This window comes from Kribbella sp. NPDC000426 (genome assembly GCF_040300265.1).
Classification (GTDB): domain Bacteria; phylum Actinomycetota; class Actinomycetes; order Propionibacteriales; family Kribbellaceae; genus Kribbella.
The window spans coordinates 1-56,352 of record NZ_JBEPDK010000012.1 but is presented as its reverse complement, the minus strand read 5'-3'; the positions used below and the strand labels follow the sequence as shown (position 1 = coordinate 56,352).

The following is a 56,352-nucleotide window of genomic DNA, read 5'->3' as shown; positions in this document are numbered from 1 at the left end:
GGAAGGAAGGGGAGCCCATGGCGGCGAAGACCCTGGCGGCTGGACCGGCGTTGATCCGGGCGGCCACCGCCGTGACCGAGCACTACGAGCGGATCAGCTCGGACCTCGGCCTGACCATGCAGCAGGCGCGGTTGCTGTTCATCCTGCACCGGCAGCCGACCAACATGCTCGGCCTCGGATCGGCGCTCCGGCTGACCAAGTCGACGATGACCGGTGTCGTTGCCCGGATGGAGTCGGCCGGTCTGGTCGAGCGCGTCCCGGACGCCGCCGACCGGCGGAACTTCGTGGTCATGCCGACCGCGCACGGCGTCGAGGTCGCCGAGGAGTTCGAGCGGAAGCTGCGGACCGAGGTACGGCGGATGTTGCAGGTGCTCGACCCGGCCGAGCGGGACACGCTCGGCGTGCTGCTGACCGCGGTGATCGCCGGCCAGGAGAGCTGACAGTACGAGTTTCGGACTATTTCGCCAGGATCCCTGGCGCTGGACCGTGGTGTGGGTTAGCTTCATTAGTACGAACTTCGTACCGTTAATGGAGGTGCCCGATGACGTCGATCGAAGTGCGGCAACCGGTGGCCGTAGGCCGCCGCCGGCTGGTTCTGCTGCTGGCCGCCGCGGTTGTCGCGAGCGTGCTCAACTATCTGGTCGCCCGGGGTGCTGTCGCCCTCGGTGCGGACGATTCCTTCCGGCCGCTGACCGCGCCCGTCTTCATCCCGTTCACGCTGATCGGGATCGCCGCCGGATTCGCCGGGTGGCGAGCCGTCGTACGACGTGCTGCCCGGCCGCGCGCCGTCCTGCGGATCCTGGTCCCGGTGGTGCTCGTGCTGTCGATGATCCCGGACTTGTTGCTACTGGCAACCGGGTTCATCCCGCACACGTCGGGGATCGCCGTTGCCGGCCTGATGCTGATGCACGTCGTCGTCACGGCGGTCGCCGTTGCGGCGTACGAGCTGTGAAGAGGTTGAAGGCTGGTTGATTGAGAGCGGTATCGAAGCGGCCCTGTGACATACCCGACGCCGTTTCCGATGTGCCATCTGACCGGGCTACCTGGTAGACACAAGACTCGGCACGGGCGGCGGACAGGGAAACGGCTTCGATGGTGATGGTGTGGCGGTTCGGCGCCGTGAGCGTCGATGCCGTCATGGCGGTGATCCGGGACCCGGACACGTTCGCGGACTGGATGGTCGCCGTACCGTCCCCGCTGCGGGCCGGGCCGAGCTGGCCGGAGGGCGGTTGCGTGGTGCAACGCGACACCGGCCGGGAGATGCGCGGCCGGCACATGCAGAACCGCAGCCTGATCGTCGCGGTCGTCGATCGCTGGCTCCCCGACCGGGAGCTGACCGTTCGGCTGCGCAGCGGGCTGGGCGGCTGGGTCCAGATCACGGTCAGAGTCCAGCCGCGCCCCGGCGGATCGCTGATCGAGGTGAGCGCCGAGCCCCTGACCGCATCCGCCCGCCTCCGGTACGCCGGTACCGGCCGCAGCGCCGCCGAACAACGCTGCGCCCTCGTCGCCGAACGCCTGATCACGCTGGCAACCCCGGAACCCGTCGACGACTTCTAGGGGATCAGCACGATCCGCCCGAACACCTCGCCGGCGTCGATCCTGCGATGAGCAGCCACGGCGTCGTCGAGCGGCAGCTGCGCATGCACCACCGTCGGCAGCTCGCCTCGTGCCGATGCCGCGAACTGCTCGGCTCTGACGGTACGTCGCTGCTCGGCCGGTACGGTGTCGGCGCTGAAGGTGGAGAATGTCAGCGACTTGCGGAACGCCGACATCAACGCCGTACCGAAGTCGGCGGGCGGTTGGCCACCAACGACACCGACGACCACGAGCCGGCCGTTCGGCTTCAGCTTGCCGAAGTACGTCGGCAGGTCCGGACCGGCGACGACATCGACGATCACGTCGTACGCCGGGGGAGCGTCGCCCGCACCGGACCGGTCCAGAACGTGGGTCGCACCGAGCCGGCGCAGCCGGGAGCTCACGTTGAAGTCGGTCGCGACCTTGGCGCGGCGCGCGAAGGCGCGTGGCCGGTTGCGGAAGGACTTCCAGCTGACCGACCTGATCATCATGCTGACCGCGCATCGCGGGCTGCACGGGTCGGATCCGGCGACCCGGAGTGCGGCGTCGCGACGGTTCGCATCCCTTGTCATACAGGCGTTCGCCGCCCAACACGTCTGAACGCGCCTGAGGCGGTCGTGGGGGATCCACGACCGCCTCAGTGCGTTGACGTCTCCGATCAGCCCTGGCTGTCCGGGATGTCGTCGTTCTGACCGTCCAGGCCGTCGAGGCCTTCCTTGGCCTTCTCGACACCGGTGTCGATCTTGTCGCCGTACTGGCCGCCGGTCTTCTCGTCGACGAAGTCGCCGGCCTTGTCCAGACCCTCACCGACCTTGTCGCCGTGGCCGTCCACGAGGTCGGAAGCCTTGTCCTTCAGGCTTTCCGCGGCGTCCTTCAGGTTGTCGAACACACCCATGATCCTGTTCCCCGTTCAGTAGTTGCTGTCGTCGGGCCCTTTCCTACCGGAAGGTAGGGGCCGGGCGCAAGCATTCGGTTCCCGTGTTTTGCTTGCGTTCGTCAACGATCCTTGACGACTTGGCGCAGCCGGTTCGTGGCCCGGAACTGCAACTGTTTGATCGCCCCGTCGGTGCGGTCCATCGCCGCCGCGGTCTCGCTGATCGACAGGCCGGCGAAGAATCGCAGCACCAGGCATTCGCGCTGATCGTCGGGCAGCCGGGTGAGTGCGTCGCGCACCGTGGCCGTGCTCACGGACAGCAGCGCGGCCTGCTCCGGCCCGATGCCGTCGTCGACCTGCGGGTCGACTTCGTCGGTGACGATCGCCAGCCTGCTCCAGCCGGAGCGGTGATGGTCGATCACGACGTTGCGGGCGATCGTGACGAGCCAGGCCGCGAAGTTCAGCTGCGCCCGCGGCCGCCGGGCGATCGCGCGGAACGCCCGGAGGAACGTCTCGCTGGTCAGATCCTCGGCCGCGCTGCGGGACGAGGTCTTGCTGTAGGTGTAGCGGTAGATCGACGGCAGGTACCGATCGTAGAGCTGCCCGAAGGCGGCGCCGTCACCCGCTTGCGCGAGCCGGATCAGTTCGTCCTCGTCGTCGGAATCGTCGATGTATCTGTGGTCGGCAACCCTGGTGGAAGCCGTGTTTGCACCTGCGATGGCCATGCGCTTCCCAAGCCCCGTTCTCAGTCAGCTACGCGGTGAACATCACGAAAAGGTTACCGAAAGTCGCGCACCGTGTCACTAGCCTTCCGCCGAGTCACCGTGAGGACTTCGGGAGAACACTTCGAGGATCGTTGAAACGTTGGTCGATGACCCCGGCCGGGCCGACCATCGAACGAGGACTGACTTCCTGTGCGACCGGGGGACAAGGATGGCCATCGAACCGCTGTCTGCACTGGTGCCTGACCTGTCGATCCTGTCGGTGACCCTGCAGGCGCTGCTCGGTGACGGGAACGGCATACCGAAGGTGCTGCGGCTCAGGCTGCTCTCACTGATGCGTACGCCGGCCGGCCGCGGGGCGCTGCGTCCGATGCTCGCGCAGCCGGGGCAACGGCGGCAGATCCCGTCCGCGGTCGCACCGCTGACGCCGGTCGGTGACCTGTCGATGGAGACCCAGATCGAAGCACTGCGGTCCAACCATAACGACGGGCTGCGGGGCAACCTGGTCGAGATCTACGGCGACCGTGTCCCGCCCGTATGGCGACCGGCGGCAGAGCGGCCGGCCCGCTGGTCCCGCGCGCTCGGCGACGTGTTCGCCGATATCTGGAGCGGCCCGGGCCGTGACGCGTGGTCCCGGTCGCGTACGGCGCTCGACAGCGAACTGCGCCGGCACGAGAGCCTGCTCGACCGGGGCGCCACGCACACCCTGCTGAACACGCTCTCACCGCGGATCCGGTTCGACGGCGCTGGGTTCGTTCTGGATGGGCGGGTGCAGGTGCCGGTCGGGAGCCGGAAGGTCGTGCTGGCACCGATGATCGCCGCGCCGGACTCGATGGTCGTCGAGAACAGCGACCCGGTCGCGGTCGTCGTCGGCTACCCGCTGCGAGGCGCGCTCGCGTCCTGGTCGCCGGCCGGTCTGCCGGTCCGCGAGTCCAGCGACGCATTGGCCACCGTCATCGGTCACGTCCGCGCCGAGATCCTGCGCCTGCTGCCGAAGCCGATGAGCATGAGCCGGCTCGCCGCCGACCTCAACTGCGCCCCGAGCACCGCGACCCACCACTGCAACACGCTCGAGTCGGCCGGCCTGATCGAACGCATCCGCCAGGGCAAGACCATCCTGGTACGCCGCACCCCGCGCGGCTCCGCCCTGGTCGACATCTTCACCTGAACGTTGCCCAAAGCAACCTTATCGGAGGCCGCCATGGAAGACGTCCGACTCCGTCCGGCAACGATCGCCGACGGCGACTTCCTGTACGACCTGCACCGCCGCGCGCTGGGCGATGTCATCGAGGCGACGTGGGGTCCGTGGGACGACGCCGTACAACGGCGGTTCCACAAGGCGTGGTTCAAGCCGGAGACGATCGAGATCGTCCTGGTCGGCGGGCAGCGGTCCGGCATGCTCCAGGCGGCGCCGGCCGACGCCACCACGTTCTATGTCTCGCGGATCGAGCTCGCGCCCGAGGTCCAGGGCCGCGGCGTGGGTACGACGTTGTTGCGGCTGCTCGTCGAGCGCGCACAGCAAGCGGGATCGTCGGCCGTGGAGTTGCATGTGCTCGAGCTCAACCGGGCGCGTGAACTCTACGAGCGGCTCGGGTTCGAGGTCGTTGCCGAGGAGCCCCCGAAGATCCGGATGCGCCTCACCTTGTGATTCAGTGCACTATGCATTTGACGCTCGCCACGTCGTACGACGCCTCTCCGGAGGAAGTGTTCGCGATGATCACCGACATCACGTTCCAGGAACAGGTGTTCGAGCGGCTGCGGGTGCAGTCGTACGACGTCGTGGTGGGCGACGCCGACGGCGACCTGCGGATGCGGTGCCACTGGCAGACGCAGGCGTTCGACGTACCGGTGGTTGCCCGGCGGTTCGTCGGGAACACGTTGGAGCTGGCGCAGGTGAAGGTGTGGCACCGGCCCGATGTCAACGGCGCGCGCGAGGCCGACGTCGACGGCGAGGTCACCGGCGTACCGGTGAAGGTGACCGGCACGAGCCGCATCGTGCCGGAGGGGCGGGGGACCACCCAGGCGTTCGACCTGCAGGTGACCGCCTCGGTCCCGATGGTTGGCAAAGGCATCGAGCAGGTCGTGTCCGACGCCGTCCGCGTCCGCTTGGAAAAGAAGTTCGAGGTCGCCCGTGCCTGGCTGTCCGGCTCGCTCTGAACTCGGCCGAGTCGCTATTCGCGCCAGCCGGTGAGGTCGACGGACTTGGCGGTGTCGACGCGGAATGCGAGTTTGATCGCGGTTTCCTTGCCGGCGGGCAGGTCGAGTTTCCAGGTGATCACGCCGAGGTCGGTGGTTTCGGCCGGCTCGGGTTCGGCGCTGAGGGGCTTGACGGTGATCTCGTGGTCGCGTGCCACCGGCAGCTGGTCGAGGACCGTGATGTGGGCGTTGCGCGGCGTGTGGTTCTCGATCTTGGTCTCGTACTCGACCTGACGACGGCGCGTCGATCCGAGCGTGGCCTTGCTCGCTTCCCGGCGTACCAGCTTGCGCTCGACGCGGATGCGGTCGTCGAGGCCGAGCGCGAGCTCGACGTCCTCACCGGGCGCCCACAGCGGCAGGGCGGCCGAGCCGACGAACTCGGCTTCGTGGAAGACCGAGGCCTTGCCGGCGGGGAGTGTGTGCGCGGACGAGTTCACCACGGTGGCGCGCAGGTGTACGTCGGTCGACCGCACCGGGGCCGTGATGTAGTCCAGCTCGGCGTCGAGGTCGATCGAGGAGATCGTCGCGCGGTGCGTCGCTCCGTCGGCGGGCACGGCGACAGGCCGGGGCGGGGTGTAGCTCGCGGCGGTCATGCCCTGCTCCACGGTCGCCTCGACGGCATCGAACGCCGCCTGCTCGGCGAAATGCGCGGACGCTCTGCGGGACTGGAGCCTCTCTCGCCCGCCGGCCACTTGCATCCCCAGCGAGGCGTCGGAGCCGGGTGCCATCGGTGCAGCCACCGGCATCGGCGGGTGGAAGCGATCGAGGTACCACGGGTCGAGCTCGGGGACCTTCGCGGTGACGGTGGGCCGTGCCGTCGACAGGGTCAGGTCGCACTCCGGCCAGTCCTCGTCGCTGTGCTGCGTGATCAGGCCGTACCAGTTCAGCGTGAGGCGGTCGCCGGTGAGGCGGACGTCGTACGAGCTGGTCCAGTTGGCGGCCGGTACGACGTACGACAGCTCGATCTCCACCTCGGCCTCGGTCTCCAGCGCGAGCGCGATCGCCGCCGTCCGCCGGTCAGGCGTGCGCTGCTGCACGATCGCGGCCAGCCGACGGTCCGCGGCAGCAAGACGCTTCTCCGCCTCGCGACGTTGCGCGGCGAGCTCCCGCCGCGTCGCCCGTACGGCGGACAACCGGTCGGTCAGCGAGTCCGTGAACCCGCCCAACTCGGCGCCCGCCTCGCCGGACGCCAGCGTGCGGGCGAAGCTGTTGCCTGCCCGGCGGGCCAACTGTGCGAGGAACGTGTCGAGCTGCGCCTGCACGTCATCGGCGTCGACGAGCTGCGTGACCTCGTCCTGTGCGTCGAGCCGGGCCTGCTCCAAGGCCGCGACAGTCTCGTCCGGCGCCTGCGGGTGGTGCTGGATCGCCACGTCCACGCCGAGCACGGTCGCGGGTCCGCGGCCGGCGACGCGGACCGAGTCCTCTTCCAGGGACAGCGGCAGCGGTTCGACGTACACGGTCTGGTCCCCGGCGGGCACGGTGATCCGTCCGCGTCGCGTCACTCGAGCGCGACCCGGATAGACAGTGACTGCAACGATCGGCGCATCCACCACGAGTTGGTCCATGCCTCCGACAGTAGCTGCCGGGTGGGACTACTTTCTCCGTCTCACGGGCCACGCGACATCGTCGATCGCCAGCCACGGAGCAGCGGCGATGACGGAGGGCGTCGTACCGGCGAACGCGCCGACCTCGCGGTGGAGGTGGGACTGGTCGACGTACCCGCTCTCGGCGGCAACGGTGGCGATCGCTTCGCCCGCCGCCAGGAGGTGTGCGGCATGGTCGAAGCGAACCAGTTGGGCGGCTCGCTTGGGGGTGATTCCGAGCTGGGAGCGGAAGCGCGCCCAGAGACGTTTGCGGCTCCAGCCGATCTCGTCCGCCAGGCCGTCGACCCGCAGGCGCCCTTGGCTGGCGAGCGTTCGCTGCCAGGTGTGCGCGACCTCCGCGTCGACCGGCGTGTCCAGTCGTCGGCCGAGGACCTGCACCACGATCGCGAACCGTTCGTCCCAGGACGCAGCACCGCGCAGCCTGTCCTCGAAGCGCTCCGCTCCGCGACCCCAGACGTCGGCGAACGATGCCACCGTCCCGGTGAGCTCCGCGGACGGGCCGAAGGCGCGAGCCGCCTCGACGGGCGACAACCGGACCTGCAGACATTCGCCCAGCGTCCCGGCCGCATGTACCTCGCCGGGAAGAAGCCCGACGAACGCGCTGCCCTTCTCGCGCCGGCCGTTCGCGTCGTAGACGATGCCCTCGTCCCCGCTCAGGTCGATGATCAGCGTGACCGACGGATGCGCCACCATCGCGATGTCGACGAACGCCGGCGCCCGATGCCGGAACCCGGCCATGCGCACACCGGGCAGCGCACCTGGAGCGCGTGGTACGGCGATCTCCACCTGCGCCCAGTCAGGCGGCGCCACGGTCAAGCGCATATGTCGATGCTAGGCCGTGAACTCCAGAACGAGCGCTGCCGTGCGCTCGGGAGCTTCGAGGGGAGTCACGTGCCCGATCCCCGGCAGCATCTCGATCCGCGCGTCCCGTACGACGGCGTACTCCTTGGCCGATGCCGGATCCCAGCGCGGGTCGGCGGCGCCGAAGACGACCAGGAGCGGTACGTCGAGCTGTGCGAGCCGCTCGGGGACGCCGCGCTCGCTGATGTATTCGCCGTTGCACCGCAGTACGTCGACGAAGTCGCGGTACGGCAGACCCCGAACGTCGGCGATCAGCTCGTCCGGGAGGTCCACGGGGACGGCGCACGTCGCGTTGATGCCCTTGCGGATCAGCTTGTCCGAGCGCAGCGCCCAGGTGAGCCGGCCGAGCGGTGGCCCGGACAGCGCGCGGATGATCGCGCGCTGCGGGAGGAGCGCCTCCATTCTCGGACCGGTGCTGAGCAGAACGAGCGACGTCACCAGGTCGGGGCGTTGCTCCGCGAGCGAGGTGGTGACGTAGCCGCCGCTCGAATGTCCGACCACGGTCAGCGGCCCGAGGTCGAGCGCATCGATCATCGTTGCCACCCGGGCCGCCTGTGCCGGGATGTCGTACGACGTGACCGGGTCCGAGTGCCCCAAGCCGGGCAGGTCGATCGCGACGACATGGTGGCGCTCGGCAAGGGCCGGGATCATCGGCGCCCAGCAGGCACCGGACGCGCCGGAGCCGTGGATCAGCAGCAGCGGAGCCGCCTGCCGCGAGCCGCTGTGGACTACGTGCACCCCCTGCGAGTGCTCGACGGAGTTCTCACTCATGTCGATCACAATGCCCGTTCAGCGCCTTGTCGGTCTTGTACAAATGTCCGTACTCTGCGAAGGCGGCTAAGGAGAATCCAATGAACCAAGGCTTGCTGAACTCGTTGACCGATGCCGAGCGTCTGCTGGTCGCGGAGACCGAGCGGGACGCGTTGAAGGGCCTCGACGAGGACGAACTGCTGGACCTGCATCAGCGGATCCGGCGCGCGCGGACGAAGTACGTGAAGAACTACCGGCGGGCGGCGAGCGCGGCGGTGGCCGACGTCGGCGGCCGCGGGATGTCGTACCCGCGGAACCAGCGGGACCGCGACAAGGCCGAGCTGTTCGAATCCGTGCTGGCGAAAGTCAGCCGTGAAGTCGCCGTGGTCGCCAACCGCGCGTCGATGCAGCTGCGCACCGAGCGACTCGAGGCGGCGCGGGCAGCCAAGGCCGCGGCACCGGCCACGCGAGCGGCCGACGGGTCCACGTCAGAGCCGGCCAGCAGGCCGCGGACGGCGAAGAAGACCACCGGTGGTCTGAAGAAGGACGCCTCGACGCGGGCCATGGGCGCGCGCCGGCAGGCGAAGCGCGACTCACGCTGAAGCTCACCCGAATCGGGGGATCACAATGCGCCTGCTACCGGGGTCTGCTGGTCCGGTGCGTCGACGGAGGTTCGCGAAGACACTGGTGATCGGCGCTGCGCTGGTCACGGTCGGTCTTGCGTACACGGTGCTGGTGCCGCGCAGCGCGACGGGTGCGGACAGCCCTCAGTCCGACCAGATCGAGGCCGGTCGGAAGCTGTTCGCGGTCGGCTGCTCGAGCTGCCACGGCCTGCACGCCGAGGGCGGCACCGACGGTACGGGCCGGATCGCCGGGCCGTCGCTGATCGGCGTCGGCGCGGCTGCGGTCGACTTCCAGGTCAGCACCGGACGGATGCCGGCCGCCCAGACCAAGGCGCAGATCCCGCAGAAGCCGCCGGTCTACACCGAGGAGGAGATCGCCCAGCTCGCGGCGTACGTCGCCTCGCTGGCTCCCGGTCCCGCGATCCCGGCCTCCGACGAGTACGACGTGAGCAAGGTGACGCAGGCCGACATCGTTCGCGGCGGCGAGCTGTTCCGGACCAACTGCACCGCCTGCCACAACTTCGCCGGCCGCGGCGGAGCCCTCCCGAACGGCCGCTACGCGCCGTCACTGATGGGGACGACGCCGCGCAACATCTACCAGGCGATGCTGACCGGACCGCAGGAGATGCCGGTCTTCTCCGACCACGTCCTGCTCCCCGAGGACAAGCGCGCGATCATCGCCTACATCGTCGCCCTGCAGCAGGCCGACGACCCGGGTGGCCTCGGCCTCGGCCGGCTCGGACCGGTCTCCGAGGGCCTGTGGGGATGGTTCGTCGGTATCGGTCTGCTCGTCGTGGTCGCGGTCTGGATCGGGGCGAAGGTACCCCGGATCCGCCGCCGCAACTGACGCTCAACCCCTGCCGCAATCGACCCGAACCGGTTAGTCTCGTTTTCCGAAGCATGTACGAGGAGTGGGGACCAACGATTCGGACATAGCACGCCCGCCCAGGGGAGGGGTGACGCGCGTGACGAGCCCGGGGCTCGATCGTGAGCGCGAGGCATTCCGGCAGTCGGCGGACGGCAAGACTCCGCGGCCGCCACTCACACTTGTGACGCGCGAGCGCCTGCATTCGGCGCTCGATCTGGGCATCGGTTCGCCGCTGACCATGGTGATCGCCCCGGCCGGCACCGGGAAGACGGTGCTGCTGTCGGACTGGGTGACCCGCCGGCGACGTACCGGCGAACCGGTGGTGTGGGTGCCCGGGCAGTCGCCCGGTTCGTTGCAGGGCTTCCTCGAGCGGGTGGACGGTGCCGAAGGCACCCAGATGCTGGACCCCATCGTCGTCGACGACGCACATCTGTTGCCCGCCCCAACGGTCACCGCGCTGGCCCGCGTCCTGCAGGAGGCGCCGCACGCCCTCCGGCTGTTGCTCGCCACCCGGTACGACCTGCCGTTGCCGATCTCGGAGCTCGAGGTCCGGGGGATGGCGCTGACGTTGCGCTCGCGGGACCTGCGGTTCAACGACGCCGAGGCGACCGAACTCGTGCAGGCGCACGCTGAGCACGCGACCGCGGACGACATCTCGCTGGTCCAGGAGAAGACAGCCGGCTGGGCCGCTGCGCTCGTCCTCGCTGCCCGGACGCTGCAGGCGTCCGGTGATGTCGTGTGGCCGCTCGCCAACCAGCGGCCGGTGCTCGACCTGCTGCTCGGCGAAACGCTCAACACGCTCGACGAGCGGGTGCTGGCGATGCTGCTGAGCACGTTCGCGGCGAGTTCGCTGACGGGTCAGCTGGCCGCCGTACTGAGCGGGGACAGCGAGGCCGGCTCGATGCTCGAGGATCTCGCGGGCAGCGGTCTCCTGGTCACGGCGTACGCCGACGAGACGGTCGGTGATCGCGGGAGCAACCCGCTCTACCGCTACCACCCGCTGCTGGTCGAGCTGCTTCGGCGGCGGATGGCGACCAACGCCGAGGACCGCCAGCTGGTCGTCACCGCGCAACACCGTTCGGCGCTGTACTACGAGAGCCACGGCGACAGCGAGGCCGCGCTGCGCTGCGCCTTGGAGGCCGACGACGTCGAGTTGGTCGAGCGGATCCTGCTCGGTCACGGACCGGCGCTGCTCGCTGCGGGCGAGGCCGAGCTGGTCGAGGCAGCTTTCGATGCGCTGCCATCCGGGTACGTCGATCAGCATCCACACCTCTTCGGTGTCCGCGGGCTGCTGCGTCGAGTCACCGGTGACGTGGCGGGCGCCGTACAGGATGCCGCCGCGGCCGACGCGGCGGCGACTGAATCGACCCCGGAGGTACAGGCGGACGCAGTGCTGCTGCGGTTGTGGGAGTCGCGCTACGGCTGGCATGACGTGCATGTGGCGATCGAACGGGCGAGGTCGTTGCTGACTCGCGCCGTACTCGGGCCAGAGCGGCTGGCGTGGTTGCTGATCGAGCTTGCGGCGGCGGAGACGTGGGCCGACGAGCTGGATGCGGCGCTGAGCCATCTGGACGAGGCCGTTGTGACCGCCCGGATGGCAGGCCATCACCAGCTCATCGCAGGTGGTCTCGCTCACCGGGCGGTTGTTCAGCACGTGCGCGGCCAGGCTCAGAGCGCGGCCCGGTCTGCGCAGGCGGCGATCGACGCCGGTGGAGAGCGCGGACTTCCCCCGGAGTACGCCGTCCGCGCGCAAGTCGTGCTGGGCTTCGCAGCGGTGAGCGAGCTGGAGCTGGACACCGCGTGCGACTACCTGCAGCAGGTCGCAGTCGCCGATGTGGCCGGATCCGACACGGTGGTCGCCGGCCTGCGCGCGATGTTGCGTGCGGTCCTCCTCGTCGAGCAAGGCCGTCTGGGTGAAGCCCTCACCGAGCTGACCAGTGATCCGGTGGCCGCAGGCCCGTTGCCGACGTACCTCTCGCGCGACCTGGCGTTGCTGCGGTCGTGGCTGGCGACGTTGCTCGGCGACAAGACCACCGTCGACGCCCAGCTCACGGTGCTGGAGCGCACCGGCAACGCGACCGAGGCCGAGCTGATCCGGGCCATGACCTCGATGATCCAGGAAGACGTCCCGACCGCCTTGAAGCTGATCGACGCCGGCCTCGAACGCCCGGACATCTACCCACCGCTGGCCTCGGCCGCCGCCTCGTTCCGGACCGTACTGCTGGACCGCTCCGGCGACGATCCCGCTGCCGAAGCCGCGCTGGTCGACACCCTCAACCGGGTCACGCCGCAACGAATGCTGCACGTGCTCACCTCGGCCGGCGACGAACCCGCGTTCCTGGATCGCTTGCGCAGGCACGTCACGGGTCCGAACCCGCACCCGTTCGCGGCCGCCGCGCTCGAGAAACTGTCCGACTACCAGGCCGGATGGATGCAGGCCGGCGGGATGACCCCGCTGGGGCGGACCAGGCCGGACGCGAACGTCCCGCCGCCACGCCGGCTCGAGGCCGTCGTGAACGGCGCCCGGATCCGGCTGACTGCGCGGGAGGCCGAAGTACTCGACCAGCTCGCACTCGGCAGCTCGTACGCCGAGGTCGCGCAGGCCCTGTTCATCACCGAGAACACGGTCAAGACCCACCTGATTTCGCTCTACCGCAAGCTCGGCGTGGACAAGCGGTCCGCCGCCCTGCGCACCGCCCGCACCGTCGGGCTGCTGTAGCCGTGGATCACCTGGAGCGGGTGAATTCCCGGCCCGGCGGGGTCCTGGGACGGCTGGCAGGCAAGGTCACCGAACGGGTCGTCGAAACCGTTCAACCGGACGTGGTGCTGTCCCATGTCGACGTCGACGCCCTGGTCGATCGCGTCGACCTCAACCGCGCCCTGGCCAGGGTCGACCTCAACCAGCTGCTGGAACGCGTCGACCTCGACCAGCTCCTGGAACATGTCGACCTCAACGTGGTCCTGGATCGCATCGACGTCGATCGACTCATCGACCGCATCGACGTCGATCGTTTGCTCGAACGCGTCGACGTCCAGAGCCTGGTCCGGCGGTCCGGCCTGCCGCAGATCGTCGTCGAGAGCCAGACCCGGCTGGCAGGCTCGCTCCTCGACCTGGTCCGGCGGCAACTCGCCGGCCTCGACGCCATCCTCAACCGTGGCGTCACCCGCCTCCTGCGCCGCGTGCCCGCTCCGCGGCCCCGAACAGTCACAGGGGAGTACGCCGGCATCGTGAGCCGAGCCACCGCCACTGGCCTCGACGTCCTGATTATCGCGACGACGTACACGCTCGGCCTGGCCGGGGTGAACCTGCTGACCACCTCGTTCTGGGGCGTCGAAGTACGCCATGCGCTGCCGGCGACGATCGCGCTCGCGGTCTTCGCGTTCAGCTACGCGTTCGGGTTCCTGGCGGTCGCCGGCCGCACCCCGGGCCAAGGCATCATCGGCCTCCGGGTCGTGCGCGCCGGCGGCGGCGCGATCCGCCCGGGACAGGCCCTGCGGTGGGTCCTCGCCTTCCCGTTGAGCGTCCTGCCGGCCGGACTGGGGTTCGTGCCGATCGTGTTCCAGCGGGAGCACCGTGCGCTGCACGACCTGATCGCGGGCACCGCCGTGGTCTACGACTGGGGCGACCGGCCGGCCGAGCTGCCCGGCCCGCTGTCGGCCTTCCTCGCCCGGCACGAAGACGAGGGTTCACCCTAATCGGAGGAGGCCGGCGGCAGGCTCGGTTGATGGTATGAGGCGTCCGGCGCGGCACAGGGACGCGCCTGCCATCGAGGAGTTTCGCATGACCCATCTGGTGGTTCTCGGTCTTGACAGTCGTGAGGACGCCGAGCGCGTCATGGCACTGACCGACGATCTCTCGAAGCAGCAACTGCTGCAGCGGGAGGACGCGGCCTACGCCTACAAGGACGCCAAGGGCAAGGTCCGTATCCATCAGTCCGTCAACCTGACCGGGGCCGGCGCCGCGAGCGGCGCCCTGTGGGGAACGCTGATCGGACTGATCTTCCTCAACCCGCTCGCCGGCTTCGCGGTCGGCGCGGCCTCCGGAGCGGTGGCCGGCAAACTCACCGACATCGGGATCAGCGACGACCTGATCAAACAGGTCGGGCAGGAGCTCCAGGACGGCCACGCCGCGGTGTTCCTGCTGGCCCGGTCGGCCACGGTCGACCGCGTCGTCGACGCGCTCAAACCGTTCAGCCCGACGATCATCCAGACGAACCTGAGCAAGGAGCGCGAGGAAGAACTCGTCCAAGCCCTGCAGAGCTGATCCCGGGCTGATCCGGTCACCGACCGCGGTACTGAGGAGGGTTTCGTGAACACGACTCCACGCGACTTCGATCCGATTCCTTCGACCCGGTACCAGGTGCGGGTCGCCGTGGTCTCGCTCAAACAGGCCGCGGACGAGGCGGATGCGCTCGCCGTACCCGTCGCCGCGGGCGTCGAACCCCCGGAGGAACTCGGGACCGACCTCGCCGGTCTCGAGTCGGCCGGCTTCAGCGGCAAGCGAGGTCAAACGCTGGTTCTGCCGCGCGCCGACGGTCCGGTCCGCGTCGCCGTCGGGATCGGCGAACCCGGCGAGACCGACGCGACCCTGGTCCGCGACCTGGCCGCCGAGTTCGCGCGCGCCGTCCCGTGGCACCGCAAGCTCGCCATCGAGGTGGCGTCCGAGAGCTTCGGGGTATCCGTCGCGGACTTTGCGCAGGCCGTGACCGAAGGCGTCCTGCTGGCCCGCTGGCGGTACTTCGTCGGCCGCGACGCCGAGCAACCCACACTGGAATCGCTGCTGATCGTTGCCTCCGAGGACGACACCGCGGCGGCCGAGATCGGCGCCGAACGCGGCCGGACCGTCGCAGCCGCCTGCGGTCTCGGCCGCGACCTGGCGAACTGCCCGGCGACGACGCTCTCCGCCGTACGGATGGCCGAGGTCGCGGTCGAGGTCGGTGGGGCGTCAGGCCTGGAGGTCGAGGTCTTCGACAAGGATCAGCTGATCGCGATGGGGTGCGGCGGGCTCCTCGGCGTCAACCGGGGCAGCGTCGAGCCGCCCCGGATGGTCAGGTTGCGCTATCAGCCCGCCGACCCGACGGGCCGGATCGCCTTGATCGGCAAGGGAATCATGTACGACTCCGGCGGCATCAGCCTCAAGCCGAGCGACGAGTCGCACGCCCAGATGAAGAACGACATGACCGGCGCGGCCGCCGTCCTCGCCGCGATGACGGCACTACGCGACCTCGGCTGTACGGCGGCCGTCACCGGCTACCTGATGTGCACCGACAACATGCCGTCCGGGTCGGCGATGAAGCTCGGCGACGTGCTGACGATGCGCAACGGCACCACGGTCGAGGTGCTCAACACCGACGCGGAAGGGCGTCTGGTGATGGCGGACGCGCTGGCGCTGGCGACCGAGGAACCCGTCGACGCGATCGTCGACATCGCGACGCTGACCGGCGCCTGCCTGCGGACGTTCGGCGTCGAGATCGCGGGGGTGATGGGCAACAACTCCGCCGTCGTCGAGCAGCTGCGGCACGCGGGCGACGCGGTCGACGAGCCGGTGTGGGAGCTGCCGCTGCATCGGTCGTACCGGTCCCAGCTCGACTCGACGATCGCGGACATGACGAACATGGGCGGGATCAACGCGGGCTCGATCACCGCCGGCCTGTTCCTCGAGGAGTTCGTCGACGGCCATCCCTGGGCCCACGTCGACATCGCCGGTACGGCGCAGTCGCCGGCGCCGCGGACGTGGCGGAACAAGGGCGCGACCGGCTTCGGTACCAAGCTGCTGATCGAGTTCGCACTGAGGTTCGCCGCACCGACGGGCGGAGCCGCATGAACGCGAAGGCGGTCCCGGCCGACAAGCCGGTCAAGAAGGGCGGGATGCAGCGCGTCCTCGACGGCATCGAGCGGGTCGGCAACAAGGTCCCGCACCCGGCGCTGATCTTCCTCGGGCTGATCGTGCTCGTGATCGCCCTGTCGGCGATCCTGTCCGCGGCCGGGACGAGTGTGACCACCGAGGTCGCCGAGCCGGCCACGGCCCAGGTCGCGCCCGAGTACGAGGGCGGCACGAGTGTCGCCGGCAACGATGCACCGCCCGCGCCGGCGATCCCGGACTACAGCGTCAAGCACGAGACCATCACCGCCGAGAGCCTGCTGACCGGCGACGGCATCCGGTTCATCTTCACGACCGCGGTGCAGAACTTCAACGACTTCGGCGTGGTCGCGGTGATCCTGGTCGCGATGATCGGGGTCGGCGTGGCCGAGGAAGCGGGGCTGATCGCCGCGCTGATCCGGAAGATGGTGAAAGTCGCGCCCAAGGGGGCGATCACGTTCATCATCGTGCTGCTCGGCGGTATCTCGAGCGTCGCGTCGGACGCGGGCTACCTGGTCCTGATACCGCTCGGCGCGGCGGCGTTCGCCTCGCTCGGGCGGCATCCGCTGGCCGGTATCGCGGCGGCGTACGCCGGGGTCAGCGCCGCGTTCTTCGTGAACATCCTGATCACTCCGGCCGACGGCATCATCACCGAGGTCACCAACGAGACGATCAAGCTGGTCTCTCCGGACGTCCACCTGAACGTCACGCAAAACCTCTACTTCAGCATCGCCGCGACCTTGTTCTGCGCCGCGGTGATGACGGTCATCACCGAGCGCCTCCTGGAGCCGCGGCTGGGCAAGTACGACCCGGCCGAGGCGCCGTCCGACGCGCCGGTCGACCACCAGCCGACCGAGGAGGAGATGAAGCTGGAGTCCCGCGGGCTGCGCTGGTCGGTCTACTACCTGCTCGTCGCGGTCGCGATCGTGTCGGCGCTGACGTTCATCCCGAACGCTCCGCTGCGCAACCCGGAGACCGGCGAGATCTTCGGGTCGTCGCCGTTCATGAGCAGCCTGCTGTTCATCATCTCGATGCTGTTCCTGGCGGCGGGTCTGGGCTACGGGCGCGGCGCGAAGTCGCTGACCGGCAGCACGAACGTGATCAACGCGATCGTGAAGACGTTCAACGGGCTCGGCGGCCTGATCTTCCTGATGCTGCTGATCGCGCAGTTCATTGCCTACTTCAACTACTCGAACATGTCGAGGTTGGCCGCGACCGGCCTGGCCGACCTGCTCGAGCGCGCGGACATCGGGGCGTTGCCGCTGCTGATCGGCTTCATCCTGCTGGTCTTCGTGATCGACCTGATCATGCCCGGTGTGATCCCGAAGTGGGCGATCCTGGCGCCGATCTTCATCCCGTTGTTCTACCGGCTCGGCATCGCGCCGCAGACCGTGATCGCGGCGTACCGGGTCGGGGACGGGCCGGCGAACGTGATCACCCCGCTGATGGTGTACCTGCCGTTCATCGTGCTGGTCTGCCAGCGGTACCGGAAGAAGGCCGGTATGGGCACGGTGGTGTCGATGATGCTGCCCTACACCGGGATCGTGCTGGTCACCTGGACGCTGTTCTACATCCTCTGGTACGTGCTCGGGATTCCGTGGGGCCCGTCCGCTCCGGTCCACCTCGGCTAGGCAGCCGGGAGACGCGATGGATGACGGCACGCTCAGCCTGATCATCCTCGGAGCGGCCGTCGTCCTGTTCGTCTGGAACAAGCTGCCCGTCGATGTCGTCGCGGTGCTCGTCGCCCTGTCCTTGTGGGCGACGGGCGTGCTCGGCTTCACCGAGGTCCTCGCGGGCTTCGGCGACCCGGTGGTGATCTTCATCGCCACGCTGTTCGTGGTCAGCGAGGGCGTCGACTCGACCGGTGTGACGGCGTGGGCCGGCCAGACCATCGTCCGGTACGCCGGAACCACGCGCACCCGGCTGTTGATCGCGGTCACCGCGTTGTGTGCGGTGTTGTCCGCCCTCATCACGCTCAACGGCTCCGTCGCGGCGCTGCTCCCGCTCGTGGTCATGCTCGCGATCCGGATCGGGCAGCCGCCGTCGCAGATGCTGATGCCGCTCACGTTCGCGGGCAGCGCGGGAGCGTTGCTGATGCTGACCGGTACGCCGGTGAACATCATCGTGTCGGAGGCGGCGAGCGACGCGGGTGCGGGTCCGTTCCCGTTCTTCTCGTTCGCGATCGTCGGCGTGCCGCTGGTGATCGGCACGATCGCCATCTCGGTGCTGCTGGGTCCGAAACTGTTGCCGTCCAGCCGGCCCGCGCAGCAGGCCACGGACTTCGCCGTACATGCCAGGACGCTGGACGTGCACTACGCGTTGCGCGACGGCTTCTACCGTCTGCGGGTCCGTGACCTGTCGCCGTTCCTCGGGCAGAGCGTGCGAGAGCTCGACCTGACGGAGTACCCCGGGGTGGTGATCGTCGGCGTCCAGGACGGGCAGGGGCAGAACCGGACGGACGCGGCGATCGACGCGGGCGACGTGCTGGTGGTGACCGGGCCGTCGGAGTACGTCAGCAATCTGGTTGTCGACAATCTGCTCGCGGTCAGCATGACACCTGTCGACGATCTGCTGACCCGCGACTCCGGCGTGGTCGAGGCGGTGATCCCGCCGCGGTCGGCGCTCGTCGGCGAGACGGTGTTCCCCGGGATGCACCGCGGTCACGACCTGGTGATCATCGCCGTCCAGCGGATGGGCAAGGACCGAGGCAACCGGCACACCCAACTGGCCGAGGGCGACGCGCTGCTGGTGCACGGCCCGTGGGAGACCCTCGAGGAGCTCAGCCGGGACCGGGACATCCTGCTCGTCGACTCGCCGGAGCTGGTCCGGCGGCAGGCTGTGCCGTGGGGGCCGAAGGCATCACTGGCCGTTGCGATCCTCGGCGCGATGGTCGTGCTGCTCGCGACCGGTGCGGTGCCGCCGGCGATGGCGGGGCTGCTGGCGGCGACGGCGATGGTGCTGACGCGGGTGGTCGGCCCGAGTCAGGCGTACCGGGCGATCTCCTGGCAGATCGTGATCCTGATCGGTTCGCTGATCCCGTTGTCCGGCGCGATCCAGGCCAGCGGGGGAGCGGACCGGATCGCCGACCTGATCATCGACGCGGTCGGGCCCGGCCGGCCGTATTTGTTGCTGCTGGCACTCTTCGTGGTCACGGCCGCGCTCGGGCAGATGGTCAGCAATACGGCGACGGTGCTGATCGTGGCGCCGATCGCGGTCGCGGCGGCCGAAGGCACCGGCACGAACGTCAAACCGGTGCTGATGCTGATCGCGGTCGCGGGCGCCGCCTCGTTGCTCACCCCGATCTCGACACCCGCGAACATGATGATCATGAGTCCGGCGGGCTACCGGTTCGGGGACTACTGGAAGCTCGGTCTGGTCGTGATGGCGTGGTGGTTGCTGACGGCAATCGTCATCGTCCCGCTGGTCTGGTCGTTCTGAGGTGCCGGCCGGCCGGTACATCTCGACGGGCGGACTGCCCGCTGCGTCGGTCGTCGACGAGCTGGTGCGTTCGACGTACGAGAAGTACCGCGGCGTCGGCGACGGAGCGGTGTCCGAGGTGTACCCGGCATTGGCGCGGGTCGATCCGGACACGTTCGGGGTGTGTGTCGCGGCGACGAACGGGAGGCTGTTCGAGGCGGGTGACGCGCGCCGGCCGTTCACGATCATGAGCGTCGCGAAGCCGTTCGTGTTCGCGCTGATGTGCCAGGCGGCCGGTCTGGAGGCGATCCGCGAACTGGTCGGGGTGAACGCGACCGGGCTGCCCTTCAACTCCGTGCAGGCGGTTGAACGATCGCCGGCCGGGCGGACCAACCCGATGGTGAATCCGGGGGCGATCGCGACCACCAGCCTGACGCCGGGCGATTCGCTGGAGCATCGGTGGCAGTTCATCATGGACGGACTGTCCCGGTTTGCCGGTCGTGCCCTCGAGTTGGACGAAGAGGTGTTGGAGTCGGCGCTGGCGACGAACCACCGCAACCGTGCGCTTGCGGCCCTGCTGCAGAGTGTGGGCGGACTGGCGGGTGATGCTGCCGAGGCAACCGAGCTCTATACCCGGCAGAGTTGCTTGAGTGTCGCGGCGACGGACCTGGCGGTGATGGGTGCGACGCTGGCGGACGGCGGGGTCTGTCCGCTGACGCAGGAGCGGGTGGTTGACGCCGACGTCGCTCGGGTGACGTTGGTGGTGATGGCGATCGCGGGCCTGTACGAGACCTCGGGCGACTGGCTGCTCGACGTCGGCGTACCGGGGAAGAGCGGGATCGGCGGCGGCATCGTCACGGTCTCGCCCGGCAAAGGTGCGTTGGGCACGTTCGCGCCACGGCTCGACCAGGCAGGCAACAGTGTGCAGGGCCAGCTCGCCGCACAGTTCCTGGCTAGACAACTTGGCCTGGATCTGCTCGCCTCCCAGCCCGTCCCACCCGCCTCCTCCTAGGGCGCGGCGAGGGTGAGGGTGGTGGTGTTCGAGGCGCCGGCCCGTACGTAGGTCAGTTCGACGGTGTCGCCGACCTTGCGGGTCAGCGTGGCGACCACGATCTGCTCGCTGCTGACGGCCTGCTGGCCGTCGACCTTGGTGATCACGTCGCCGGCCTTGAGCCCGGCTGCGACCGCCGGCCCGGTCGCCGCGAGGACGAAGAGACCGCTCGGCGCACCCGACGCCTCAGCAAGCGCGGGAGGGATCTCCTGGACCTGCAGCCCGGTGGTCGGGTGCCCGGGTTTCCCGGTGCGGATCAGTTCGTCGGCGATCGGGCTCGCGAGGTCGATCGGGATCGCGAAGCCGAGACCGACACTTCCGCCGCCGCTGACCCCGGACGCGTTCGGAACGGTGGCGATCGCGGCGTTCACTCCGACCAGCTTCCCGGCGCAGTCGACCAGCGCACCACCGCTGTTGCCGGGGTTGATCGCAGCGTCGGTCTGAATGGCGCCGATCAAGTGGTGCGTCACCGAGTCACCCGGCACCGGCACATAGCGATCGAGCGCGCTGACGATCCCGGACGTCACCGTGCTCGCCAGCCCGAGCGGCGCACCCAGCGCCACCACTGGTTGGCCGACCTGCAGATCCGCGGACGAGCCGACCCCGATGACCGGATACCCCTTCGCCTCGTCAGCGGCCTTCAGTACGGCGAGATCGGTGCTCGGGTCGCGCCCGACGATCGTCGCCGCGGAGCTGTGGCCGTCGCTGTACTGGACGGAGATCGCGCCGCCCGCGGTGGCCGGTGAGATGACGTGGTCGTTGGTGAGGATGTAACCGCCGTCCCGGAACACCTGCCCCGACCCGGTGCCGGCTGCGGCGCCGCTGCTCGCCGAGATCGTGACGATCGACGGCAGGACCTGATTCGCGACCGGGATCGCCGCACACATCGCCGGACCGGTCTGGCCGCCGGCTGATGACGCGTTGGCAGTGTCTCCGTTGTCGCCGCTGAGGCGGACGCTGACGATGATCAGCGTGACGACCAGCGCGGCCACGATCACGGCCTCCGCGATGGCGGTGATCAGGAGCCGGCTCGGGCCGCGCTTCACCGCGGGCTCTTGTGGTCCGCCGTCGGGCTCGGACATGCCTACCTCCCGTGCCGAGAATAGGTACGGCCGGGATCCGCGACGTCACCCGATCCGGGCGACTCTGCGTCGGTGGCGCGGTCGAAGTACAGGTAGACGACGGCGGCCGCGACGAGCGGCATGGCCACGGCGAACAGCAGCGACGACACCACGTTGATCAGCCTCGGCTGCAGGTCGGTCGCGAGCAGCAGGACGATCCCGGCGATCGGTCCGATCGACAGGCCGAGTCCGACGATGATCGCGAGCGGCCCGGCGGTTCGCCACCATCGGCCCTTGACCAGGAGCCGGCTGCGTTTCAGCGCTGCACTCGCCGAGACCTCCTCGGCCATCACCGCGGGTATCGCGAAGGCCCGGCTGGCTGCGTAGTAGATGGCCAGCGGGATCGTCGCCACGATGACCGTCAGTACGGCGATCACCACGAAGTACCGCACGGACACCGCGGCCAGCGGCCGGGCCCGTGCTCGCACGTCACGCCAGGTGAGCGCGGTCGTCACCGGGTCGCCCCGGTCGAGTCGGTCGAGCGTCGACGTGACCGCGGCCAGCAGGGCGACGTACGTCGCGGCGGTGAGGACCGTGATCGCCAGAGCGAGCAGGGATGCCCAGAAGCCGGTCGCGTTCTCGGTCGGCGCGCCGAGATCGGTCGGCGAATCGCGCCGCGCCGCCTGCAGCTCCGCAAGCAGGAGCGTGGCAAGCCCCAGTACGACGAACGTCGCGGCGAACGCTCCGAACAGCCCCGGGCGTTGCCGGAACAGCTGCAGCGCCGATACCACCGTCTGCCCCCACGCCCGCCGTCTCCGGGCGGGCAACGGCGCTGAGTCACTCCAGCGGGTCCGGCTCGCGGCGAACCAGATCAATGCGACCAGCGCAACCAGGATCAGCACGAGCAACCAGATCCGGTCGAGGGTCTCGCGGAGCAGGTTCGAACCGGTGCCGACCGCCGCGCAGAAGACGCTGGTGCCGCTCGGCCCGAGCACCCTGCCGGCGGGCACGACCGTACTGTCGTCCCGCCAGGTCGCCCCTGCATCCTGGATCGGCCGTACCCAGGAAGCCTTCTGATTAGGCCCGGTCGGTCCGTCGAAGAACGACCGCTGCCGTTCACCCCAGCGCCCCTCGAACGCCAGCCAGGGGTACTCCTTCAGGTAGTCCGCACGCGCCATCGGCACATAGGCGACCTGCGGCCTGAGCTCGGCCGCCGGCCTGGTCGTGTCGTCGCAACCGAGACCTTCCGAGCCGCGACCGAGGTACAGACGCTGTCCGTACTTGTTGGCATGCGAACCCGCCGCCGGGTAGACGACGGGATGCGTGCCGTCGACGATCTCGAGCTTCGAGTCACCCCACCGCGCCCGCTCCGCGCCGCCGTGCTGGCTGAACCCGATCGCCGTCGGTTTCGTGGCCAGCGCGGCCTCCGGCGTCGCCGCCTCGAAGACGAGCTGGACCGACTCCCAGTCGCCCTCGTGCGTGTTGTTGTAGTCGTTGAAGATGTAGAAGAACCAATACTCCAGCGACAGCTTCCCCGGGTACGCCGGATCGCCGGTGACGTGCGCGTAGACGGTGGCCGGATGCGTGCTGTTGATGTGCGCAGACCACTCGGCGTAGTCGCACCCGGGGCGCAACGGATCGCCGGGGAAGTCGAGGAAATGGCCCGGGTACCCGCGGCCGAGGTCCGTGCCCTCCGGCTGGGTCTTGACCAGGTCGGGCGGTCGCCACGGCCCGCGCAGCGCAACCTGCTGATCACCGAGTACGGCGTTCACGTCGGTCGGCTGGAACTGCTCGCCGTCGTCGCAGTTCGTGCCGAGCTTCTGCAGTCGTACGACGGGGGCGTAGCGGTCGGCCAGTGCCTGTGCCGCCGTGTCCTCTGGCGAGACCGCTGCCGCGGCGGGTTGGGCCAGTCCAACAATCAAGGCACCGAGCAGGGCGCCGGCCAGGGCGAACGCCAGCGTCCCGCGTACCGTCATGCGACCAGGGTGGGCGCCCACCGTTCCCGGCCGGGTCACCCGTTCCAGGTGAACCGCCGCCACAGCGCGATCGTCACGAGCCCGACGACAACCGGCACGAGCTGGATGGCGACCCGCCAGACGAGCAGTCCCGCGACGAGGTCGGTCGCCTCGACGGCACTGTGGTCGGACACGAACGCCGCGTAGGTCGCATCCAGTACGCCCGCTCCCATCAGCGGCAGCCCGGTCAGCGGATAGACCACCATGAAGCTGCAGAACATGAGAAGGACCGTCGGCCCGTCCAGTTTCACCCCCACGAACGCCATGCACAGGACGAGTACGCCCGCCTCGACGCCCACCAGCAGCAGCTGGCTGAGAATCGCGAGCCACCCGCGCTCCTGCATCCGCCCCGCGCTGTGCGACTGGAACGACACGAGCCGCTCCTCCCACACGTCCGGGCCTGGACTCGATGGCCGTACGCGCTGGATCACCCGTCCGAGCAGCCGCCCGATCGTCGCCGCCGTACGCTCGGCCCGCAGCGCGTAGAACAGGCCGACGAGCAGGACGACGGCCGCCACGCCGAAGACCAGCGCCGCCCAGCCGAACGGCGCGTAGAAGTCCCGCGTCGCCCAGAAGATCACGAAGCCCATCACCGGCGCGGCCAGACGGGCGATGTAGAAGATCGTCGTACTGAGCGTCAGGCCCGACGCGGCGTCGGTGCTCTCGATGTTCCACGAGCGCAGCATGGCGAGTCGCAGTACGACGTCACCGGGCGACGGCGCGATCGTGGCGACGGAGGCCGCTGCGACATCGCTGATCATCGACTTCAGGTAGCTGAGACCGGCGATCAGCAACGCGAGCGGAGCGGCCAGGACCGCACGCCGGATCAGGATCGCGACCAGCAGGACCGCGATCTGCCAGGCACTCAGATGGGTGAGGGCGTAGCCGACCTCGCTCCAGTCGATGCCGCGCAGCAGCCGCAGCAGGAGCCAGGCCACCACGGCGATGACGACGAGCCGGGCCAGCTGCACAACGGGTCTGGGAATCCGCCGCCGAGCGGCCCGAGGAGTTGGCATCTCCGGTGGAGCAGACTCGGCCACGCCTCCAAGCCTGCGGATCGCCGGCTCGACCACCATCCCCCGATCCGGGGGAGCCGAGTTGCCTGCGACAGCCGCAGAGTCCTAAGTGACGGCCGTGAAAGGGGCGTCCTATGGGCCACTACGTCATCCGGGTGAAGGGAACCTTGTCGCGCGACCTGACCGACGCGTTCCCGTCGATGACCGCTGATACCGAGCCCCCGCAGACCGTCTTGCACGGGTACCTCGACGACCAGGCGGCGCTGGCCGGCATCCTGAACCACCTGGACATGCTCGGCATCAGCATCGTCGAAGTTCTGCAGGTCCCGCCGCCGGCGAACGGGCACTGAGACCGTGTGGCCCGTCGTCGGCGCGGTTCTGCCGCAGGCGATGGCCATTGCGCTGAGCCCGGTGCCGATGATCTGCATCGTGCTCGTCCTGCTGTCGGATCGGCCGGTCCGCGCCGGGGTGTGCTTCGCGGCCGGATGGGTCGGCGCGCTGGTGATCGCCGTCGGGCTGGTCGCGTGGTTGACGGACGCGGTCGCGGAAGGGCATGAGGATTCAACGCGCGACGGCGTCGACGTACTGCAGCTGGCGGTCGGCGTGCTGTTCGGCGTCCTCGCCGTTCGGTACTGGCGCAAGCGCCCCGAGCCCGGGACGACTCCGCCGCGGCCGGCGATCGTCGAGCGGATGGCGACGCTGTCCGCGGCGGGGCTCGTGCTCGCCGGGGCCGCGGCGGCGCTGGCGAACCTGAAGAATCTTCCGCTCGTGCTGAGCGCGGGCAGCCTGCTGGGCGGTGCCGGCCTCGGTACGTCGCAGACGATCGCGGCGGTGGCGGTCTTCGTGGTTGTGGCCTCGGCGACGGTCCTCGGCCCGCTGGTGGCCGTCGTACTGGTCGGGCCGGAACGGTCGGCGCGGAGCCTCAGGTCGGTCGAGACGTGGTTGCTGGCGAACCTGAACACGATCACGGTCGTTCTGCTGACGGTCCTGTCCGCCGTTCTCGTCGGCAAGGGCCTCGACCTGTTCCGGTGAGGCGCGGCGCGCCGTTGGGAGGTTTCGGCGGGGCCCCGGTGGGAGACTGCGGGAGGGGGTTGGTCGCGAGGAGCGTGAAGCAATGGGCCTGGCCGATGCAGTCACCGCAATTCCCCTGGCAGCGAGCGCCGATGTCAATGCGCCCTGGAACGCGCACGACACCCGGGTGCTGATCGTCGCCGTGATCGGGATCGGCATCATCGTCACGCTGATCGTGGCGTTCAAGGTGCACGCGTTCCTGTCGCTGACGATCGGCGCCTTGTTCGTCGGGCTGGCCTCCGGGATCGGCGCCGGCGACGTCACGAAGTCCTACGAGAACGGCGTCGGCAGCGTCCTGGGGTACGTCGGTGTGCTGATCGCGCTCGGCGCCATGGTCGGGAAGCTGCTCGCGGACTCCGGCGGCGCCGATCAGGTCGTGGACACGCTGTTGCGCGGGAAACGGTCCGTGCTCCCGTGGAAGATGGCGCTGATCGCCGCGATCATCGGCATCCCGATGTTCTTCGAGATCGGGTTGGTGCTGCTGGTTCCTGTCGTCGTGCTGGCGATCCGTCGGACCGGCGCGCGGGCGATGCTGCTCGGCATCCCGGCGCTCGCGGGGCTGTCGGTGCTGCACGGGTTCATCCCGCCGCACCCGGGTCCGCTGGCCGCGATCGGCGTACTGCACGGGAACGTCGGCATCACGCTCGCGCTGGGGCTGCTGGTGGCGATCCCGGCGGTTGTGATCGCGGGTCCGCTGTTCGGGCAGCTGGCTGCTCGCTGGGTTCCGATCGGGGCGGCCGGCGCTGCGCTGGAGGTCTCGGGCGGCGCGCACGAGGGCGAGTCGGGTGGATCGCCGTCGGGTCCGGTCGGAGTCGAGGTTGCTACGGAGCAGGCTCAGCGCACGAAGACGCCGACCTTCACCTGGACGATCGTGACCGTGCTGAGCCCCGTCGTACTGATGCTGCTCAAGGCCGCGTCGGACGTGTGGATGAGCAAGGACAACGCGCTCTATCCGGTGCTGCAGTTCATCGGTGATCCGGTGTTCGCCCTGCTGTTCGCCGTACTGCTGGCGATGTACACGTTCGGTACGTCGATCGGCTTCGGCATCCCCGAGCTGAGCCGGAAGATCGGCACGAGCCTGATGCCGATCTCCGGGGTGATGCTGATCGTCGGCGCCGGCGGCGGGTTCAAGCAGGTCCTGGTCGACGGCGGGACGGGTACGGCGATCGCGAAGATCGCGATCGCCGCGAACCTGTCCGCGCTCATGCTCGGCTGGATCGTCGCCGTACTGATCCGGCTGGCCACCGGTTCCGCGACGGTCGCCACCGTGACGGCCGCCGGCATCGTCGCGCCGCTGGCCGTCGGCGAGAACTCCACGCACATCGCGCTCGTCATCCTCGCCATCGGCGCCGGCTCGCTGTTCTTCTCGCACGTCAACGACGCCGGCTTCTGGCTCGTCAAGGAGTACTTCGGCATGACGGTTGGCGAAACCATCAAAACCTGGTCGGTGATGGAGACGCTGATCTCGGTGATCGGCCTCGCCATGACCTTGCTCTTGTCGGCCTTCCTCTAGGCGCTGAGCCTTTGATGGGCTCGCCTGGCGGTCGGGCGTGGACTTGGACCGTTGGGGGCACCTGCACGTCTCGGGGATGAGGGTCGCGCGGTCTGCACAATCGGCCGGTCAGCCCGGTTTGTGGGGTATACCGCCAGGCGAACACCTCCACCCTAGAACCGCACGGACCGGCAAGTGCCGATTTCCGGCGACTTGACCGCTAACCGGACAAGACCACTCCGAAATCAGCTCACCGGGCGGGCCCGGCCGAGCGTGGACGGGGTGAGCGTCGGGTGCGCACGCAGGTAGGCGATGAAACCCTCGTGGTCCCGGTCGTTGCGGTACGGGTCGGTGAAACCGGCGAAGACCTGGGTGCCGTCGCCGCCGATCAGTGTGTAGGCGAGCGCGGCGACGCGATAGTTGCGGGCAAGATCGATGGGCTCGCCATCAATCAGGACCGCGGCAGGATCGACGCGCGAACCGATCGGCTTCGTCGTGTCGTAGGTGTAGGACACGTTGTGCGAGACCGCGAACGGCGCGAACTTCTCGGTCCCGTTGGCCTGCGCCACCCACTGCGCCTCGAAGGCAGCGTGCAGCTGCGTGCCGGGCAGCGTCACGGTGAGCACGGGATTGCCGTAGCCGAACGCGTTCCAGGCCTCGCCGAACAGAACGGTGCCGTCGGCATCGGCCGGATTCGTGCCCTTGGCAACCAAGAGGTCGCCGGTCAGCGCGTTCGACCCCGACACCGGCTTGACCGAGATCAGCGCCAGGTCGGCCCGTCCGTCGCGGTGCTGGTTCGCGTCCCAGTACGCGAAGTCGGCGGCCAGGTTGCCCATCGTCGACTCGCCCGACGCGTTCGGCGTACGGGTGAAGTCGCCGGTGACCTTGGCCAGCGGGGTGGCGTAGCGCTTCGCACCCGTCGCGGTCCAGTAGTCGGCGATGTACTGCAGCTCCTCGTCGACCGGCACATCGCGGGTGTTGGCGTGGTTGGTCGACGTGGTGAGCTCACGGATCACCTCACCGGTCCGCGGGTCGAGCTTAAGGTTGATCTCGTTGATCAGCGACCCGTGGTTGCCGGCCTCGACGACCGGACGCAGTACGCCGTTCGGATCCGGGACCATCATGTTGAACCGGCAGTGCCAGTGCCCGGTGACGATCGCGGCGATGTCCGGCGAGGCCTGCGCCGCGAGCTGGAAGACGGGGCCCGACGGGTTCGTCCCCGCGTTGTAGTCGTTGCCGGCCACACCGCCGTCGTGGATGTTGATCACGATCGCGTTGACACCGCGCTTCTTCAGCTGCGCGGCCAGCTTGTTGGCCTGCCCGACGTCGGACAGCGCGCGCAGGTCGGGCTGGTACGACGTGGACCCGGTCGGGGTGTCCATCACGGTCAGGTGGATGAACGCGATCGGCAGCTTCCGCCCGCGTCCCGCGTCCACCCACTCGATGTTGTACGGCGGGACGATGGTCCGGCCGGTGTCGGCGTGCACGATGTTGGCGGTGTAGAAGCGGAAGTTCGCGCCGCGGAACCGGTGACCGGTCGAGTCGACGAAGTTGTCGTCGCGCCCGTTCACCGGGTACGGCGCACCGTGCTCCATGTGGTCGACGAGGAACTTGACCGATTGGTCCAGCTCGTGATTGCCGACCGTGCTGAACTGCAGTCCCAGGGCGTTGAGCGCCTCGACAGTCGGCTCGTTGGCGTGTGCGTCGATCTCGAACGGCCAGCCGGAGAAGTTGTCCCCGGAGGAGAAGAAGAGCGAGTTCTGCCGGCCCTCGCGCAGCTGCTTGAGGTGCGTCGCCATGTACCCGACGCCGCCGACGGTCACCTGGACGCCGCCGGCGCCGGTGATCACGCTGCCCTGGCTCGGCGTGGTCGGCTGCAGGTATCCGTGCAGATCGGTGATGTTGAGCAGCTGCACGTCGACGTACCCGGCGGCTGCGGCGTCGTCGAGGGCGTGCGGGCTGGCGTAGGCGAGGTCGCCGACCGCTGCGGCGGTGGCGACGGCTCCGGTGGTGGTGAGGAACGTCCGGCGGCGGATCCGTCTGTTCACTGCGAACCTACTTCCTGGGCTTCATGGGGGAGGGTCGCGCGTTTGTGCGCATTATTGCCTCTTTCCGACATTAATAGCCTCGCCGCGGGCAGGCGTCAACGCCTGACTGAACAATCGGCGAACGCGAGTCAGCGCTTGGGGGAGTCGAGGCTGGCGGCTGCCAGCGTCGGCAGCGGGCCGCGCGAACGGGTGAGCAGGCGCTCGTCGACGGCGTCGAGAGCGAGTGACGCGGCGCCGAGCGCGACGCACAATGCGCCCAAGGACGAGGCCCGCAACTCCGGCACGCGCGGGCACAGCCGATCCAGCTCGGCGGCGAGCGGCGCCATCAGTACGTCGGCCGACTGGGAGAACGCGCCGCCCAGCACCAGCAGCCGCGGGTCGACGATCGAGATAGCCGTCGCGGCCGCGACCGCCATCGCCCGCGCATACTTCCGTACGGCGGCCACTGCGGCCCGGTCGCCGTCGCGGGCCGCGGCGAACGCCCGCTCGGCCTTGTCCATCTCGGGGACCTGCGCCGGTACGACGGCGTGCAGGTGCTCGAGCGCGACCTCCCACGCGACACCGCGCAGCGCGGACATATCCGCCGCCGCGCCGTACGCACCCCGGCGCAACTGCCCGTCGAGCACCAACGCCAGTCCGGTACGACGGCCCGCGTGCAGGAACACCATGTCCGTCGCGCCTTGGCGTTGCTCGGCGAGGGCGGCGAGCTGGCTGTCGTTGTCGACGACAACGAGCGGCGCCGATCGGCCGAAGTATTCGGCGAGGTCGGTGCCGGCCCAGTCGGGGATCGCATTCGCCCGTACGACGGTGCCCGCGACATCGACCAGTCCGGTGGTGCCAACGCCAACCGCCCAGACCTGCGCACCGGCACTGCGCGCGCCTGCGCCGGCTGCGCTGCCTGCGCCGGCTGCGCCGACCTCGGCGACCAGCGCCGCGACCACCTCATCCGCCCTCGCGAGCCGCCCGCTGCGCGGTGTCTCGGGGGTGACCGATCGCCGCTGGCTCGCGAGCGTCTGCCCGTTCAGGTCGGTGAGGACTCCGCGGACCGAGAATGCACCGATGTCGAGCCCGGCGACGTACCCGGCCTCGGCGCGGAACCGGTAGGTCCGCGCGGGCCGGCCGCGGCCGCGGATCGCCGGGCTCTCCTCGACCAGCCAGCGCCGGCTGACGAGGCTCGCGAGGACCTCCTCGACCGCAGTACGTCCGAGGCCGCTCTGCTCGACGATCTGCGCGACCCGCACGTCACCCGCGGAGCGCACGGCCGCGAGTACGGCCCGCTCGTTGAGCTGCCGCAACCGGGACTGATCTCCGGCATCCGGCGTCGTCGACCCCATGATTGCGCCAGCCTAGTATCAGGAGTCCCAGATCGGGCCGAGCGCAGGGATTCCGAGCTGTTCGAGTCCGTGCACGACCGACCAGGTGACGTTGCGGTTCGACACGCAGATCACGGCCTCCGCACCGGAATCGGCGTACGCCGAGTAGGCCAGCTTGACCATGTCGGGCTTGCCGTGCGCGTCGGTGTCCCAGATCAGGGCGTCGGGCTGCGCGGCGAGAATCTCGTCCACCAGGTGCTGTCCGTACGTCTTCACCGGGTCGCGCGTCACCCAGACGAGCTTGCTCGGCACGCGGCTCGCCAGGATGTGCGCAAGGATCGGTCCGATGCCGCTGCCGGTGGCCACGTAGACCACCCGGCGGAAGACCAGGCCGTAGTTCGCCATGCCGGCGGTCGCGATGCCCCGGACCCACAGGTGCGACGGCGGATTGTCGATGAACTCACCGGTCCAGTCGCCGGCCCGCGACACCGCCATCCGGAACCCCTCGACGCCGGGCGTCGGGATCACCGCGAAGCTGTGCCACTGCTGCAGCGGGTGCCGTGCGACGGAGCGCGACGAGCCGGCCATCGGCATGCCGTAGCGCGAATGCACCAGGGCGACATGCGACGACGGGCGGATGACGTCGACCGGGACTCGCCGCAGCAGCATCCACGGTGCCAGCGAGCTGATCGTGGTGATGGCGAGGACCCAGACGGTCGGGGTGGCCGCGACCGCCGTGAGCAGCGGTCCGGGTCGCTCGTCCGCGAGCAGTAGTGCCCCGATCCAGAACAGGATCGACAGGCTCCACCCGCCGTACCTGTGGATGCGCTCGAAGCGATCGTGGTGCTTGGCGCGGGCTTTCGGTCGCGCGGTGATGACGATCGACAGCAGCAGGAGCGCCTGAGCACAGTAGACGAGTTGCAGCGCCGGACCGACCTGCCCGATTGCGGCGACGGTCAGTGCGAGGAACCAGAGGGTGCCGCAGACGGCGCCGCCGACATGCAATCCGCCCAGGTGATAACCCTTCGCGAAGGCCCAGCGGACGCGCAGCGGCCAGGATTTCGGGACCTTCATCACCAGCCGGGAAAGACAATTTAGGATCAGTTGTTGCCGGACCAGAATTCCGGCGGCGAAATTCAGCTGCGCCACCAGCGCGAGATCGGCGACCCCGTGCACTCCGCCCAACAGCACAACGACATTCGCGACGACGACCAGCAGCGCCAGCCGATTGCTCTGCATCAACCGCGGATGCTTCAGAACCCGTCGCAGTAACGGCAGTTTCGCCGGCAACGCAGCAACATCCGGACGTTCGAGAACCTGCACCGTGCCCATTGAAAATTCCCCCAGAATTTCCACATCACCCCAGTAATGCAGGCTGAGACGCCCGATCACCCCCAACAGGTTGATCAGTCGGCCACCACTGCAACACAACCTCAACAATCCGCGGCTGACCCCGGCGCACGTGAGGATGGGCGCATGGCCGGAAACGATCAGCACCCCAAGGACCCCGACCTGACCGCGGAGTGGGTCCAGATGTTCACCGACACGCCGAACCCGTTGTCGGACCGGCTCAAAGGCATGGAAGAGGCCGGCGTGGACACGCCGACGAAGGCCGCTTTCGTCCGCGGCGAGCTGAACAAGCTCACCCGCAAGGACGGCCCGGCGAAGTAGGGCTTACAGCCCTCGCAGTACTGCCCGGCCCAGGGGAGTGAGGGTGTGGTCGACCGATTGGCCCAAGCGGGTCGTGGTGATCAGGCCGCTTTCGCGGAGCACTTTGGCGTGCTGGCTGATCGAGCCGGGCGAGACGCCGAGGCGGTGGGCGAGTTCGCTGGTGGACGCGGCGCTCTCCAGGCCGGCCAGGAGTTTCGCGCGGGTCGGGCCGAGCAGCCGGACTAGTACGTCGAGGTCCGCGATCGTGTCGTCGAAGGGCTCGTCGTCCGGCTGGATCGGCAGGACCAGCGTCGGCGGCAGCTCGTCGTCGATGAACGTGACCGGCGCGCCGAAACAGAAGTACGACGGGACGACGAGCAGCCCGCGGCCGTCGAGGTCCAGTGTCTGCTCGGTGAAGTAGTCGGCCTCGAGGACCGGCGCGTGCCAGCGGATCGAGGTGTGCAGCCGGCTCAGCATGCCCTCGACCCCGGCGTTCAGGAGCAGCGCCGTGAGTCGCTGGCGTGCCTGCTCGACCCCGGTCCGGACCGCGCTCCAGACCGGGCGTACGGCGGTGTGGTGGTACCGCTCGAGGGTTTGTACGACAGGATCGAGCCGGCCGCTGTCGTACGCGTCCTCCGCCCACCGTGGCCTCGGTACGGCGGCCGGGTACGTGCGGGCCAGATCGTCGCGGACGACGGCCCGCGGTACCTGCCGGATCGCCTCGAACTGCTCGTCGACCTCTGATGACCCTGATGACCCTGATGACCCTGATGACATGGACGGTGTCAGGAAGTCGGCGAAGTTGCCCGAGGCCGGTACGACGGAGTACGCCGCGCGCAGGATGTCCTGATGTTCGCTTACCGCGCTGCGCCAGGCCCAGTACCGGGCGGGGAGGTTGTGGTACTGCAGGCCGTTGATGCTGAGGACCGACTCCCACAACGGATGCGGGCCGCTCGCCACCCGGACCCGCGCCAGGTCCGCGCTGGTGAAACGGATCCGCAGCATGACCTCCCCTTCCTGACCGTGTTCACGGTACGCGCCGGAGGGTTCCGTCGGCGGCTACCTGAGCGATCGGAACGCTGCCCGTACCTCCTCGGTGAACAGCTGGGGCTCTTCCCAGGCGGCGAAGTGACCGCCGCGAGCCGGCTTGTTGTAGTAGTCAAGGCTCGGGTAGGCGAGCTCGACCCAGCTGCGCGGCGACTGGAAGATCTCACCCGGGAACGAGCTGAACGCGACCGGCACGCCGACCGGTGGTGGGGTCGCCCCACCGCGGGCCATGGTGCTCTCCCAGTAGGCGCGCGCCGCGGAGACGCCGGTGCCCGTGAGCCAGTACAGCGTGACGTTGTCGAGGATGTGGTCGCGGGTCAGGTTGCCGGAGACCAGTCCGCCGCGGAACGCGCGGGAGATCTTGTAGTAGCTGTCGGTGTCGTGGTCGAGCATCCAGGACGCCAGCGCGACCGGCGAGTCGAGTAGTGCGTAGCCGATCGTCTGCGGGCGGTTGGACTGCTCGACGATGTAGCCGTTGCCGGTCCGGGCGAACTCGCCGAGCGCCTGGGTGGCGGCGATCTCCTCCGGCGTGATCGCCGGGAACTGGGCGCCGCCGAGGGCCGGAACGAGCAGGTTGAGGTGGATGCCGAGCAGACCGGCCGGTGCGAGCCGGCCCAGGCTGTCGGTGATGGCGGCGCCGACGTCGCCACCCTGGGCGACGTACTTCGGGTAGCCGAGGCGGCGCATCAGCTCGTCCCAGGCGCGTGCGGTGCGGCCGGTGTCCCAGCCGGTCTGGGTCGGCTGGGCGGAGAAGCCGAAACCGGGGACCGACGGCAGCACCAGGTGGAACGCGTCCGCGGCGCTGCCGCCGTGCGCGGTCGGGTCGGTGAGCGGGCCGACCGTCTCGAGCAGCTCGACGATCGAGCCGGGCCAGCCGTGGGTCATGACCAACGGCATGGCGTCCGCGTGCCGGGAACGGACGTGGATGAAGTGGATGTCCACGCCGTCGATCTCGGTGGTGTACTGCGGAAGCTTGTTGAGCTTGGCCTCGAACTTGCGCCAGTCGTACCGGGTGTTCCAGTACTTCGCCAGCGCCTGGCTGGTGGCGAGCTGGACACCCTGCGAGCGGTCTGTGACCAGCTCCGCGGAGGGCCAGCGGGTCGCGGCGACCCGGCGGCGCAACTCGTCGAGCTGGTCACGCGATGCGGTGAAGCGGAACGGCCGGATGGCGGCGGAGCCTGACGGTGCCGGTGACGACACTGCGGCCGGAGCTGCTGCCGCCTGGTCGCCGAGCGCCGCAACGGCGGGTACGGCGAGCCCTGCGGCCAGCCCGCCGTACAGCACCGTGCGCCGGCTGGGCCTGGGGGACGCTGACGTAGACATATTCTTCCCTTTCACGAGTTCCGTGTACTCGTGAAAGGTTGCTCCGCCCGTGTCCGCGTCGCCCCAGTAGAAATGCCTAGTCGATGACTGCCGGCGGCGCCTTCTCGTCGGTCAGGTTCACGACCTCACGCTTCCGCGGGAGCATCAACGCCGGTATCAACGTGATGACGACCAGCACCCAGGCGACCCAGTAGGTGTGCGCGAACGACGCCGCGGCATCGGCGAGACCGCGCGCGAGCACGGCCGGGTCGAGGTGCAGCGGGATGATGCTCGCCGGACGGGTGTTGGCCAGGATCGCTGCCTGCGTCTCGCGCAAGCCCTCGTCGAGGCCGGGGATGTTCTGCGTGCCGGGGATGATCGGGGAGTTGTTGAGCTGGTTGGTGAGGATGACCGACATCGTCGCGACACCGCACGAGGAGGCGATCTGCTGGGTGATGTTCAGCAGTGTCGATCCGCGCGCCACCTCGGCGCCGCGCAGGGTCCGCAGCGCGGTGGTGAACAGCGGCATCATCGTGCCGCCCATGCCCAGCCCCATCACGAAGAGCATCGCGATCAGGATCCCGTACGGCGTGGTCGCGGTGATCTGGGTCAGGCCGAACATGCCGATCACGATCAACCCGATCCCGAACGGCACGATCCGGCCCACGGGGACCTTGTCGACCAGTCGCCCGGCGATCGGCATGGTCACCATCGCACCGATGCCCTGCGGCGCGACCAGCAGGCCGGCGTGCAGTGTGGACTCGCCGCGGATCTGCTGGAAGTACGTCGGGACCAGCAGCAGTCCGCCGAAGAACGCGGCGGCGAAAAGGAACATCGTGATGATCGAGATGGTCAGGTTGCGGTCGCGGAACAGCCGGAGATCGAGCAGCGGGTGCGCCGGGCGGAACGAGTGCCAGACGAAGGCCGCCATCAGCAGTACGCCGACCAGCACCGAGACCCACACCCGGGGGGCACCGAAGTCACCGCCCTCGGCCGGCAGGGACGAGATGCCGAACAGGAACAGCGCGAGCCCGGGCGACATCAGCAGCACACCGACGAAGTCGAACGACTCCGACGGCTCCGAGTGGTCCTTGGCCAGCGCGAACCGGGCGTAGATCAACGCGATCACGCCGAGCGGGACGTTGATCAGGAAGATCCAGTGCCAGCTCGCCACCTGGATCAGCCAGCCGCCGAGGATCGGGCCGAGGATCGGGCCGAGCAGCATCGGTACGCCGAGGATCGCCATGAGCCGGCCCATCCGGCGCGGGCCGGCGGCCTGGGTCATGATCGTCATCCCGAGCGGCATCAGCATGCCGCCGCCGAGGCCCTGCAGGACGCGGAAGCCGATCAGCATGTTGATGCTGGTGGCGGTCGCACACAGCGCGGACCCGGCGGTGAACAGGAAGATCGCGGTCATGTACAGCCGCTTGGTGCCGAACCGGTTGGCGGCCCACCCGGTCAGCGGGATCACGGTCGCCAGCGCGAGCGTGTACGCCGTGACCGTCCAGGCGACCGTGGAGTAGGCGATCGGGTTGCCGGCCGTCCCGAACTCGTCCTGGAAGGTCGGCAGCGCGACGTTGACGACGGTGATGTCGAGGATCGACATGATGGCGCCGAGCACCACCACACCGGCGATCTTCAGCACCGCGGCATCGATCTGATCGGGGTATTCGGTTTGCGCGTCAGGCTGGCTCACGGGTCCCCCCTCGGGTACGAGCACGTCTGTCCCAGAGCCTACGCGCGCCCACCCCCCAAAAGTCATCCTCTTTCCCCGCCATAACTCCCCGTCACCACCCAACTCCTGTCGAAGGGGGTTCTGTCAGTACCCCGTTCATGAGGGCCTCCCGCCGACTGTCCGGAGACGGTTGTCTGGGTTGTGAGCAACTAGGAGGACAGATGAAGGAACGCACTCTCGGGGCCGACGGTCCGGTGGTGTCGGCGGTCGGGCTCGGTTGTATGACGATGACCGGTGGGTATGGCGGGCAGCCGGATCGGGCGGAGATGGTGAGGCTTCTGCAGGCTGCTGTGGAGCTGGGCGTCACGTTCTTCGACACGGCGGAGACCTACGGACCGCATGCGAACGAGGAGCTCGTCGGCGAGGCGCTGGCGCCGTACCTGGATCAGGTTGTGGTGGCAACGAAGTTCGCGAACGCGATCGATCCGGTCGAGCGCAAGCCGGTCGGGCGGATGCTGCGGCCGGACGAGGTGGCGGGCGCGGTCGAAGGCTCGTTGCGGCGGCTCGGGGTCGAGGCGATCGACCTGTACTACCAGCATCGCGTGAATCCGGCGTACCCGATCGAGGAGTTCGCCGGGGCGGTGAAGGAGCTGATCGAGGCCGGCAAGGTCAAGCGGTACGGGATGTCCGAGGCGGCCGCGGGCACGATCCGGCGCGCGCACGCCGTACAGCCCGTGACCGCAGTGCAGAGCGAGTACTCGCTGTGGTGGCGTCGCCCCGAGGAAGAGGTACTGGCTGTGTGTGAGGAGCTGGGGATCGGGTTTGTGCCTTACAGCCCGCTCGGCAAAGGGTTCTTGACCGGAACGGTCGGGACGACCTTCGACAAGGACAACGATCTGCGGGCGCGGATCCCGCGGTTCGGTGCCGAGGCGTTGCAGCACAACGTTGCAATGGTCGAGCTGGTGCAGTCGTTCGCCGCCGCGAAGGGCGTGAGGCCGGCACAGGTCGCGCTTGCATGGTTGCTGGCGCGAAAGCCCTGGATCGTTCCGATTCCGGGTACGACGAAGCTGCACCGGCTGGAGGAGAACCTCGGGGCCGCCGAGGTCACGCTGTCGGCGGACGAGCTCGACCGGCTGACCGAGGCGTCGGCGCGGATCGAGATCCAGGGCGGGCGGTATCCGGATGAGCTGGAGGCCCAGACCAACCTGTAGGTCGTGGCCTACTGTGGTTCGTGCGGCACCCCTGTTGAACCCCTGTTGAACCCCGGTTGAGGAGGAGCGATGTCGGAGGAACCTTTCGAGACGTCGGAGAACGTGCATCGTGATCGGCGGGAGCACGGTGGCGGCGACGCGATTCACCCGGACCAGGACGAGCTGGATCGCCGGACCGAGGAGGAGCGGGTCGAGGCCGGGGTCGACGCGTACGACCCGGACGAGGTGCCGCCGGCGACCGACGAGCCCGTGCCGACCGACGTGACCCAGTCGGAGGTCTACGAGGAGGCGAAGGCGGAGCTGGACCGCGAGGAGTCCGAGGGTGAGATCTACCCGCTGACCGAGCGCCACCCGTTCCCGCCGTCCCACTACGACCGCTCCTGACCGGCGGGACCAGCCGATGATCGCGCGGATGTGGCGGGGCTGGGTGCCGACCGAGAAGGCCGCGGAGTACGCCGAGATCGTCGAGCGCACCGGGATGTCCGGCTACCGGCGTACGCCGGGGAACCAGGGCGCCCAGCTCCTGACCCGGGATCTCGGTGACGGCCGGACCGAGATCGTCACGCTCAGCTGGTGGACCGACCTCGACCACATCCGCGCGTTCGCCGGTGACGACATCACCCACGCCAAGTACTACCCCGAGGACGACGACTACCTGCTCGAGCGCGAACTCACCGTCACCCACTTCGAGGTCAGACCCCCCGACGACGCGCCCGACGACTCACGCTAGGGGTGCACGGTCGGTTCGGGCTTCTCGATTCCTGACGGGAAGCCGAAGGCCGCGACCAGGGCCGGATCCTGGAACTCCACCACCCGGGAGATGCCGGTGGCGGTCACGGTCAGTACGACGATGCCGCTCGCCCGGCCGCGGTGGTAGACGGCCGCGGCGGGCTGGCCGTTGGCGGTCGTGGGGATCAGCCGCCAGTCGCCCGGCGCCCCGAACACATGAGCCTCGAGCAGGTGGATGCACCTCGTCTTGCCCGCCTGCCAATCGCGGAACGGCGTCGCCTCGAGCGTGGCGTCAGCCCGAAGTACCTGCTCCAGCAGGTTGGCGTCCGACCGCTCGAAAGCCGTGATGTATCCGTCGAGCAACGCACGAGCCCGTTCGTCCGTCGGCTCGAGGAGCTCGTCCGGCTCGACCTCGTCCAGCGTCGAGCGCGCGCGTTGCAGGGCGCTCTTGACCGCCGCCGTTGTGGTGCCGAGCATCTCCGCGGTATCGGTCGCCGGAAACGCCAGGACCTCGCGCAGGATGAGTACCGCGCGCTGACGCGGCGGCAGAAGCTGGAGGCTCGCAATGAGCGCGAGCCGCACCGATTCACGCGCCACAATCACCGCGGCCGGATCGTCCGCGGCGATCCACCTGTCCGGGAGCGGCTCGAGCCAGGAGACCTCACCCGGTACGGCGGGGACCGGCGCCCGGTCGGGTCCGTCGTACGGGCCTGTCAGACCTGACGGCAGCACCCGGCTTTGTCGCGAGTCGAGAGCCGTCAGGCAGACGTTCGTCGCGATCTTGTAGAGCCACGAGCGGATCGAGGCGCGGCCCTCGAACCCGGCGTACGAGCGCCAGGCCCGCAGGTACGTCTCCTGCACCAGGTCCTCGGCGTCGTGCGCGGAGCCGACCATGCGGTAGCACAGCGCCAGCAGCTCCCGGCGGTACCGCTCGGTGTCGGCGGCGAACTGCTCGTCCGAGCCCATACGCAATTGTCTCAAGGCAGCAGGGCCAGCTTGCCGACGGTCGCGCGGGCTTCCAGCTCGGCGAGTGCTTTCGGCCCGTCGGCCAGGGGATAGGTAGTGGGGCGGCAAGGTGAGAGCACCTCAAGGGCGAACAGCTCACCCATGAGCTCGCCGAACAGCTGAGGTGCGGTCTGGATGAGTACGCCGAGGTTGAAGCCGATGACATGGACCTGGTGCCGGTAGACGAGGTCCCAGTTGGTGACCGCGGCTTCACCACCGGCCAATCCGGTGACGACGACCCGGCCCGTGACCCGCTTGGCCGCGGCCAGGCTGGCTTCGAGCGTCCCGCCGGACTCCACCACCAGATCAACGCCGGCGCCGTCGGTCAGTCGCAGTATGTCGGTTGCAAGGTCGGTACTGCGCGAGTCGAGGACATGGTCGGCCCCCAGCGCCAGCACAACCTCGTGTTTCGGCCGCGACGCCGTAGCGATGACGGTGGCGCCGAGGTGTTTCGCGATCTTCACGGCGGCCTGGCCGGTCGCACCCGCGGCTGCGTGAATCACGACCGTCTGCCCTGGGGTGAGGTCGCCCAGCAGTTTCACCGCAGCCAACGCGGTCGGCCAGTTCACCAGGATCCCCAACGCCTCGCGCGGCGCCCAGCCCGGCGGTATCGGCACGGGCGTCGAAAGCACCATGTACTCCGCGAACGCGCCGTCCCCGACTCCGACGACCTGCGCACCGAGTTGACCCTCGACCCCCTCGCCGACGGCCACGACCTCTCCAGCAGCCTCGAAGCCCGCGAGGTACGGCGGCTGCGGCCCGCCGCCGAACGTCCCACGACTCTTGGAGACATCGGCGAAGTTGACCCCGGCAGCAGCAACCCTGATCAGCACCTCACCCCGCCCAGGCACCGGTACCGCCGCATCGGTGACCAGCCGCAGGTCGCGCGGACCGTCGAAAGACATCTGTTGAAGCGCTCGCATTCCCATGACAGGTAGACCGACCCCGCGACGAAAAGGAATCGGTCTGGTTTGATGAGAGTTCCCGACGCCCCTAGGGAGAGCTGATGATTCGCCGTGCGTTCGTGCTGCTGGCCGGCTTGTCGATGGTGTGGTTGAGCGTGCCGGTCGCGCAGGCCACGCCGAGCGGAGACCGCGACGTCATCGTCCAACTGTTCGAGTGGAACTGGAACAGCGTCGGCCGTGAGTGCGGCGCAGTCCTCGGCCCCAAGGGGTACGGCGCTGTACAGGTCTCGCCGCCGCAGGAGCATGTCGTGCTGCCGGCGTCGGGGTACCCGTGGTGGCAGGACTATCAGCCGGTCAGCTACAGGATCGACAACACCCGCCGCGGCACGCGTGCGGAGTTCGTTGCCATGGTCAACAGTTGTCATGCGGCCGGCGTGAAGGTGTACGTCGACTCCGTGATCAACCACATGACCGGCGGCTCGTCCGGCGGCGTCGGCAGCGCGGGTTCGTCGTACACGCACTACGACTACCCGGGGATCTACCAGAACCAGGACTTCCACCACTGCGGGCGGAACGGCAACGACGACATCGTCAACTACAACGACCGGTACGAGGTGCAGAACTGCGAGCTGGTCGACCTGGCCGATCTCGCGACCGACACCGAGTACGTGCGCGGCCGGATCGCGGCTTACCTGAACGATCTGCTGTCGATCGGCGTCGACGGGTTCCGGCTGGATGCCTCGAAGCACATGGCGGCCGCGGACATCGCCGCGATCAAGGCCAAGCTGTCGCGCCCGGCGTACATCTATCAGGAGGTCATCTACGGCGCGGGCGAGCCGATCACCCCGGACGAGTACGTCGGCAACGGAGACGTGCTGGAGTTCCGCTACGCGACGGATCTCGCGAAGATCTTCAACACCGAGCGACTGGCGTATCTGCGCACGTTCGCCGAGCCGCTGCCGTCGGATCACGCGGTGGTGTTCACCGACAACCACGACACGCAGCGGGGGAGCGGCGTCCTGACGTTCCGCGACAACGGCCGGTACGCGATGGCGAACGCGTTCATGCTGGCGTGGACGTACGGCACGCCGAAGGTGATGTCGAGCTACGAATACAGCTCGAACGACGAAGGCCCGCCGTCGACGAGCTCCGGCCAGACCGTCGACACGACGTGCTTCACCAACCGCTGGCGCTGTGAGCACGAGTGGCGCGTGATCGCGAACATGGTCGGCTTCCACAACTCGGTCCGTGGGACGGCCGTGACCGAGTGGTGGGACAACGGCAACGACGCGATCGCCTTCGGCCGGGGCACCAAGGGATACCTCGTCCTCAACGACGAGAGCTCCGCGCTGACCGGCCGCAGCTTCCACACGGACCTACCGGCCGGGGTGTACTGCGACGTCTTCCACGGCGACTACACACCCGGCCACTGCAGCGGCCCGACGTACACAGTCGACTCAGGCGGCTGGTTCCGCGCCGACATCGCACCAACCGACGGCCTGGCCCTACACGCCGCCGCCAAGGTGTCCTGAAGGGCTATTCGCCGTACGGCGGGGTGGCGGCCGGGCCGGTCCAGTGGAAGTACACCGGATCGTCCAGGCTCACCGGGAGCTTGCCGCGGCTCTGGATGACGGTCGCGGTGCCGTTCGCGTGCCCGACGGCGTACAGGTAGGCAGACTTGGTGTCCTTGTCGATGCCGATCAGGAGCGTGCCGTACTGACCACACCGCTGCGCGACCAGCGCTTCGAAGCCCTGCCAGGTCGAGCCGCGGATGAGCTTGACGACCGCGCCGGCCGACGCCGCGGTCGGGATGTGGATCGTGTACAACGCCCCGCCGCGGGTGTTGGCGAGGAACGTGTCGTAGGTCCGGGTCTGGCTGATCAGCGTCATGGACTTGACCGCCGGGAACCCGGGGTACGACGTCTTGTTCCGCCAGACGCCCTGCGTATCCACGGTCCATCGGAACAGGACGCCGTCGCTGCGCAGACCGTACGTGTTCGTCCGGTAGAACGAGCCGCTCGCGTATGTCGACTGGTCGACGGCGGTGAAACCGGCCCAGCCACCGCCCACTCGGTTGAGGCTGGAGCGCAGGATCGCGCCGTCGGCGAAGTTGGCGGCGTAGAAGCTCTTGTACAGGGCGTCGCCGATGACGAGGTAGCCGCTGACCTCGGGGCCGGCCGCGTTCGCGTCGGCGGTCATCGTGGCGCTGAGCCGGACCTGGCCGTCCGGATACACGTCCCGGCCGACGATGTGTTCGTACGTGCGGGTCGGCGGTGTGGTCGCGGCCATGAGCTGCGTCCACTGGTCACCGCCGGCCGTGACGGATCCCAGGTTGACCTCACACGCCTGCGTCGCGGCACGGGGTGACGCGTCGGCTGACGTCGGCAACAAGCCGACGGCGAGTAGCGTCGCGACCGTCCCTGTAACGAGTGTTCGCTTCATTTCTGTCCTCCCCCGGACTAGCCCCTCACCTGTCCTGATGCCCGCGGTGGGACCGAAGTTGTGCCGAAGCCCGGCGTCCGGGGGAGTGGACGCCGGGCTGTTTGATGAACGTGGTCAGAGGATGTTGAGTGCGATGGTGCCTCGCGCGAGTCCGCGGGTGGAGACGCGGTCGTTGCCGGCGAGGGTGTCGACGGTGAGGTGGTCGGTGGGTTCTGCGTTCTTCAGCTGTACGTCGGCGCGCAGTCCGGACACCCGCACGTCGCCGCGAGAGCCGGAGACGTGGATGCGGTCCCGGCCGGGAGTGCCGGTCACGGTCACCGCGTCGACAGCCGCGTCGCCGCCCTTGGTGTTCAGCTGCCCGCCGAGATCGACGGAGACCTTCTGGACGTCGGTACCGCGCAGATCGCCGACGGTGACGGTGTCGGCGCCGCCGAGAGCGTTGAGCGTGAGCCGCTCGACGTTGTCGGTGTCCATCACGATGTTGCCGACGTCCCGGGTGAACCGCATCCTCGAACCGTTGGCAGCGGCAACGAACTTCTCCGCGGCGGCCGCACCGTTGAACACCATCGTGTCCTGGTCGCGGCCACCCTCGACGACGTCGCTGCCGTCGCCCGGATCCCAGGTGAACGTGTCGCGACCACTGCCGAGCTGTGCCGTGTCGGCGCCGCGGTTGCCGTCCACGCTGTCGTTGCCGGCGCCGGTGCGGATCAGTTCGTTGCCGCTGCCACCGAACACGGTGTCGTTGCCGTTCCCGGTGTCGATGATCGTGGCCGGCTGCACCTCGGCGCCGTAGTCGATCCGGACGACGTCGTTGCCGCCCCGGCTGGTGATGTGGATCTGGCCGAAATCGGCCCGCTTGACGACGCGCTTCGCCGTACCGTCGCCGAGGTCGACCTCGACCACGGAGGTGTCGGCGGCCGGCACGGTGAGCGTGATGTTGTCCGCACGGTTCGTGCCGGTGACGATCAGCTGGCCGGTGTCGATCACGACGCTGCCGGCCGGCGCCGCGGACGCCGTACCGGCAAGGCTCACGGCGATGCCGGCGCTGACAGCTGCCACGGCGAGCCCGCGCCGAACACGCTTTGCCACAGTACTCATGATGATTTCTCCCCTGTTGTTCACGGCCGTCTCGAGTCGACTCGCCGGAATGTATGGGCCCTACACGGGCACCGACGCCGGACGGTTCAGGCTGAACCGAATTCGTTCGGTGCTCGTATGCACGGCACACAAGGGGAAATCAGGAGATCGTGGGGGAGGCCAACGAACTGTTCACAGACCGGCGATGTAGTGCGAGGTGATCGCCGCCCACGCCGCCCCCGTTCGGTCGCGGCGTGGGCGGCCGGCCGGGCCGAGCTTGTCCCAGCCAGTCTGTTCGAGCCGTACGACGGTGCCGTCGCCGCGCGGGCTGAAGGTGATCTCGACCTCGGTGGCCTCGCTGCGGTCGAAGAACAGGTGCCACAGGAACCGCAACCGCCCGGGCGGGTCCCAGTCGAGGACCTCGCCCCACAGGTGCTCCGCGCCGTCCGGACCCGTCTCGACGATGCGTCCACCGATCAGCGGCTCGAACGTGATCGCGGCCGGATCGCCGCTGACGGTATGACCGCTCGGCCACCAACTCGCACACTTGCGTGTCCACACGTCGAAGGCGTGCGGGACCGACGCGTCCACCTCGAACTCGACCACCAGGGGCTCGATCACCGCTCCTCCGAGGTGTTCTCGGCGACGATCCGGAACCGGGTCGCAGCCGATCCCCACACCTCCGCGAAGTACGCGCGGACCGCGTCCACGCCCTCCTCGCGGAGCTGGTAGACCCGGCGATTCCCGTCGGGTACGTCGCTGACCAGCCCGGCGTCCTTCAGCAGCCGCAGGTGCCGGGACACGGCCGGCCGGCTGATCGGCAGCTGCTCGGCGATCTGCCGGACCGACAGCGCGCCGCTGCCGAGGATCTCGACGATCGCCCGCCGGTTCGCGTCCCCCAACGCGTCGAACGCCGGCCCGGCCGCACGCTCCTCCACTGAACACACTCCCCAGCTCGGTAACCTGAGTGTTACGGTAACCGAAAGTGGACCAAGAGGGGGAGTCATGGGTGCGAATGGTTCAGGGACAGCGGCGGACCCGTGGGTGCTGACCACCCCGCCCGGCAGTTCGCAGTACCAGGTGTATCGCGACGAGACCGCGCTCGTGTGCCAGGTCGGTACGACGAAGCTCAGCTACGACGTGCGCTGTATCGACGATCTGCACGCGATGCTGAAGGCGCACGGTGACTGGATGCCGCTCGGCAACGCCGACGAGCAGAAGCCGGCCGCACCGGGCACGGTCGAGGCCTGGGCGCGGTCCGAGGACAACCCGGTCGGCGGCTGGTACGGCCTCCGCAAGGGCTACCGCGGCCGCTTCGCCAACTACGTCCCGCCGGTCCTGGAGGTGCTCGGCCTGGTCGAGCTCGAACACAACCCCCGCAACAACCGCGTCCGCGCGCTCTAGCCGGCGACGAGGTCCGTGGTGACCTCGTCGAGCGAGTGGACGACTGCGTCGGCCAGCGCGAGGGCGTCGTCCTGCGGCGGATAGTTCGCGTTCGGTACGGCGATGACCCGCAGGTGGGCCGCGGACGCCGAGCGCAGTCCGTTGCTGGAGTCCTCGATGGCGACGACCTCGGACGCGCCGAGCCGCCGTACCACCTCGTTGTAGACCGCGGGGGAGGGCTTGCCGGCGCCGACCTCCTCGGTGGAGATCGTGACGCGGAAGTGCTCGGTCAGCTGCGCGGCGTCGAGCACGGCGTCGATCAGTCGCCGGGGTGACGACGACGCCAGCCCGAGCGGCCAGCGACTCGCCAGCCGCTGCACCGCCTCGACCGCACCCGGCAGCAACGGCAGCTGCGACCGGTAGCGGGCAACCATGCCGTCGATCACCCTGGCCGCCACCTCCTCGGCCGACCCCGGTACGCCGACCACGTCGGTCAGGTACGCCGACCACTCCGGCGTGCTCATGCCCTGCAAGGCCTCCGTGGCATCCGCCGGCCAGTCCCGGCCGGCGGATGCCACGACGCCTCGTCGCACCTCGTCCCACAGCGGTTCGGAGTCGATCAGCACCCCGTCGAGATCGAAGACCACCGCATCAGTCATAACCTGATTTCTACGCGGGTCCCGCCCGGTTCGCCAGGATGACGCACCCGCAGTACGCCGGACGTCGCGTCGTACTCGTGGTCGGTGTTGACCGACGCCGGCTCGGACGGGACTCGGAGCGCGGTGACGACCTGCACGCCGCGAGGTGCTTCGCAGCTGAACGTGATGGTGCCTTGGTCGCAGGCCCAGTCCACGACGCGGCCGGCGGAGGCGAGCAGCGTCTGTTCGTCGTACGAGAGGTCGCGGAGCCAGGTCAGTTGCCCCGGGCCCAGTTCCCGCCGCTCGACGAGGCGCAGCCCGGGGTCGAGCAGGTCGAGATAGTTGCCTTCGACAACGTGAGTCCCGTCGAGTACGGCGCCGATGAGGTACGGACCGCGCTGCACCGACAACCAGTTGGTCGACTGCCAGGTGTGACCACCTGCCTCGGCCAGCTCGCGGATCGCCGCGACCAGCTCGGCGGCACGTTCGGGGGACTCGGTGAACTCGGCCGGGCGGACCGGCAGGAACCGGACCCGCCCCTTCCCGATCGTCTGGATGCCGTCGCGGCCCGCACCGAGCGCCTCGGCCAGGTGGTCGGCGCAGGTGTCGTAGCGGCCGGTCCACCACGAGCGGATCGCGTGGTACGGATCGGCGCCGTCGCCGACGTACAGCAGGCTGCCGCCGCGGTTGACCCACCCGGCCAGCGCGTAGTGGATGCTCGGTGCCAGCGGTTTCTGGAACTCGTAGCTGAGGACGAGTACGTCGACATCGTCCAGCGCGTCCGGAGTGTCGATCACGTTCTCCAGCTGCACCGGCGCGACCCGCTGCCCGTCGAACAGCGGCGGCAGCGCGAGACCGTAGAAGTCCGAGAAGTGCAGCTGCTCCCGGCCTTCCAGCGCCAGCGCGTCCTGCAGACCGTCGTAGTGCCCGCTCTCGCCGCCGGGGGACCAGCGCTGGAACATCGCGGTGTCCGACAGCGCGATCCCGATCCGCGGGCCCTCCTGATCCCATTGCACGTCCGGCTGATCCAGATCGCGCAGGCTGTTCATCGCGATCAGGTAGCTGGTCGCGGTGTCCGGCGGGATCAGCTCCCGCTCGTCGGTTCCCTCCCGCAGGTACGGGCGGTTGAAGATCCGGTTCGGCCACGGCGCCACCTCGTACCGCGACACGCCCGGGTGCAGTAGCGACGCGATCAGGGTGCGCTGGTAGTTGGCGAGGTAGTCCTCCCAGGTGCGGTCCGGGTGGTCCTCGATCGGGTCGTGCAGGAACCACATTCGCCGGTCGGTGCCGCGGGTCAGGTCCTGCGCGATGCCGTACTCCAGGTACGCCGTCTCGAACGTGCGCTCGGCGACCACACCGGCGTACACGTTGGGTGTCCGGGAGGTTCCGGTCCACACCTGTGCGATCGCGCCGTCGATCGAGGGGAGCGTCCGCAGACGGGATTCGGGGCTGATGATCTGCCACTGGGTGTAGTTGAGCAGGCTGTGGGTGGGGACGTAGAAGCGCACTTCACGACCCTGTTGGAGCGCTTCGTCACGCAGTACGGAGGTGACTCGGTCGAGGCTGCGGGAGAGCAGGTGCTGCTTGAGCTGCCCGGCGCGGAAGTGCGCCTCGGGGCTGCTGTGCGGGGCCTGCCACGGCTCCTTGAAGAACCCCTGCCACTCGCGCTTGAACGACTCCGAGTAGCCGGCCCGCGCCCAGAACTCCGGCTCCTCGAGGTGGATGCCCTCGACGCCGAGCTCGATGATCGGACGGAGCTTCTGGACCAGGTACTCCGTGAAGCTGAACGTCGGGACCATGTACGGGATGTCGGTGCTCTGACCGTGCAGGATCGGCTTGCCGTCACCCGTGGTCTGGGCGTCGGCCCAGTGGTCGGAGCCGTCCCACCTCCCGTCCAGATAGTCCTGGTAGGTGCCCCAGGAGATGCCTGTCATCAGGTGGACGCGGTACCCGGCCTCCCGCCACCGGGCGATGCGCTGCGCTGTGGTGTCGTTGAGGCCGTAGACCATGACGAAATCGGTGCGCAGGTCGATCGATTCGTCGTACGGCGCTTGCTCCTGAAAGCCGGTCGCTTCACGGTGCTTGTCCGTCATGCCTCAACCCTTTCGCGCCCGGCGCGCCGGGCGCCAGGGTGCTGTCAGGAACCGGACAACAGCTGTGAGACTTTCTTGACCGGACCTGTCGGATCCGGGGTACGCCGTTCGTAGCAGGGGTGAGAGGCGGCCGGACAGCGGCCGCGGGACAAGGAGCGCTCAGATGACGCAGTACCTGATCTCGTTCGAAGACGGCGCGATGGACATCACCGAGGAGGAGCTGCCCCAGGTCGCCGACGACGCGCACGCGGTTGTGCAGGAGGCGAAGGACGCCGGGGTGCTCGTCTTCACCGGCGGGCTGGACTACCGCCAGAAGCACGCCCTGGTCGACACCGACGGGATGATCACCGACGGGCCCTACCCGGAGAGCAAGGAGCTGATCGGCGGCCTGTTCGTCGTCGACGTCCCGACCTTCGACGACGCCCTGAAGTGGGCCGCGAAGGTCGCGGTCGCCTGCCACTGCGCCCAGGACGTCCGCGAGTTCTTCCCGTTCCGCCGTACCGATATCTAGTTGAGCAGGTCGGCGGCCTGGAGTTGCTGCCAGATCTCGGACTGGTCGACGACGGTGACGCCGAGCTTCTCGGCCTTGGTGAGTTTGGCGGCGCCGACGTCGGCGCCGGTGATGAGGAGGTCGGTGCTGGCCGAGACCGACGAGGCGATGGTCGCGCCGGCCTTCTCGCAGAGCCGCTGGAACGCCGGCCGCGCGACCTTCTCGCCGGAACGCGGGTCGCTGATCGAGCCGGTCACGACCACGGTCTTGCCCGCCAGCGGTGCACCGGCCGCGACGACCGGCGGCAAGTCTTCCTCGCGTACGTCGAGCGACACGCCCGCCTCCCGCAGGCGCTCGAGCTCCGGGCGCAGCCGGGTCAGGTGCTCGATCAGCGAGGCGGCCACCTTCGGGCCGATGTCGTCGACCGCGACGAGGCCTTCCTCACCGGCGTCGGCGACGGCTTCGAGCGAGCCGAAGCCCGCGCGGCACAGCCGGGCCGCGGTGCCCTCGGAGGCCATCGGGATCGCCAGGCCGATCATGGCGCGGCGGAGGCCGACCTGACGGCTGGTGTTGATCGACTCGATCATCCGGGCCGCCGACACCTCGCCGATCCGGTCGAACTCGAGCAGCCGCTCGGCGGTCAGGTGGTAGAAGTCCGACGGGTTCTCGAGGATCCCGGCCTCGGCCAGCCGCTCGATCCAGACCCCGCCGATTGCGTCGATATCCGCTGCGGCTCGGGACGCCCAATGGATCAGCCGCCGGACGGTCTGGGCCGGGCAGGAGACGTTGGTGCAGAACAGCTCGCGGCTGTTTCCCTGCTCGGTCAGCGGGAATCCGCAGGACGGGCAGACGACCGGCGGCACGATGTCCTGCTCGTCGCCGGTGCGCTTGGACGCGTCGAGTACGCCGGCCACGAACGGGATCACGTCACCGGCCCGCCGGACGAGGACCGTGTCGCCGATCTTGATGTCGCGAGCCCGGATCACCTCCTGGTTGGCGAGGGTGGCGCGGGTGACCGTCGTACCGCCGACGAAGACCGGCTCCAGCCAGGCGACCGGGGCGATCTTGCCGGTCTTGCCGACGTCCCAGACCACGTCGGCCAGCACGGTCGTCTTCTCCTCGGCGGCGAACTTGAACGCCAGCGCGCCGCGGGGTGAGCTCGATCGGGTGCCCGCGGCGGCGAACGCGTCGCGATCGGCCAACCGCAGTACGGCGCCGTCGAGGTCGTAGTCGAGGTCGTTGCGTCGCTGCTCGATCGAGGTGATCACTGCCTGCGCCGCGGCGGCGTCGTCGCAGTGCTGCATGTCGGCGACGGTGAAGCCCATCGTGGTGAGCGCACGCTCGAGGTCGGTGTCGGCGCTGTCGGTGAGCAGGTCGAAGGCGAGGAACTGCAGACGCCGCTCGGCGACCGTGGCCGGGTCCTTGGCGCGCAGGGTGCCGGCGGCGGCGTTGCGCGGGTTGATCAGCGGCTTGTCGGGGTGGGCGACGTTGTACGCCGCGAACGTGGAGCGCAGCATGACCGCTTCACCGCGGACCTCGACCCGGTCCTGCACGTCGAGCTTGGCCGGGACTCCGTCCGTGAGCGCCCGCACGAGCGGTGTGACGTCGTCGCCGGTCGTCCCGTCGCCGCGGGTGACCGCGCGAGCCAGGCGGCCGTTCTCGTACACGAGCGCGAGCGACAGACCGTCCAGCTTCGGCATCACGACAACCGACTGGCCCGGGAACCGGCTGAAGAACGCCTCGACCTGCTCGGGCCGGGTCGCCTTCTCCAACGACAACATCGGCCGCGAATGCCGGACCGGCGCATGCAACACCGCCGGCGCACCCACCTGCTCCAACGGATTCGGATCCGGCGCCAACTCGGGATTGGCCTCGATCAACGACCGCAGTTCATCCTCAACCGCGTCATACTCCGCATCAGCCACCGTCGGCGAGCCCCGATAGTAGGCATCCCGCAACACGACGATCTGATCAGCCAGTTCCCGAATCCGCTCCCCAACATCCACCCCAGGACCCTACCGGCACCCCCCGACAAACCGCCGAACCTCCCACTCGCCGAGTCGTGGCAACCGGCTCAGACCACTCCCGCCGAGTCGTGAAAACTGGCTCACAAAATCCGCCCCAATCCACGACTCGACATTCGGGGTCGGAACCATTCGCCATGGCTCGGCGAGGTTGTGGATCACGCGGGCCGACGGGCGTGCGCCGCCCTGGATGATCGGACTTGGGGAGGATCCTGCACCGATTCGGGCGCAAGATCCTCCCCAACCACGACTGCCCGCGGCGCGGAGGCGGACCGCCACCACTCAGCTACCCCCGCCACTGGCACCCAAGCCACGCGCCACACGCCTGCGGCCACGGGCCTGCGTGCGGTTGATGAGTGACTCACGTCCGGACCACACCCACGGCACGAGCTCCAGCCGTCGGGCCGGGCCGGCGGTTCCTGGCCGCTCTCCAGAAGGAACTCCGGGCCGCGCCGACTCCGCGCAGGCAACCTCCGGTACGCCACCGAAGCCAGCCACCACTCTGAATCTCGCTTCTTTTCTTGATCTTTCCTTTTGAGGGCTTCTGAATAACCCTCTCTCTTTTCTGTCTTCGTTGTTTCTTGTTTTTCGTCAGCGGGTGAGGGCTGTGCGGAGTTGGCGGCGGGAGGTGATGCCTAGTTTGGAGAAGGTTTTGCGGAGGTGCCACTCGACGGTGCGGGGGCTGATGAAGAGTTGGGCGGCGATCTCGGGGTTGGTCATGCCGTCGCGGGCCAGGCCGGCGATCTGGGCCTCCTGGGCGGTGAGGTCGTTGAGGGTGTCGGGGCGGCGCTTGCGGACCGTCTCGCCGGTGGCGAGCAGTTCGTGGCGGGCGCGCTCGGCGAAGGCTTCCAGACCCATCTGGTCCAGCTGCTCGTGGGCGATCCGGAGGTGTTCGCGGGCGTCGACGCGGCGGCCTTCGCGGCGGAGCCATTCGCCGTACTGGAGGTGGGAGCGGGCGAGCTCGATGCGGAGGTTCGTCCGGCCAAGGTGCTCGATCGACTTCACGTACCCGCTCTCGTCGGAGCTGAGCAGGCCTCGGACGCGCGCCTCGATACCGCGTCCCCAGTCTGTCGGGGTGGCGGTCGTGCGTTCGGTCAGCCAGGCGAGGGTGCTCTCGACGAGCTTGGTGTCGCCCGTCCTCGACGCGGCCTCGGCCAGCTCGCTCGAGGCGAGTACGCCGTACCCGAGGACGTCCTGCTCGAAGACCTGCAGGGCCGCGTCCTTGGCGACGTCGTACCGGCCGAGGCCGTTGTGCAGAACGGCATTCGTGTACGTCGCGAACGCGGCGATCCGGCCCTGGCTCTGATCGGTCGCGCGCTGGATGGCTGTCTCGATCAGCGTGCGCGCTGTCGACTCGTTCCCGCGGTACGCCTCCAGGAACAGCCGGCCCATCCCGACACTGGCGTTGCCGGTCGCCGCGGCGATGGCGGCATCCTCCTCGACCAGGCGGGACACGGTCTCCAGGTCGCCGGTCGCACACAGCATGTTGGCCCGGAAGTTGAGCGCGAACTGCAGCTGTACGAGCGCTCCGGTCGCCCGCGCGGTCCGCTCCTGCCGGGTCGCGAGCGCGAGCGCGGTCTCGTAGTCCCAGACCTCGACCGCGACGATGCCGATGCCGCGGTTGCCGGTGAGCCAGAACCAGTCGCCGACGTCGTCCGAGCCGACCTCGGTCGCGCGAGCCCGGTCGAGGGCCGCGACGAGATGTGGCGCGGCCGCCGGGTAGCCGCGCGTGTAGCGCAGCGCGAGAGCCTCGAGCAGAACGTCGATCGGCGAGTCGGAGGACGCAGGTACGGGCGGCGTCTCGGCCGCCGCGTAGGCGACGATGCCCGGCGCACTCGGGCCGCTCGCCCAGATGGCGGCCGACATCGCTTCGAGGTAGGCCACCCGGGCGCGATCGGGATCGAGCAGCTCGAGCTGCTTGGCCGCCGCAAGCAACCCGCCGGCGGCCTCGCGCGGCCGGCCCTGGTCGAAGGCGATCTCGCCGCGCAGGTGCTCGACCTCGGCCGTCCGGAGCGGGTCCGGGGGACCGGCAGTCACCGCGCGGAGCAGCTCCAGAGCCGAATCCAGTGCGCCGGAGCTGCGCTTCGCCACGGCCGCGGCCAGCGTCCGCTGGGCTCTGCGGCCCGGGTCCGGCGTCAGCTCGGCGGAGCGTTGGAGGAACGCCGCGGCCGAGTAGAAACCGCCACGACCCCGCGCACGGTTCGCGGACTGTTCCAGCTCGGCCGCGACGTCCTCGTCGGGCCGCACGGTTGCCTGCGCGCGATGCCACGCGCGGCGGTCCGGGTCGATCTCCGGATCAGTGACATCGGCGAGGGCCCGGTGCGCAGCCTGCCGGTCCTGCGCCGTCGCCGTCCGGTACGCCGCCGACCGCACCAGCGGATGCCGGAACGCGACCTGCTGCCCGAACGTGATCAGACCGGCCTCGATGGCAGCCGCGGCCGGGTCGGCGCCCAGACCGAGCCGCTCGACGGCACGCCACAGCAGGGTCGCGTCACCGAGCGGCTCGGCCGCCGCGACAAGCAGCAGCAGCCGGGTGTCGGCCGGCAGCGCCTCGACCCGTCGTACGAAGCTGTCCTCGATCTGGCTCGCGAGCGTCGTACTGCGGAGGCCGTCGGCGAGCTCGGCCGCGGTCCAGGTGCGGGGGAGTTCGAGCAGGGCGAGCGGGTTGCCGCGGGTCTCGGCGACGATCCGGTCGCGGACCCGCGGGTCGACCGGGCCCGGCAGCACCGAATCCAGCAACGCGCGGGCGTCGGCGTCGTCGAGGCCGCGGATCTCGAGTTCGTTGAACCCGGTCAGCTCGTGGTCGACGCCGTCGCGGACCGCGAACACCATCACGACCGACTCCGCCTCGAGCCGCCGGGCGACGAAGGCGAGGATCCGCGCGGACATCAGATCGAGCCACTGGGCGTCGTCGACGACGCACAGCACCGGCTGGTCGGAGGCCGCGTCGGAGAGCAGGTTCAGCACGGCGAGGCCGATCAGGAACCGGTCCGGCGCCGGCCCGTCCTGCTGACCGAACGCGATCCCCAGCGCCTCGTGCTGCGGCGGCGCGAGCCGGTCCATCCGGCCGAGGAACGGGCGGCAGAGCTGATAGAGCCCCGCGTAGGCCAGCTCCATCTCGGACTCGATGCCGACGATGCGCGCGACCATGCAGCTCTTGACGCCGGCCGTCAGCGCGTCGAGCAGCGCCGATTTGCCGGTGCCGGCCTCGCCACGGAGTACGACGGCTTCGCTGCGTCCCTGGCGCGCGGCCTCGAGCATCCCGCCCAGTACGGCGAGCTCGTGCTGCCGCCCCCGCAATTCACGCTCCGCCACCCGATCAGGCTTTCACCGGGCTCACCCCGAAAGCAAGATTCAACAGACTGTTGACGCGTGATCGACGGTGTCCTACCGTTTCGCGCAACGGAATACCGCTTCCGGGATGCGGTATTCCCTGTGATTCCTTGTCGAGATGGAGTCCGCGACATGCGACCAGAGGACCAGCGTTACCCGATCCGCTCACTGGTGCTGTACGGCACCCAGCACATCCTGACCATGTACGGCGGTGTGATCGCGCCGCCGCTGATCGTCGGCGGCGCCGCGGGACTGCCGCCCGCCGATCTCGGTCTGCTCGTCACCGCGGGACTGTTCCTCAGCGGCGTCGCCACGCTGCTGCAGACGCTGGGCATCGGGCCGTTCGGCGCCCGGCTCCCGATCGTGCAGGGGATCTCGTTCGCGAGCGTCTCGACGATGGTCGCGATCGCGTCCGACGGCGGCGTCCGGGCGGTCTTCGGATCGATCCTGGTTGCCGGCGCGATCGGGCTGGTGCTGTCGACGTTCTTCGCGCAACTGGTCCGGCTGTTCCCGCCGGTGGTGACCGGCTCGATCATCACGGTGATCGGGCTGTCGCTGCTGCCGGTCGCGTTCACCTGGGCGATGGGCGGCGCCGGGTCGCCCCACCTCGGTTCGCCCGGCAACATCGGTCTGGCCGGGTTGACGCTGTTGATCATTCTGCTGATCAGCAGGCTGTTCCAGGGTGCGTTGTCCCGGCTCTCGATCCTGCTCGGCATCGTTGCCGGCACCGTGATCGCCACCGCGGCCGGGATGGCGCACTTCGGGAACGTCGGCCACGGACCGGTCGTCGCCCTGCCGCCGGTGCTGCACTTCGGTCTGCCGACGTTCCAGCCGGCCGCGATCATCTCGATGACGATCGTGATCGCGGTGATCATGACCGAGACGACCGCCGACATCCTCGCGATCGGCCAGATCGTCGGTACGCCGGTCGACGCCCGCCGGGTCGCCAACGGGTTGCGCGCGGACATGCTGTCGACCACGGTCGCGCCGCTGTTCAGCACGTTCCCCTGCAGCGCGTTCGCGCAGAACGTCGGACTGGTCGCGCTCACCGGCATCAAGAGCCGGTACGTCGTCGCCACCGGTGGCGGCATCCTCGTGCTGCTCGGGCTGCTCCCGATCGTCGGCCGGTTCGTGGCCGCCGTACCGGCGCCGGTGCTCGGCGGGGCCGGGATCGTGCTGTTCGGCACGGTCGCGGCGAGCGGGATCCGGACCTTGTCGACGGTTGCCTACGACAACAACCTGAACCTGGTCGTGGTGGCGACCGCGCTGGCCTTCGGGGTGATCCCGATCGCCGCGCCGACGTTCTGGGACGCGTTCCCGTCGTGGGTCGGCATCATCATGCACTCGGGGATCAGCGCGGCCGCGCTGGTGGCCGTCGTACTGAACCTGTTCTTCAACGAACTGCCGGTACTGCGCCGCGACCGGCCGTCGGTCATCGCCGCGGCACCGGAGCAGGGCGTGCTGTGAGCGTCAGTTCCGGTTGGTGATCTGCTGGAGTGCCCAGGAGTTGCCGTCCGGGTCGCTGAAGAACACGAAGCGGCCCCAGGGGAACGCCTGGACCTCGGAGACCTCCACGCCGCGCCCGGTCAGCTCGGCCCGCGCCGCGTCCACATCGGCCACCACGATCTGCAAGCCCCGAACGGATCCCGGCTCGGCCTGGTCCATCCCACTCCCGAGCGCGATCGAACACGCCGACCCCGGCGGCGTCAGCTGCACGAACCGCAACTCGTCGCTGACCTGATGGTCGTGGTCGGCAACGAACCCGACCTGCTCGGTGTAGAACGCCTTCGCCCGATCCACATCCGAAACCGGCACCGAAACCAACTCAAGCTTCCAATCCATGCCCGGCAACCTACCGCTCAGCCTTCCTGCCGGAGAAGTAGTTGCTTGAGTGCGTCGGCGATCGACGCCGTCTGCTGTTCGCTGAGCGGTTCGAGGAACTCCCGGTTGGTGACGATCAGCTTCTCCAGCGCCTGCCGGCCGACTTTGCTGCCTTGCCGGGTGAGCTGGACGAGCACCCCGCGCCGGTCGTCGGGGTCGGGCGCACGGCGGATGAGGCCGGCCCGTTCGAGGCGGTCGAGCCGCGACGTCATCGCGCCCGTCGTGATCATGGCGAACCGTGCCAGATCGCTGGGTTTGCAGCCGTGCGGGTCGCTCACCCGGCGCAGCGTGTTCAGTACGTCGAAGTCGGCGATGCTCAGGTCGAACGGCTGCAGCAGGCCGGCGACGACCCGCTGGTAGTACTCCGCGACCAGCACGAGCCGCCCGGTGACCTCGAGCGAACTCGAGTCCAGCTTCGGGTCCCGTTGGCGCCACGCCTGCATGATCCGGTCGACGGAGTCGTTCTCCACAGCCCGGAGTTTAGCTTGACACCAAGCTACAGCGAAGTAGCCTGGCATCAAGTTACTTGATGCCAAGCTATTCACTCGAGGAGGCGACCATGCTCGCCGGCTACATAGCGGTCACCGTGGTGGCTGCCATCGCCTACGCGTCCGCCGCAGTCATGAACTTCACCCACAACCGCTCGGTCATCGCGACCGCGGAGCGGCTGCACGTTCCGGTGTCGTGGCAGGTTCCACTGGGCGTGCTGCTCGCCGCGGGCTCGCTCGGCCTACTGGCCGGCTTCGCCGTACCCGCCCTGGGCACGGCCGCTTCCTGCGGCCTCGTCCTGTACTTCACTGCCGCCGCCGGAGCCCATCTCCGAGCCCACGACACCAGCCTCACCGCCTGGCTCAACTGGGCCGCCTTCTTCACCCTCGCCATAGCCGCCCTCGCAGTAGGCCTGGCCGACCACGGTCCCCTGTGAGAACACAACCGAGTGGTCGCAGTGCCGGCGGCAGTTCGGCGAAGGGGAAGAGCTCGTCGAGACCGTCATCGCGACGCCTCGTGAGGCTGACCTGCTGAAGGCGACCCAGTCACTCCCGATGCTCC

55 protein-coding genes are annotated in these 56,352 nt (G+C 69.1%); 28 read left to right on the top strand and 27 right to left on the bottom strand.

The window, feature by feature from the left end:
- Positions 1-17: 17 nt before the first annotated feature.
- The 3 genes from ABT313_RS42545 (at position 18) to ABT313_RS42535 (ending at position 1,557) form a co-directional block, all read left to right on the top strand.
- The gene (locus ABT313_RS42545; protein WP_350866442.1) at positions 18-440 is read left to right on the top strand and encodes a MarR family winged helix-turn-helix transcriptional regulator; all 423 of its coding nucleotides are present in this window, start codon (positions 18-20) and stop codon (positions 438-440) included.
- Between the two features lie 101 nt (positions 441-541).
- Positions 542-952 (top strand): DUF6069 family protein, encoded by a 411-nt coding sequence (locus ABT313_RS42540; RefSeq protein ID WP_350866440.1) that lies wholly within the window; start codon positions 542-544, stop codon positions 950-952.
- Positions 953-1,092: 140 nt separating this feature from the next.
- Entirely contained in the window at positions 1,093-1,557 is a 465-nt protein-coding gene (locus ABT313_RS42535) for a hypothetical protein (protein ID WP_350866438.1), read from the top strand.
- On the opposite strand, the gene ABT313_RS42530 is transcribed toward ABT313_RS42535, so the two are convergent.
- Positions 1,554-1,979, bottom strand: a complete 426-nt coding sequence (locus tag ABT313_RS42530; RefSeq protein ID WP_350866436.1) for a zinc-binding dehydrogenase — start codon at positions 1,977-1,979, stop codon at positions 1,554-1,556. The genes ABT313_RS42535 and ABT313_RS42530 overlap by 4 nt on opposite strands.
- Position 1,980: 1 nt before the next feature.
- On the opposite strand from ABT313_RS42530, the gene ABT313_RS42525 reads away from it, so the two are divergent.
- A complete protein-coding gene (locus ABT313_RS42525; protein ID WP_350866434.1) occupies positions 1,981-2,175 on the top strand; it encodes a hypothetical protein in 195 nt (64 codons plus the stop codon).
- 58 nt (positions 2,176-2,233) lie between these two features.
- Here ABT313_RS42525 and ABT313_RS42520 read toward each other — a convergent pair whose 3' ends face one another.
- Both ABT313_RS42520 and ABT313_RS42515 read right to left on the bottom strand, forming a co-directional pair.
- Positions 2,234-2,470, bottom strand: a complete 237-nt coding sequence (locus ABT313_RS42520; RefSeq protein ID WP_350866432.1) for an antitoxin — start codon at positions 2,468-2,470, stop codon at positions 2,234-2,236.
- 101 nt (positions 2,471-2,571) lie between these two features.
- Positions 2,572-3,174, bottom strand: a complete 603-nt coding sequence (locus tag ABT313_RS42515) for an RNA polymerase sigma factor (RefSeq protein ID WP_350866430.1) — start codon at positions 3,172-3,174, stop codon at positions 2,572-2,574.
- A gap of 208 nt (positions 3,175-3,382) precedes the next feature.
- On the opposite strand from ABT313_RS42515, the gene ABT313_RS42510 reads away from it, so the two are divergent.
- The 3 genes from ABT313_RS42510 to ABT313_RS42500 are packed head-to-tail and all read left to right on the top strand — an operon-like array spanning position 3,383 to position 5,328.
- Positions 3,383-4,339 carry a helix-turn-helix domain-containing protein gene (locus ABT313_RS42510; protein WP_350866428.1) on the top strand — a complete coding sequence of 319 codons (957 nt, stop codon included), beginning with the start codon at positions 3,383-3,385 and terminating at the stop codon, positions 4,337-4,339.
- A 33-nt stretch (positions 4,340-4,372) separates the two neighbouring features.
- On the top strand, positions 4,373-4,819 hold the full coding sequence (locus ABT313_RS42505) for a GNAT family N-acetyltransferase (RefSeq protein WP_350866426.1): 447 nt from the start codon (positions 4,373-4,375) through the stop codon (positions 4,817-4,819).
- 11 nt (positions 4,820-4,830) lie between these two features.
- Complete coding sequence (locus ABT313_RS42500; protein WP_350866425.1) at positions 4,831-5,328, top strand: DUF2505 domain-containing protein; 498 nt, start codon at positions 4,831-4,833, stop codon at positions 5,326-5,328.
- A gap of 14 nt (positions 5,329-5,342) precedes the next feature.
- On the opposite strand, the gene ABT313_RS42495 is transcribed toward ABT313_RS42500, so the two are convergent.
- From ABT313_RS42495 to ABT313_RS42485, 3 genes are read right to left on the bottom strand one after another with little or no spacing between them, the layout of a single operon-like run.
- Positions 5,343-6,932, bottom strand: a complete 1,590-nt coding sequence (locus tag ABT313_RS42495; protein ID WP_350866423.1) for a DUF4139 domain-containing protein — start codon at positions 6,930-6,932, stop codon at positions 5,343-5,345.
- Positions 6,933-6,959: 27 nt separating this feature from the next.
- Positions 6,960-7,793: a helix-turn-helix domain-containing protein gene (locus ABT313_RS42490; RefSeq protein ID WP_350866421.1), complete on the bottom strand. Its 834-nt coding sequence runs from the start codon at positions 7,791-7,793 to the stop codon at positions 6,960-6,962.
- A gap of 9 nt (positions 7,794-7,802) precedes the next feature.
- Positions 7,803-8,603: an alpha/beta fold hydrolase gene (locus tag ABT313_RS42485; RefSeq protein ID WP_350866419.1), complete on the bottom strand. Its 801-nt coding sequence runs from the start codon at positions 8,601-8,603 to the stop codon at positions 7,803-7,805.
- A gap of 80 nt (positions 8,604-8,683) precedes the next feature.
- Here ABT313_RS42485 and ABT313_RS42480 point away from each other — a divergent pair, with 80 nt between their 5' ends.
- From ABT313_RS42480 to glsA, 9 genes are all read left to right on the top strand, one after another.
- The gene (locus ABT313_RS42480; RefSeq protein ID WP_350866417.1) at positions 8,684-9,184 is read left to right on the top strand and encodes a hypothetical protein; all 501 of its coding nucleotides are present in this window, start codon (positions 8,684-8,686) and stop codon (positions 9,182-9,184) included.
- A gap of 25 nt (positions 9,185-9,209) precedes the next feature.
- Entirely contained in the window at positions 9,210-10,052 is an 843-nt protein-coding gene (gene qcrC / locus ABT313_RS42475; RefSeq protein ID WP_350866415.1) for a cytochrome bc1 complex diheme cytochrome c subunit, read from the top strand.
- A gap of 118 nt (positions 10,053-10,170) precedes the next feature.
- On the top strand, positions 10,171-12,792 hold the full coding sequence (locus tag ABT313_RS42470; RefSeq protein ID WP_350866413.1) for a LuxR C-terminal-related transcriptional regulator: 2,622 nt from the start codon (positions 10,171-10,173) through the stop codon (positions 12,790-12,792).
- A 2-nt stretch (positions 12,793-12,794) separates the two neighbouring features.
- The gene (locus tag ABT313_RS42465) at positions 12,795-13,769 is read left to right on the top strand and encodes an RDD family protein (RefSeq protein WP_350866411.1); all 975 of its coding nucleotides are present in this window, start codon (positions 12,795-12,797) and stop codon (positions 13,767-13,769) included.
- A gap of 85 nt (positions 13,770-13,854) precedes the next feature.
- Positions 13,855-14,337: a DUF1269 domain-containing protein gene (locus ABT313_RS42460; protein ID WP_350866409.1), complete on the top strand. Its 483-nt coding sequence runs from the start codon at positions 13,855-13,857 to the stop codon at positions 14,335-14,337.
- Positions 14,338-14,382: 45 nt separating this feature from the next.
- On the top strand, positions 14,383-15,897 hold the full coding sequence (locus ABT313_RS42455; protein ID WP_350866407.1) for a leucyl aminopeptidase family protein: 1,515 nt from the start codon (positions 14,383-14,385) through the stop codon (positions 15,895-15,897).
- A complete protein-coding gene (locus ABT313_RS42450) occupies positions 15,894-17,564 on the top strand; it encodes an AbgT family transporter (protein ID WP_350866406.1) in 1,671 nt (556 codons plus the stop codon). Before ABT313_RS42455 ends, ABT313_RS42450 begins: the two co-directional genes overlap by 4 nt.
- 16 nt (positions 17,565-17,580) lie before the next feature.
- Positions 17,581-19,371, top strand: coding sequence for an SLC13 family permease (locus ABT313_RS42445; RefSeq protein ID WP_350866404.1), 1,791 nt, complete (start codon positions 17,581-17,583; stop codon positions 19,369-19,371).
- 1 nt (position 19,372) lies between these two features.
- Positions 19,373-20,362 (top strand): glutaminase A, encoded by a 990-nt coding sequence (glsA, locus tag ABT313_RS42440; RefSeq protein ID WP_350866402.1) that lies wholly within the window; start codon positions 19,373-19,375, stop codon positions 20,360-20,362.
- Here glsA and ABT313_RS42435 read toward each other — a convergent pair.
- The 3 genes from ABT313_RS42435 to ABT313_RS42425 are packed head-to-tail and all read right to left on the bottom strand — an operon-like array spanning position 20,359 to position 24,517.
- Entirely contained in the window at positions 20,359-21,483 is a 1,125-nt protein-coding gene (locus tag ABT313_RS42435; protein WP_350866401.1) for a S1C family serine protease, read from the bottom strand. The genes glsA and ABT313_RS42435 overlap by 4 nt on opposite strands.
- A 2-nt stretch (positions 21,484-21,485) precedes the next feature.
- On the bottom strand, positions 21,486-23,438 hold the full coding sequence (locus ABT313_RS42430) for a hypothetical protein (protein WP_350866399.1): 1,953 nt from the start codon (positions 23,436-23,438) through the stop codon (positions 21,486-21,488).
- Positions 23,439-23,473: 35 nt separating this feature from the next.
- Positions 23,474-24,517 carry a lysylphosphatidylglycerol synthase domain-containing protein gene (locus tag ABT313_RS42425; protein ID WP_350866397.1) on the bottom strand — a complete coding sequence of 348 codons (1,044 nt, stop codon included), beginning with the start codon at positions 24,515-24,517 and terminating at the stop codon, positions 23,474-23,476.
- Positions 24,518-24,627: 110 nt separating this feature from the next.
- Between ABT313_RS42425 and ABT313_RS42420 the strand changes: the two genes are divergently transcribed.
- The 3 genes from ABT313_RS42420 to ABT313_RS42410 all read left to right on the top strand — a co-directional run bounded on the left by ABT313_RS42420 (position 24,628) and on the right by ABT313_RS42410 (position 27,077).
- Positions 24,628-24,843, top strand: a complete 216-nt coding sequence (locus ABT313_RS42420; protein ID WP_130447591.1) for a DUF8691 family protein — start codon at positions 24,628-24,630, stop codon at positions 24,841-24,843.
- A 4-nt stretch (positions 24,844-24,847) separates the two neighbouring features.
- On the top strand, positions 24,848-25,525 hold the full coding sequence (locus ABT313_RS42415) for a GAP family protein (protein WP_350866396.1): 678 nt from the start codon (positions 24,848-24,850) through the stop codon (positions 25,523-25,525).
- 82 nt (positions 25,526-25,607) lie between these two features.
- Positions 25,608-27,077: a GntT/GntP/DsdX family permease gene (locus ABT313_RS42410; RefSeq protein ID WP_350866394.1), complete on the top strand. Its 1,470-nt coding sequence runs from the start codon at positions 25,608-25,610 to the stop codon at positions 27,075-27,077.
- Positions 27,078-27,301: 224 nt separating this feature from the next.
- On the opposite strand, the gene ABT313_RS42405 is transcribed toward ABT313_RS42410, so the two are convergent.
- From ABT313_RS42405 to ABT313_RS42395, 3 genes are all read right to left on the bottom strand, one after another.
- Entirely contained in the window at positions 27,302-29,104 is a 1,803-nt protein-coding gene (locus ABT313_RS42405; RefSeq protein WP_350866392.1) for a bifunctional metallophosphatase/5'-nucleotidase, read from the bottom strand.
- Between the two features lie 128 nt (positions 29,105-29,232).
- Entirely contained in the window at positions 29,233-30,438 is a 1,206-nt protein-coding gene (locus tag ABT313_RS42400) for an ROK family transcriptional regulator (RefSeq protein WP_350866390.1), read from the bottom strand.
- An 18-nt stretch (positions 30,439-30,456) separates the two neighbouring features.
- Positions 30,457-31,809, bottom strand: a complete 1,353-nt coding sequence (locus tag ABT313_RS42395) for an FNR domain-containing protein (RefSeq protein WP_350866389.1) — start codon at positions 31,807-31,809, stop codon at positions 30,457-30,459.
- Between the two features lie 84 nt (positions 31,810-31,893).
- Here ABT313_RS42395 and ABT313_RS42390 point away from each other — a divergent pair, with 84 nt between their 5' ends.
- Positions 31,894-32,088, top strand: a complete 195-nt coding sequence (locus ABT313_RS42390) for a hypothetical protein (RefSeq protein WP_350866387.1) — start codon at positions 31,894-31,896, stop codon at positions 32,086-32,088.
- 3 nt (positions 32,089-32,091) lie between these two features.
- Here ABT313_RS42390 and ABT313_RS42385 read toward each other — a convergent pair whose 3' ends face one another.
- From ABT313_RS42385 to ABT313_RS42375, 3 genes are all read right to left on the bottom strand, one after another.
- The gene (locus ABT313_RS42385; protein WP_350866385.1) at positions 32,092-33,072 is read right to left on the bottom strand and encodes an ArsR/SmtB family transcription factor; all 981 of its coding nucleotides are present in this window, start codon (positions 33,070-33,072) and stop codon (positions 32,092-32,094) included.
- Positions 33,073-33,126: 54 nt separating this feature from the next.
- The gene (locus ABT313_RS42380) at positions 33,127-34,437 is read right to left on the bottom strand and encodes an epoxide hydrolase family protein (protein WP_350866383.1); all 1,311 of its coding nucleotides are present in this window, start codon (positions 34,435-34,437) and stop codon (positions 33,127-33,129) included.
- A gap of 76 nt (positions 34,438-34,513) precedes the next feature.
- Positions 34,514-36,112, bottom strand: a complete 1,599-nt coding sequence (locus ABT313_RS42375; RefSeq protein WP_350866381.1) for a DHA2 family efflux MFS transporter permease subunit — start codon at positions 36,110-36,112, stop codon at positions 34,514-34,516.
- A 200-nt stretch (positions 36,113-36,312) separates the two neighbouring features.
- Here ABT313_RS42375 and ABT313_RS42370 point away from each other — a divergent pair, with 200 nt between their 5' ends.
- The 3 genes from ABT313_RS42370 (at position 36,313) to ABT313_RS42360 (ending at position 38,032) form a co-directional block, all read left to right on the top strand.
- Positions 36,313-37,302, top strand: coding sequence for an aldo/keto reductase (locus ABT313_RS42370; protein WP_350866379.1), 990 nt, complete (start codon positions 36,313-36,315; stop codon positions 37,300-37,302).
- 69 nt (positions 37,303-37,371) lie between these two features.
- On the top strand, positions 37,372-37,686 hold the full coding sequence (locus tag ABT313_RS42365; protein WP_350866377.1) for a hypothetical protein: 315 nt from the start codon (positions 37,372-37,374) through the stop codon (positions 37,684-37,686).
- Positions 37,687-37,702: 16 nt separating this feature from the next.
- Positions 37,703-38,032 carry an antibiotic biosynthesis monooxygenase family protein gene (locus ABT313_RS42360; protein WP_350866375.1) on the top strand — a complete coding sequence of 110 codons (330 nt, stop codon included), beginning with the start codon at positions 37,703-37,705 and terminating at the stop codon, positions 38,030-38,032.
- Here ABT313_RS42360 and ABT313_RS42355 read toward each other — a convergent pair.
- Together ABT313_RS42355 and ABT313_RS42350 are read right to left on the bottom strand one after the other, a co-directional pair.
- Positions 38,029-39,012 (bottom strand): sigma-70 family RNA polymerase sigma factor, encoded by a 984-nt coding sequence (locus ABT313_RS42355; protein ID WP_350866374.1) that lies wholly within the window; start codon positions 39,010-39,012, stop codon positions 38,029-38,031. The genes ABT313_RS42360 and ABT313_RS42355 overlap by 4 nt on opposite strands.
- Positions 39,009-39,941: a zinc-binding dehydrogenase gene (locus ABT313_RS42350; RefSeq protein WP_350866372.1), complete on the bottom strand. Its 933-nt coding sequence runs from the start codon at positions 39,939-39,941 to the stop codon at positions 39,009-39,011. Before ABT313_RS42350 ends, ABT313_RS42355 begins: the two co-directional genes overlap by 4 nt.
- Before the next feature lie 101 nt (positions 39,942-40,042).
- Here ABT313_RS42350 and ABT313_RS42345 point away from each other — a divergent pair, with 101 nt between their 5' ends.
- Positions 40,043-41,473: an alpha-amylase gene (locus ABT313_RS42345; protein WP_350866370.1), complete on the top strand. Its 1,431-nt coding sequence runs from the start codon at positions 40,043-40,045 to the stop codon at positions 41,471-41,473.
- A 4-nt stretch (positions 41,474-41,477) separates the two neighbouring features.
- Here ABT313_RS42345 and ABT313_RS42340 read toward each other — a convergent pair whose 3' ends face one another.
- The 4 genes from ABT313_RS42340 to ABT313_RS42325 all read right to left on the bottom strand — a co-directional run bounded on the left by ABT313_RS42340 (position 41,478) and on the right by ABT313_RS42325 (position 44,398).
- Entirely contained in the window at positions 41,478-42,383 is a 906-nt protein-coding gene (locus ABT313_RS42340; protein ID WP_350866368.1) for a hypothetical protein, read from the bottom strand.
- A 114-nt stretch (positions 42,384-42,497) separates the two neighbouring features.
- A complete protein-coding gene (locus ABT313_RS42335; RefSeq protein WP_350866366.1) occupies positions 42,498-43,481 on the bottom strand; it encodes a calcium-binding protein in 984 nt (327 codons plus the stop codon).
- Positions 43,482-43,652: 171 nt separating this feature from the next.
- Complete coding sequence (locus ABT313_RS42330) at positions 43,653-44,081, bottom strand: SRPBCC domain-containing protein (protein WP_350866364.1); 429 nt, start codon at positions 44,079-44,081, stop codon at positions 43,653-43,655.
- Positions 44,078-44,398 carry an ArsR/SmtB family transcription factor gene (locus ABT313_RS42325; protein WP_350866362.1) on the bottom strand — a complete coding sequence of 107 codons (321 nt, stop codon included), beginning with the start codon at positions 44,396-44,398 and terminating at the stop codon, positions 44,078-44,080. The genes ABT313_RS42330 and ABT313_RS42325 overlap by 4 nt, the downstream gene beginning before the upstream one ends.
- Positions 44,399-44,465: 67 nt before the next feature.
- Here ABT313_RS42325 and ABT313_RS42320 point away from each other — a divergent pair, with 67 nt between their 5' ends.
- Positions 44,466-44,864, top strand: coding sequence for a DUF6855 family protein (locus tag ABT313_RS42320; RefSeq protein WP_350866360.1), 399 nt, complete (start codon positions 44,466-44,468; stop codon positions 44,862-44,864).
- Here ABT313_RS42320 and ABT313_RS42315 read toward each other — a convergent pair.
- The gene (locus ABT313_RS42315; RefSeq protein WP_350866358.1) at positions 44,861-45,502 is read right to left on the bottom strand and encodes an HAD family hydrolase; all 642 of its coding nucleotides are present in this window, start codon (positions 45,500-45,502) and stop codon (positions 44,861-44,863) included. The two genes, ABT313_RS42320 and ABT313_RS42315, sit on opposite strands and share 4 nt — an antisense overlap.
- Positions 45,499-47,574, bottom strand: a complete 2,076-nt coding sequence (locus ABT313_RS42310; protein ID WP_350866356.1) for a hypothetical protein — start codon at positions 47,572-47,574, stop codon at positions 45,499-45,501. Before ABT313_RS42310 ends, ABT313_RS42315 begins: the two co-directional genes overlap by 4 nt.
- Before the next feature lie 163 nt (positions 47,575-47,737).
- Between ABT313_RS42310 and ABT313_RS42305 the strand changes: the two genes are divergently transcribed.
- Positions 47,738-48,085, top strand: a complete 348-nt coding sequence (locus ABT313_RS42305; RefSeq protein ID WP_350866354.1) for a YciI family protein — start codon at positions 47,738-47,740, stop codon at positions 48,083-48,085.
- Here the strand turns inward: ABT313_RS42305 and ligA are convergent.
- Together ligA and ABT313_RS42295 are read right to left on the bottom strand one after the other, a co-directional pair.
- Complete coding sequence (ligA, locus tag ABT313_RS42300) at positions 48,082-50,070, bottom strand: NAD-dependent DNA ligase LigA (protein WP_350866352.1); 1,989 nt, start codon at positions 50,068-50,070, stop codon at positions 48,082-48,084. The genes ABT313_RS42305 and ligA overlap by 4 nt on opposite strands.
- A gap of 609 nt (positions 50,071-50,679) precedes the next feature.
- Positions 50,680-53,403: a helix-turn-helix transcriptional regulator gene (locus ABT313_RS42295; protein WP_350866350.1), complete on the bottom strand. Its 2,724-nt coding sequence runs from the start codon at positions 53,401-53,403 to the stop codon at positions 50,680-50,682.
- 150 nt (positions 53,404-53,553) lie between these two features.
- On the opposite strand from ABT313_RS42295, the gene ABT313_RS42290 reads away from it, so the two are divergent.
- Positions 53,554-54,888, top strand: coding sequence for a nucleobase:cation symporter-2 family protein (locus ABT313_RS42290; RefSeq protein ID WP_350866348.1), 1,335 nt, complete (start codon positions 53,554-53,556; stop codon positions 54,886-54,888).
- Between the two features lie 3 nt (positions 54,889-54,891).
- Here the strand turns inward: ABT313_RS42290 and ABT313_RS42285 are convergent, their stop codons facing one another.
- Entirely contained in the window at positions 54,892-55,263 is a 372-nt protein-coding gene (locus tag ABT313_RS42285) for a glyoxalase superfamily protein (RefSeq protein ID WP_350866346.1), read from the bottom strand.
- Between the two features lie 17 nt (positions 55,264-55,280).
- On the bottom strand, positions 55,281-55,772 hold the full coding sequence (locus ABT313_RS42280) for a MarR family winged helix-turn-helix transcriptional regulator (RefSeq protein WP_350866344.1): 492 nt from the start codon (positions 55,770-55,772) through the stop codon (positions 55,281-55,283).
- A gap of 59 nt (positions 55,773-55,831) precedes the next feature.
- On the opposite strand from ABT313_RS42280, the gene ABT313_RS42275 reads away from it, so the two are divergent.
- A complete protein-coding gene (locus ABT313_RS42275; protein WP_350866342.1) occupies positions 55,832-56,227 on the top strand; it encodes a DoxX family protein in 396 nt (131 codons plus the stop codon).
- Positions 56,228-56,352: the final 125 nt, after the last annotated feature.

Coding starts and splice junctions, on each gene's coding strand:
- ABT313_RS42500 (WP_350866425.1), top strand. CDS start 4,831: ATGCATTTGACGCTCGCCACGTCGTACGACGCCTCTCCGGAGGAAGTG.
- ABT313_RS42510 (WP_350866428.1), top strand. CDS start 3,383: ATGGCCATCGAACCGCTGTCTGCACTGGTGCCTGACCTGTCGATCCTG.
- ABT313_RS42305 (WP_350866354.1), top strand. CDS start 47,738: ATGACGCAGTACCTGATCTCGTTCGAAGACGGCGCGATGGACATCACC.
- ABT313_RS42535 (WP_350866438.1), top strand. CDS start 1,093: ATGGTGATGGTGTGGCGGTTCGGCGCCGTGAGCGTCGATGCCGTCATG.
- ABT313_RS42435 (WP_350866401.1), bottom strand. CDS start 21,483: ATGTCCGAGCCCGACGGCGGACCACAAGAGCCCGCGGTGAAGCGCGGC.
- ABT313_RS42515 (WP_350866430.1), bottom strand. CDS start 3,174: ATGGCCATCGCAGGTGCAAACACGGCTTCCACCAGGGTTGCCGACCAC.
- ABT313_RS42545 (WP_350866442.1), top strand. CDS start 18: ATGGCGGCGAAGACCCTGGCGGCTGGACCGGCGTTGATCCGGGCGGCC.
- ABT313_RS42350 (WP_350866372.1), bottom strand. CDS start 39,941: ATGTCTTTCGACGGTCCGCGCGACCTGCGGCTGGTCACCGATGCGGCG.
- ABT313_RS42540 (WP_350866440.1), top strand. CDS start 542: ATGACGTCGATCGAAGTGCGGCAACCGGTGGCCGTAGGCCGCCGCCGG.
- ABT313_RS42335 (WP_350866366.1), bottom strand. CDS start 43,481: ATGAGTACTGTGGCAAAGCGTGTTCGGCGCGGGCTCGCCGTGGCAGCT.
- ABT313_RS42450 (WP_350866406.1), top strand. CDS start 15,894: ATGAACGCGAAGGCGGTCCCGGCCGACAAGCCGGTCAAGAAGGGCGGG.
- ABT313_RS42490 (WP_350866421.1), bottom strand. CDS start 7,793: ATGCGCTTGACCGTGGCGCCGCCTGACTGGGCGCAGGTGGAGATCGCC.
- ABT313_RS42410 (WP_350866394.1), top strand. CDS start 25,608: ATGGGCCTGGCCGATGCAGTCACCGCAATTCCCCTGGCAGCGAGCGCC.
- ABT313_RS42345 (WP_350866370.1), top strand. CDS start 40,043: ATGATTCGCCGTGCGTTCGTGCTGCTGGCCGGCTTGTCGATGGTGTGG.
- ABT313_RS42400 (WP_350866390.1), bottom strand. CDS start 30,438: ATGGGGTCGACGACGCCGGATGCCGGAGATCAGTCCCGGTTGCGGCAG.
- ABT313_RS42380 (WP_350866383.1), bottom strand. CDS start 34,437: ATGTCTACGTCAGCGTCCCCCAGGCCCAGCCGGCGCACGGTGCTGTAC.
- ABT313_RS42430 (WP_350866399.1), bottom strand. CDS start 23,438: ATGACGGTACGCGGGACGCTGGCGTTCGCCCTGGCCGGCGCCCTGCTC.
- ABT313_RS42420 (WP_130447591.1), top strand. CDS start 24,628: ATGGGCCACTACGTCATCCGGGTGAAGGGAACCTTGTCGCGCGACCTG.
- ABT313_RS42365 (WP_350866377.1), top strand. CDS start 37,372: ATGTCGGAGGAACCTTTCGAGACGTCGGAGAACGTGCATCGTGATCGG.
- ABT313_RS42360 (WP_350866375.1), top strand. CDS start 37,703: ATGATCGCGCGGATGTGGCGGGGCTGGGTGCCGACCGAGAAGGCCGCG.
- ABT313_RS42370 (WP_350866379.1), top strand. CDS start 36,313: ATGAAGGAACGCACTCTCGGGGCCGACGGTCCGGTGGTGTCGGCGGTC.
- ABT313_RS42390 (WP_350866387.1), top strand. CDS start 31,894: ATGGCCGGAAACGATCAGCACCCCAAGGACCCCGACCTGACCGCGGAG.
- qcrC (WP_350866415.1), top strand. CDS start 9,210: ATGCGCCTGCTACCGGGGTCTGCTGGTCCGGTGCGTCGACGGAGGTTC.
- ABT313_RS42310 (WP_350866356.1), bottom strand. CDS start 47,574: ATGACGGACAAGCACCGTGAAGCGACCGGCTTTCAGGAGCAAGCGCCG.
- ABT313_RS42445 (WP_350866404.1), top strand. CDS start 17,581: ATGGATGACGGCACGCTCAGCCTGATCATCCTCGGAGCGGCCGTCGTC.
- ABT313_RS42385 (WP_350866385.1), bottom strand. CDS start 33,072: ATGCTGCGGATCCGTTTCACCAGCGCGGACCTGGCGCGGGTCCGGGTG.
- ABT313_RS42480 (WP_350866417.1), top strand. CDS start 8,684: ATGAACCAAGGCTTGCTGAACTCGTTGACCGATGCCGAGCGTCTGCTG.
- ABT313_RS42315 (WP_350866358.1), bottom strand. CDS start 45,502: ATGACTGATGCGGTGGTCTTCGATCTCGACGGGGTGCTGATCGACTCC.
- ABT313_RS42320 (WP_350866360.1), top strand. CDS start 44,466: ATGGGTGCGAATGGTTCAGGGACAGCGGCGGACCCGTGGGTGCTGACC.
- ABT313_RS42290 (WP_350866348.1), top strand. CDS start 53,554: ATGCGACCAGAGGACCAGCGTTACCCGATCCGCTCACTGGTGCTGTAC.
- ABT313_RS42505 (WP_350866426.1), top strand. CDS start 4,373: ATGGAAGACGTCCGACTCCGTCCGGCAACGATCGCCGACGGCGACTTC.
- ABT313_RS42285 (WP_350866346.1), bottom strand. CDS start 55,263: ATGGATTGGAAGCTTGAGTTGGTTTCGGTGCCGGTTTCGGATGTGGAT.
- ABT313_RS42495 (WP_350866423.1), bottom strand. CDS start 6,932: ATGGACCAACTCGTGGTGGATGCGCCGATCGTTGCAGTCACTGTCTAT.
- ABT313_RS42485 (WP_350866419.1), bottom strand. CDS start 8,603: ATGAGTGAGAACTCCGTCGAGCACTCGCAGGGGGTGCACGTAGTCCAC.
- ABT313_RS42520 (WP_350866432.1), bottom strand. CDS start 2,470: ATGGGTGTGTTCGACAACCTGAAGGACGCCGCGGAAAGCCTGAAGGAC.
- ABT313_RS42460 (WP_350866409.1), top strand. CDS start 13,855: ATGACCCATCTGGTGGTTCTCGGTCTTGACAGTCGTGAGGACGCCGAG.
- ABT313_RS42275 (WP_350866342.1), top strand. CDS start 55,832: ATGCCAAGCTATTCACTCGAGGAGGCGACCATGCTCGCCGGCTACATA.
- ABT313_RS42340 (WP_350866368.1), bottom strand. CDS start 42,383: ATGAAGCGAACACTCGTTACAGGGACGGTCGCGACGCTACTCGCCGTC.